The organism is Alterinioella sp. (assembly GCF_058343375.1).
Window position 1 is genome coordinate 1 of the sequence record NZ_JBTUJH010000013.1, and the last position, 43,828, is coordinate 43,828.

Here is a 43,828-nt window from a genome sequence, read left to right on the forward strand (position 1 = left end):
CCATAGCGGATATGCGCCCGGTCGACGCGCGAAGCGCGGCGAAACCAATGGGATCAACCCTCGCCAAACACCCGCGCAAAGATCGTGTCGACATGTTTGGTGTGATAGCCGAGGTCGAATTTTTCCTCGATTTCGTCTGCCGAAAGTGCGGCCAGCACATCCGTATCGGCCAGCAGCTCGGCCTTGAAATCCGCGCCTTCATCCCAGACCCGCATGGCGTTCCTTTGCACCAGCTTATAGGCATCTTCACGGCTGACACCGGCCTGGGTCAGGGCCAGAAGCACCCGCTGGCTCATTACCAACCCACGGAATTTATTCATGTTTGCCAGCATGTTGTCGGGGTAGATCACCAGTTTGTCGATCACGCCGGTCAGGCGCGACAGGGCAAAATCCAGCGTGATCGTGGTGTCGGGGCCGATATTGCGCTCGACCGAGGAATGGCTGATGTCGCGCTCGTGCCAAAGCGTCACATTCTCCAGCGCCGGCACCACGGCCATACGCACCAGACGCGCCAGCCCGGTCAGGTTCTCGGTCAGGATCGGGTTGCGCTTATGCGGCATCGCAGACGACCCTTTCTGCCCCTTGGAGAAGAACTCCTCCGCCTCCAGCACCTCGGTGCGCTGCATGTGGCGGATCTCGGTCGAGATGTTCTCGATGCTGGATCCGATCACGCCAAGCGTGGCGAAAAACGCGGCGTGGCGGTCGCGCGGGATGACTTGCGTGCTGATCGGTTCGGGCATCAGCCCAAGCTTGGCGCAGACATGTGCCTCGACTGCCGGGTCGATATTGGCGAAGGTGCCGACGGCCCCCGAAATGGCCCCGGTGGCGATCTCGGCGCGCGCGATGCGCATACGGGCAAGGTTGCGGTCCATCTCGGCATAGAACCGCGCGAAGGTCAGCCCCATGGTGGTGGGTTCGGCATGGATGCCGTGGGACCGCCCGATGCGGATCGTGTTCTTATGTTCAAAGGCGCGGGTCTTGAGGGCCGTCAGAAGGCCTTGCAGATCCGTGATCAGAATATCGGCCGCGCGCACCAGTTGCACGTTGAAACAGGTGTCCAACACGTCCGAGGAGGTCATGCCCTGATGCACGAACCGGGCCGCATCGGCCCCGACATGTTCGGCCAGATGGGTCAGGAAGGCGATCACGTCATGTTTGGTGACGGCCTCGATCTCGTCAATGCGGGCCACGTCGAACTGAACATCCCGGGCCTTCCACACGGCCTCGGCGTTTTCGCGCGGGATCACGCCCAGATCGGCCTGCGCGTCGCAGGCATGCGCCTCGATCTCGAACCAGATGCGGAACTTGGTCTCGGGCGACCAGATAGTGACCATCTCGGGGCGGGAATAACGGGGGATCATGGGCGGCAGACCTTGTTCTTGTGACACGGGTTGCGCCCTCTTACGGTGGGGCAGGGATGACCACAAGTCAGGGGGATGTCGCAGTGTTGGCGCAGGCGATGGGACCAGCGCGGGTCGCGGGCGGGCAAGATTGCAGCCCATCGCCGCCATCGGCTGTCCGGGCCTGCCATGACCTTGATGGCGATGGCACCGGCGGGCGGGGCTTTGTCGGGCCGGCGGGCGATGAATTTTCCGGCAGGCCGGTCGTCGAGTGATCGGGCTGGAGGATTTCACCGGGCGCTGGCAGATCACGCGCCGGATCGAGGACCGCCGCGCTCTTTCGGTTGCTGGTGCCAATGCGCCGACCCTGCGGCGATGCGCCATGATGCCTGTTTCGCCACCTGAATGCAGCTGATCCGCGACATTTCGGCCTCTGATCAATTCAGCAGTTGAACCTAAAGTTGCTAGAGCTTGTAAAAATGCGGCTGCAAGGCGTGGCCATTGGCGCGCAGGAATAGAAAACTGGAGAGAAAATGAAGAGATTCATTCTAACGGCAGCAATGCTTCTCGGGGCCGCAACCCATGCGAACGCGCAGGGAACGGCACCGGTTATGGATGTGCTAAAGCAGGCCTCGTGTGGCTGTTGTGGTGGCTGGGTCGCGGCGATGCGCGAAGCCGGGTTCATCGTGAACGTTCAGAACGTTACGGGTGATGAGCTTTACGCCGCCAAGGAAGCCTCCGGGATACCGGAGGATCTTTGGGCCTGCCACACCGCCAGCATATCCGGCTACACCGTGGAAGGGCATGTCCCGGCCACTGAAGTGAGGCAATTGCTGGAGGAACTGCCGCCCGCCATCGGCATTGCCACGCCAGGCATGCCGCTTGGATCGCCCGGGATGGAATATAATGACCAACGTCAGGCCTTTGACGTGACATTGGTCAATCTGGATGGCAGTTCCGTCGTCTATGCCTCTTATCCCGGCAACTGACCCTAAATCGGAATCTGCGGATGGGGTGATTGTGTCGATAGACAGCAGGTCAGGGCCTGCTATCTGCGGAAATCAGCCCTTTTGCCCCTTCATCAGCCGATCGGCCTTTTTGCGCACCAGCACCGAACGCAGGTCATGCATTGCCAGCAGCAGCCGGTCGGTGACCTCCTCCAGCGCGTCATCCTCGGCCCGGCTTTGCGCCCAATGCGTGGTCAGGTTCAGGTAATCGACGGCGCGGTGGATGTCATCGAGATCACGTTCCGCCAGCACCGCGCGGCGCTCGCTGATCCACTCGGCGATGACGGTCTTTTCCTCATCGCTCAGAACATGATCGCCATGCGCCCGCACATTGCCGTTCCTGACATTGATCACGGCCAGTTCGGTCATCTCGATGCGGCGCTGGCGGTTTTCGGTATCGACCCGGAACACCGCCGCCCCGTTTTCGCGGATGCGGAAATAATACTCTGGCAAGTCTGACATTCCCGGCCCCCGCGATCGCCCTGGTTCGGGGCCAATCTAGGAACCGGGGGGGGGGCTGTCAAAGGCGTTCAGACCCGGCGCGCCACGATAAAGTGACTTGGCGGCGATTTCGGGAAATCTCCGGTCTCGATAATCTCGAAACCGGCCCGGGTGATGGCCTGTTCCAGCCTTTCAGGCGACAGAAAATGCATCCTGGGGGCCTTGCCCATCAGCCGCATCGCCGCGATTACCGGTTTCAACAGGCTGTAGCGCCCGGTCAGACAGGGCGTTTTCGAGATGAACAGCCCGCCCGGCCGGACCAGCCCGGCAATGGTGCGGATATCGGCACCGGGATCGGGCAGAAGATGCAGCAGGTTGAACCCGGTCACCACATCAAACGGGCCCTCGGGCATCCGGGCCTCGCCAGGCGCGGCGACAAGAAAGGTGATATTGTCCTGCGGTTGCGGCTTGGCGCGGGCGATCTCGATCATGGCGGGGGAAATATCGGTGGCGGTGATGCGTGCCACATGGCCGGCATGCTGCAATGCCGTGGCCCCGGTGCCGCAGCCCAGTTCCAGCATGTGATCGGCCGCGTTCAGGTGGCTTTGGGTGCGCGTCAGCGTGTGGGCATAGGCCTCGGTGTTGCGGATCTCCCGGGCGGCATAGCGCGGCGCGACCTTGTCCCAAAATGCGGCGCTGTTCATGTGGTATCTCCTTTGACCCTGCATATAGGGCCATCCCCGTTCTATGGGAATTGCATAAAATAGTAGTCATGATATGCAAATATGCATGGATTGGCGCAGCGTTTCTTTTGACTGGAATCAGGTCCGGGCCTTTCTGGCCACGGTCGAGGAAGGCTCGCTTTCGGCGGCGGCCCGGGCGCTTGGCCTGACCCAGCCGACCCTTGGCCGTCAGGTTGCAGGGCTTGAGGGCGCGCTTGGCCTGACGCTGTTTGAACGGATTGGCAAAACCCTGGTGCTGACCGGGCCGGGGCTGGAGCTGCTGGACCATGTCCGCGCCATGGGGGACGCTGCCAATCGCATATCGCTGAGCGCGACCGGTCAGAGCCAGACCATCGCGGGCCGGGTCCGCCTGTCGGTCAGCGATGGCTATGCCACCTATATCCTGCCGCCGATATTGGCGCGTCTGGCCCAGGTCGCGCCGGCGGTGGAGGTCGAGATCGTGGTGTCCAATGCGCTGAGCGATCTCAGGCGGCGCGAGGCCGATATTGCCATCCGTCATGTCCGCCCGACCGAACCGGATCTGATTGCGCGGCTGATCCGCACTGCCCATGCCCATCTTTATGCCGCCCCCGGCTATATCCGCCGCCACGGCCTGCCCGCGTCACTGGCCGATGCCCAGGACGCGCTTTTTGTCGGCATCGATCATTCGCCGCGCATGATCGATTTTCTTGCCGCCCATGGTCTGAACCTCAGGCCGCGCAATTTCCGCCTCTATTGCGAGAACACCATGGTCGGGTGGGAGATGGTCAAACAGGGCCTCGCCATTGGCGTGATGTCCGAGGATATTGCCGATCGCACCGAAGGCGTCGCCCGGATATTGCCCGAGTTTACCCCGATCCCGGTGCCGATCTGGCTGGTCACGCATCGCGAATTGCACAGCAGCGCCCGCATTCGTCTGGTCTATGATCTGCTGGCCGATGCGTTGAAATAGATGGGGGTTGGGGTGCAATCCAACCCTGTGCCGGGCTACGCCCGGCCGGTCGCTGCCCGCAGGGCAGCGAAACCCCCGCTCTCAGCCATTTCCCCGGGTTGAAAACAGGCTCGCTTCCTCTGCCGCCTTCTTGATGGCGCGGGATTTGTTCAGGGTCTCCTGAAACTCCGCCTCCGGGTCGCTGTCATAGACAATGCCGCCACCGGCCTGAATATAAAGCATCCCATCCTGCACCACCGCCGTGCGCAGCGCGATGCACATATCCATATCGCCACCGGCGCTGAAATAGCCCACGCCGCCGCCATAGACGCCACGTTTTTCAGGCTCCAGCTCATCAATGATCTGCATCGCGCGCACTTTGGGCGCGCCCGAAACGGTGCCGGCAGGCAAGCCCGCCAGAAGCGCCGACAGCGCGTCGTGATCGTCGGACAGCTCACCGACCACATTCGAGACGATATGCATGACGTGGCTGTAGCGCTCGATGATGAACTCTTCGGTCGGGCGCACGGTGCCGATCTTTGACACCCGGCCGGCATCATTGCGCCCCAGATCAAGCAACATCAGATGCTCGGCCAGCTCCTTCTTGTCGGCCAGCAGCTCCAGCTCCAGCGCGCGGTCTTCCTCGGGCGTGGCCCCGCGCGGCCGGGTGCCTGCGATGGGCCGGATCGTGACCTCGCCACCAAACACCCGCACCAGAATCTCGGGGGATGCCCCGACGATCTGAAAACCGCCGAAATTGAAGAAGAACATGAAGGGCGAGGGGTTGGTGCGCCGCAGCGCGCGGTAGAGTGCGAAGGGCGGTTCGCGAAATTCCTGCCGCCAGCGTTGCGAGGGGACGACCTGAAAGATGTCGCCGGCGCGGATATAATCGCGGGCGGTCTCAACCGCGGCCAGATAATCGGGCTTGGCGAAATTCGAGACCGGCTCGGCCACGGCCTGCGCTTGCCCCATTTCGCGGCTGGCGCTGGCCGGTTGCCGGTCCAGATCGCGCACCGCATCCATCACCCGCTCAGCCGCCTGCGCATAGGCCGCGCGCGCCGACAGGCCCGAAGAAATCCAGGCCGGAGACACCACCGTCACCTCACCCTTGACCCCGTCCAGAACCGCAATCACCGAGGGCCGCATCAGCACCGCATCGGGCAGGCCAAGCGGGTCGGGGTTCACATCGGGCAGATCCTCGACCAGTCGGATCATGTCATAGCCAAGATAGCCAAACAGCCCGGCGGCGGCGGCGGGCAGGTCTTCGGGCATGTCGATGGCGGACTCTGACAGCAGCGCCCGGATGGTGGCCAGCGGCGCGGCGTCACAGGGCTTGAACGTCTCCCGGTCAAACCGGGCATCGCGGTTCAACCGGCTGGTCTGGCCACGACATTCCCAGATCAGATCGGGCTTCATGCCGATGATCGAATAGCGCCCGCGCACTTCGCCGCCGGTCACCGATTCCAGAATGAAACTGTCGCGCCCGGCATCCGTCAGCTTCATCATCACCGAAACCGGCGTGTCCAGATCGGCGGCCAGCCTAGTATAGACCAATTGATTGGCCCCGGCGTTCCAGCCAGCCTCAAAGGCGTCAAATGTCGGGATCAGAGCCATGCCGCCTCAGGGAAACTGCGCATGGACCGCGTTGATCACGCCGGCATCCAGGTTGATGCCGATCTCGGCCTCCAGCGCCTGGCCGTAAGCCTCGAACAGATCCTGCGATATGGCCTGCGCGCCCTGGGCCGCGAACACACCTGTCAGTGCGGCGATTTCGGGCGTGCCACGGATGCCGGGGTTGATGCTATCGAGCCGCGCAATCCAGGCCGCGCGTGCCGACGGGATGACCACCATATCGCCGATATTGTCCAACTGGAACATCTGCGCCACCAGCGTCGGCGGTGCGCCGGGGATGAAATCACTGCGCCGGATCAATTCTTCGCTTTGCAGATCAAGCCCCAGATCCTCCAGCGATCCGGTCATCGCCAGTTCCCCGATCAGCTCCCGCGCCCGATCGGCCAGCCGTTCGCGGATTTGCGTTTCGCGCCAGGCGGCGGTCACCTCATCGGTGATCTCGTCCAGCGGCGGCACCGTGGGCGGCGTGATCTGGTCCAGACGCAGCGCAAACTGGCCGCCATCGGACAGGTCCAGCAATTCGGGGAAATCATCTTCGGCGGCAGCAGCAGCAGCGTCCCCAAAATTGTCATAGCCCGCAATGCCGGTATCATCGCCTTCGGTCCAGGTGATGGTGCCCAGAACCATGTCGGTTTCCGCCGCCAGCTCCTCCAACGAGGCCCCACCGGCCAGAAGGTCGTCCATATCCTCGATCATCGCATCAATGGCACGCCGCGCGGCCCCTTCGGCCAGCTCGTCGCGCAGATCGGGCAGCGCGTCCTCGAAACTGACATTGGTGGGATCGAGCACCGCATTGATCCGGTAGAGCGCCGGGCCAAAGCGGCTTTCCAACGGGCCCAGAATCTCGCTTTCGGTATCGGCAAAGATGACGTCGGCGGCAGCTTGCGACAGGCCAAACGCATCGGTCTCGCCCATATCGACATCTTCCAGCCGCAGGCCACGATCCAGAACCAGCGTATCAAAATCGGTCTCACCGGCATCCAGTGCCGCGCGGGCGGCCTCGGCCTCTTCGGCAGAGGGGAATACCAGCCGTTCCAGCAGCCGCCGCTCGGGCTGCACATATTGGTCGATCCGCTCCGAATAGAGCGCGCGCAGGGCATCTTCGCTGACCTCGACCACATCCAGGATCATTTCGGGCGTGATCCAGGCATAGGTGATTTCGCGTATTTCGGGACGCTCGAACAGCGCCCCATTCTGTTCGTAAAACGTGGCCAGTTCGCCTTCCTCCGGCACGATCGGCCCCGCGTCCAGATCGCTCTCGGTCACGCGGGCCAGGGTGAAACTGCGGGTCTCGGTCTGATAGGCCACCATGATCTCGGTAAAGGCATCGGGCATCGCCAAGCCGCCAATGATGCCGGTCTGCAACAGCGACCGCGAGATATCCTCGCGCACGGTTTCCTCGAACTGGGCGGCGGTAAAGCCCGCCTGTTGCAGCGCCACCTCATATCCGACCCGGTCAAAATTGCCATCCGCGCCCAGAAACCCGGTGGTGCTGCGGATCTGGCGCGCGACCTCTGCGTCGCCCACAGATACGCCCATCGCCTCGGCCTCATGGGTCAGCGCCGCGCGGGCGACCAAACCATCCAGAACCGCCCGATCCAGCCCGGCGGCGCGCATCGCGCTGACGGTGGTAAACGGCCCGCCCTGGGCCTGCTGCGCCCGCAATTCCGCCTGCAGCGCGCGGGCATAGGCCTGGGCCGTGATCGAGGCATTGCCGACCGATCCGATCTCGACCGCGGTAGAGCCGAACCCGCCGATACCAAAGCCCGCAAGCCCCACCATCAACAGGCCCAGAATGATCCAGACAATAATGTTCGAGGCTTTTTTTCGCGCGCGTCTCGCCATGCCGGCACTCTCCCTGATTTCAGGCCCTGGTCAGGCCTTGGGTCGCAGTTTACGAGCCGCAGGTTTAGGGGCTTGGGCCGGGGGGGGCAAGTGCCCTATACGCCAAGATCCGCCAGCCGGTCGCCCAATTCGGCCAGACCATCGGTATCGGCATTGGCAAAGGCCAGCCGCAGCGTGGTTTCGGCCTGTCCCTGCCCACCCTCATTGCGCAGCGGGCCGAACATCGTTCCGGGCAGGACCAGAAGCCCGGCATCGACCACCAGACGCCGCGCCACGACATCCGAACGCTCTGCAAAAGGGTGCCGGACATAGCCGAAATAGGCCCCGCAGCCCAACAATTGCCAATCGGGCAGGCGTTGAAACGCCGCCTGCATCGCGGCGCGCCTGCGCAAGATCTCCAGCCGTTCCCCGGCCAGCCAATCGCGCAGGTGGCGCATCCCCCAAAGCGCGCCGATCTGGCCCACCTGGCTCGGGCAGATGGCGATGCAATCGAGGAATTTCTCAACCTGCGCCAACCGCGCGGGCGAAGACAGAATCGCCCCCACGCGATGCCCGGTCAGCCGGAAGGATTTGGAAAAGGAATACAGCGTGATGACGGTATCATCCCAATCGGGATCGGCAATCAGACCATGCGGCGCGCCTTCAGCCCCATGAAAATCGCGATAGGTCTCATCGACGATCAACGCGATGCCGCGCCGCCGTGCCAGATCGCGAAACGCATCCATGGTCGCGGCCGGATATTCCACCCCGCCCGGATTATTGGGCGTAACCAGCACGATGGCACGGGTGCGCTTGGTGATCAGCGCCTCGGCGGCCTCAGCGTCCGGGATCAGATCCTCGCCCGTGCTCAGCACTTGCGTCTCGATCCCGTTCATGTCGAGCCACATCTTGTGGTTGAAATACCATGGCACCGGCAAGATCACCGCATCGCCGGCCTGGGCCAATGTCGCCACCACGGCGCAAAAGGCCTGATTGCAGCCTGCGGTGATCGCCACCTGATCGGGGCTGACGCACCCGCCGTAATTGGCGCTCCACTGCGCGGCAAGCTCGGCGCGCAAAGCCTCCAGCCCCAGGACAGGGCCATAAAGATGGCTGTCATCTCGGGTCATCAGCGCATCCGCCATGGCGCGGCGCAGGCCTTCGGGGGGCGGATCAACCGGCGCGGCCTGGCTGAGATTCAGCAAGGGCCGCTCGGCGGCAAATGTCACCCCCTCAAGCCAGCGTCGCGCCTGCATCACCGGGGGTGCGATGGTGTCGGCAAGCCTTGGATTCACCTGGCGCATGACCGCCCCCTGTCTTCTTTGCGCTTCAAATATCCCCGCCGGAGGCAGCGCCACCTCGAAACACGCGCCTTGGCGCAAACGACATGAACCCGCCGCCACATGCGCCACTCAAAGTATCGAGCGGCCGCGCATGCGGCCTCCGTTTGACTGCAGTTCAGAACGGAATTTCATCATCCACGTCGCTGCCACCGCCGAAGCCGCCGCGCTGCTGGTCGCTGCCCGGATTGCCGCCGCCCTGGTCGCCGCCATAGCTGCCCCGGTCATCGCCCTGACCACCGCCGCCATAGCCACCGCCGCCGCCTTCGCCGCGCCCGTCCAGCATCACCAGCGTGCCGCCAATGCCTTGCAACACCACTTCCGTGCTGTAGCGGTCGGCACCCGATTGATCTTGCCATTTGCGGGTCTGCAACTTGCCCTCGATATAGACCTTGCTGCCCTTGCGCAGATATTGCTCGGCAACGCGGACCAGACCTTCCTGAAAGATTGCCACCGAATGCCATTCGGTCTTTTCGCGGCGCTCGCCGGTATTCTTGTCTTTCCACGTTTCGCTGGTGGCAATGCGCAGATTGCAGACCTTGCCGCCGTTCTGAAACGACCGCACCTCGGGGTCGCGGCCCAGATTTCCGACCAGAATGACCTTGTTGACCGACCCTGCCATACGTTTTCCCCTGACTTTTCGATTCTCGATTTTGGAACACCGCTGTTAGATCATCCCGCCTTGGTTAAGAAAAGCCAAATGGCGCGGGAAAATCTGCGGAATGTCGGCAAAGCTGGAAATGTCGGGCATTTTCCCTATATTGTTCGGCATTGCGACATGGGGCGGATTGATATGACACGATTGGGCGCAATTTCCTTTATCCTTGTCGGCCTTGCGGTCCCGGGTGCGGCGCAGGGCGTCAGCGCGGAGCGGTTGAACCGGTTCAACGATCAGCTGCAATTGCTCGATCAACGCGCGGCCACGCAATATGAGTTCTCAGCCCGTCTGCAACCGGGGTATGACATTTCGGAACAGACCGTAATTCCACGCTATAGCGGCGGCTATGACGGTCCCTGGCTGGACGTGGCCCGCGCCGCGGCGCGCCGCCACGCCATCCCCGAAGATCTGTTCCTCAGGCTGGTGACGCAGGAAAGCGGCTGGAACCCGCAGGCCTTGTCGAGCGCCGGGGCCATCGGGCTGGCGCAGTTGATGCCCGACACCGCCGTTTTGTTGGGTGTCGATCCGGCCGACAGTCTGCAAAATCTCGAAGGTGGCGCGCGCTATCTGGCGCAGCAGTTCCGGCGGTTCGGCAATTGGCGGCTGGCGCTTGCGGCCTATAATGCCGGTCCCGAGGCGGTGATCGCCTATGATGGCGTGCCGCCTTTTGATGAGACCCAAGCCTATGTGCGCGCCATTCTGGGGGCCTGATCGGGCCGGGCACCACCCCACCTCACCAGGCCTGAATCATTCCGGCGTTTCCGCCCCCAGTTTGACCAGCCTGGCGCGCAGGGCGGGGGCCTGATCTGATCCCGCCTCCAGCGCGTAAACATAGGCGTGGGTTAGATAAAATCGCTGCGCAACCGCGCCATCACTGGTCTCGGAGGCTTCGAGATAAAGCGCGATCAGCGCTGCGCGGTCCCCGGTTTCATGGGCCGCCAGCAGCCGCGCATCGAGCTCAGAGCGCATCCTTTTGCGCCCTGAATGCGGCGACTTTTTCCGCCACCCAGGCGTGAAACATATGCGTCGGGCCGTCCATCGCGGGCGAGAATCTGCCGCCGTCAAACCCCGGCGCGGCGCGGCCCTTTTGCATGCCTTCGACGACAAGGACATCCTCCAGAAACACCTCGCGCCACTGCGCCGCATTTTTCTGCCGCATATCGGCGTCAATATCGGGTTTTGCATAGTAAATATGCACATGTTCGCGGGTTTTGTCATGCGCCACAGGTTCCAGCACGATGGCAAAACCATGGTCGCGCTGCGCGCCGAGCAGCAGATTGGGATAGACCGCGATATATTCGCCGCCCTGATCCCAGAAATCGGAAAGCCCGTCGAAATCGGGAAAAACCTGCCCGTCATCGCCCTTGAGCTGGCGGTAGAGATAGGTGCCCTGACCCGAGAAATTCCCCGGGCTTTCAATGTGATAATGGTCCTCCAGCCGGGAATAGCTGTTCAGGCCGGGATGGATCCAGGGAAGGTGATAGCTTTCGCAGAAATTTTCCACCGCGAGCTTCCAGTTGGTCTGCAAATCCAGCGTGAAACGGCTGTCATCCCCGCCATGGAATAGTGGTTTTTCCATTTCCTTCCAACGGGTTAGAAGGTCTGCATGGATGTCTTCAAACGGTGCGGCATCGCCCGAGAGATTGACGAAAATGACGTCGCGCCAGATATGGCTGCGAAGCTCGATCAGGCCAAGCGTGGCGCGGTCCATTTGCGGATGGCTGTTCAGACCCGGACCGCCGATATGCGGGGTGGAGACAAGCCGGCCATCCTTGGCATAGCACCAGCTGTGATAGGGGCAACGGATGGCACCTTCGATCTTGCGCGGGGCATCGACCAGGATCATGCCGCGATGTCGGCAGATGTTCTCAAACACCCTTATCGTGCCATCGCCGTCGCGCAGCAACAGCAGGGGCTGGCCCAGAAATTCGATGGGTTTGCAATCACTTGGCTCTGGCACATCGGCCCCGACGGCCAGGGCGGCCCAGCTTCGCGCCAGCACGGCCTCATTCTCCTGGGCAATGGTTTCGGGGTCGGTGTAATGGGCATTGGGCAACCCGCGCGCGGTTTCGATCGGGGCGGTGACGGTGTCCAGAATGTCGCTCTGCTGATCCTTGGGCATGGCCCCCTCCCGTAATGTCCAGGCATCGGTATTCGGGATCAGTCTAGGGGCGCGGGCGTGGCGCGTCCTGTCCGTTCACGACGCTGAGATGACGGGAATTGACACAGGTGTCGGGAAGAAAGTGACACTCGTGTCACTTAAAAATGACGCGAGTGTCATTTTTTGGCGATTCAGCCGCGCGAAAATGTCACCGGTGCGGGCGCGGGTCGGCCGGTCCGGGGCACAAAATCTTCGGGAAGATTTTTGGCCGCGCAAATGCCCACGCGCGCCGCCGGGGAGCGGTCCGGGGCACAAAAATCTTCGGGAAGATTTTTGGCCGTGCGAATGCGTGCGCGCGCGCCCGGGGGGCCGTCCGGCCATTGGCCCTGTCATCAAGGAAGCGGGTGCCAGAGGATGGCACCGGAATTATTTCATTCCGATCTGGGCCCGAGACCGCGCGCCATGGCGGCGACACCGGTGCGGGCCATGCGGACCGTGCCCAAAGGGCGCATCAGATCGGTGAAGGCGTCGATTTTTTCCGGCGTGCCGGTCATCTCGAACATGAAGCTTTCCAACGTGCTGTCGACCACATTGGCGCGGAAGATTTCGGCGATGCGCAGCGCCTCGACCCGGGCCTCGCCCTTGCCCACCACCTTGATCAGTGCCAGTTCGCGGCTGACATGGGGCCCTTCCACGGTCAGGTCCGAGACCTCGTGGACCGGCACCATACGTTCCAGCTGCATCTTGATCTGATGGATCACGGCGGGCGTTCCGCTGGTCACGATGGTGATGCGCGAGCGGTGGCCGGCAAGATCGACCTCGGCCACGGTCAGGCTGTCGATATTGTAGCCGCGCCCGGAAAACAGGCCGATGACACGGGCCAGCACGCCGGCCTCATTGGTGACCAATATGGCCAGCGTATGGCTTTCGATCACATCTGACAGATGGCTGCGCAGATCATAGGCGGAATGGCTGGAGGCACCTTGTTCGATGTTGAGCGGGGACATGTGAGGGGGTCCTTTCCTTGCGTGTCTTTAACCTTGCGCGCGCGGCTTGGCGATACGCGATTTCTGTCAGGCGTCATAGCCGAAACGGGTGATCCAGGGGGCCAGCCGGCCCATTACCGGGGCAAGCTGGGGCTGGTAATGGTGCCAGCGCCCGGCGGCGCTGCTATAGAGCGGCTGGGTGACCTGGGCGTAGCTGGCGGTGCGGATCACCGGTTTCGTGCTCTGGTGAAACCGGGTCATGTCATCGCGCCAGGTCAGGCCGGTATGTGCGAGGATCGGGGTGATGGCGGCGCGCAGATCTCTGATCAGATCCTCGTAGCGGATGGTGACGATGTCGAGTTCGAGCCGCGCGGCGCTGGCCTGCCAGAGGGTCATCACCCGGTCATAGAGGATGGCTGCGGCATCGAGGCTGCGGAAGTTTTCCATCGCGTCATTGGGGGTGAAGTTCTGCATGAAGCAACTGAGGATGACATCGCAGGGGTGGCGCAGCGAGAAGACGAATTTCGCACCCGGGAAACAGCGGTTTATGGCGGCCGCCTCGACCAGGTTGAGGGGCAGTTTGTCGAACGGGATACGGCCCTTGAGCTTCTGGCCGAGCCGGGTCTCGAAGGCGGCCAGATAGGCGGTGGCGCGGGTCTGGGCGGCGGCGGCGTTGAGCGCGGCCAGATCGGCGGCCAGATGATCCGGGCGCAGGCCCTCGGTCAGGATATTGACCAGCGGGTGTTCCTCGATCAGGGCGACATCGGGATGTGTCATCAAGATGGTTTCCAGCAGCGTCGTGCCCGAGCGCGGGAAGCCGACCAGAAACACCGGCTGCGGCGTATCTGTGGCGTAATCAGAGGCAATCAGCGCCGGGGTGGCGGCCAGATGAGCGCTGACGCGGGCCAGATAGCGCGGCCCCGAGATATCGCCGCGACCGGAGAAATGATCGGCAGCCGCGTTCATTGCGGTGAAGGCGTCGAAGGCGGGCCCGTATTGGCCGAGCGCATGCAGGGCGCGGCCCCGGGTGGCGTGCAGGGCGGCGGCGTCGCGGGGCGGCAGCGTGTCGATTTTCGCAGCCGTTTCAAGGGCGTGTTGGTGCTGGTTGCGGCGACCCAGACAGATGGTGCGATGCAGCAGGATGGTGGGGTGATCGGGCAGATGCGCCTCGGCCCGGGTCAGGGCGGCATCCAGATCATCGAGCCGGCCCAGCCGTTCCAGCATCTTGGCCAGCGCCTCCCAGGCGGGCGCGGCGCGCGGGGCCAGTTCGGTGGCGCGGCGCAGGTGGGTTTCGGCCGGACCGGTCGCATCGAGGCTGAGATGGGCCAGGCCGAGCGCGGTCTGCGCGGCGGCGCTGTCGGGGGTTACATCATATGCGGCCTTTGCGGCGGCGAGCGCTTCAGTGGGCTGGCCCTGATTGCGCAACAGCGAGGACAGGCTGAGATAGGCATCGGGGCTGGCGGGATCGGTGCGGATGGCGTGGTCAAACACCCGCGTGGCCTCATTGTTGCGGCCCTGTGCGGCCAGCGCATTGCCCAGCGCATTGGCGATGTCGGACAGCAGCGGCTGGCGTTTCAGCAGCGCCGGGGCCTGGGCCAGGATGAGCGGCCAGTTCTGCGCCTGGAAGGCGGCGAGGATGGTCTGGCGGGCGGTTTGATCGGCGGGGCCGAGGGCGGGCGCGGGATGCGCGGCCCGGCCGAGCGAGGCGAGCAGCTTTCGCGCGTCGGCGTCCCGCGAATTGCGGTAGAGATGTTTTCTGAGGGCGAGGCTGGCCTCTGCCATCTGGCCGCCAAGGATCATCCCCTGCGCCGATGCCAGGATCAGCGTGGAGGTGGCAGGTGCGGTCTGGCGGTCGGCTTGCATGTGCGGGGGCCTTGGATCTGGCGGGGTTGGGGCGGGGTTGGGGGTGCGGGCACCTGCCCTGCGGATCTGTGTCGCGTTGGCAAATTCCAGAAAATCAATTGCGCCGGTTTTGCTTCAATACATCATCGAACCATATGTCCGCATCGAAACCCGGCCCCGTGGTCGACCTGAACGACAGAGCTTCCCGATGGCGCGCCAGCCGGTTGTTCTGGACGTTCTCGCAACAGGGTGCATCGCCGGTTTGACGCTCAAGCCCGGTTAAGAGCTTCGGGTTCAGTGATTTTTCAGCCTCCCTTTTGTCATGGCGGCTCATACCAGCACCCCACCCGCATCGCCGATCACGCCCTGGGTTTCGGCATCACCCATCAGCATTTCATTATGGGCCTTGCCCGAGGGGATCATCGGATAGCAGTTTTCGTGCTTTTCGACCAGGCAGTCGAAGATCACCGGGCCATCATGGTTCAGCATCTCCATGATCGCGTCATCCAGATCGGCGGGGTTCGTGCACAGAATGCCCTTGGCCCCGAAGGCCTCGGCCAGTTTGACAAAATCGGGCAGGCTTTCGGACCAGGAATGCGAATAGCGTTCGCCATGCAGCAATTCCTGCCATTGGCGCACCATGCCGAGGCGTTCATTGTTGAGGATGAACTGTTTCACCGGCAGGCGATATTGCGCGGCGGTGCCCATTTCCTGCATGTTCATCAGCCATGAGGCTTCGCCCGCGACATTGATCACCAGCGCATCGGGATGCGCGATCTGGACCCCGATCGAGGCCGGAAAGCCGTAGCCCATGGTGCCCAGGCCGCCCGATGTCATAAAGCGGCCCGGATCGTTGAAGCCGAGATACTGCGCCGCCCACATCTGATGCTGGCCGACTTCGGTGCAGATATAGCGATCATGGTCTTTGGTCAGCGCCTCCAGCCGTTCAAGCGCGTATTGCGGTTTGATCGTGGTCTCGGAGTTCTGGTAGTCGAGGCAGCGGGTCTTTTTCCATTCCGCGATCTGATCCCACCATTTCTGCACCGCCCCGGCATTGGTCTTGCGCCCGCGCGCCTTCCAGATCCGCAGCAGATCCTCCAGCACATGGCCGACATCGCCGACAATGGGGAAATCGGCATGGATCACCTTGTTGATCGATGACGGGTCGATGTCGATATGGCCCTTGCGGCTGCCGGGGCTGAAATCGGCGATGCGCCCGGTGATGCGGTCGTCAAAACGGGCCCCGACGCAGATCATCAGATCGCATCCATGCATTGCCAGATTGGCCTCATAGAGCCCATGCATCCCCAACATGCCGAGCCAGTTCTTGCCCTGCGCGGCATAGGCCCCCAGCCCCATCAGGGTGGAGGTGATCGGAAAGCCGGTGGCATCGACCAGTTCGCGCAGGAGCTGACTGGCGGCGGGGCCGGAATTGATCACGCCGCCGCCGGTATAAAACAGCGGGCGTTCGGCGGATTCGAGCGCTTCGACCAGGGCGGTGATGGTGGCGGTGTCGCCCTTGACGCGGGGGTGATAATGCGACGGGCTGACCTTGGGTTTGGGGCTGTATTGGCCGGTGGCAAACTGCACATCCTTGGGAATATCGACCAGAACCGGGCCGGGGCGCCCGGCGGTGGCGATGTGGAAGGCCTCGTGGATGGTGGTGGAAAGCGCGTTGGTTTCCTTGACCAGCCAGTTCATCTTGGTGCAGGGCCGGGTGATGCCGACGGTATCGGCCTCCTGAAAGGCGTCCGAGCCGATCATGAAGGTGGGCACCTGGCCGGTCAGCACGATGATCGGGATCGAATCCATCAGCGCATCGGTCAGGCCGGTGACCGCATTGGTGGCCCCGGGGCCGGAGGTGACCAGAACGACGCCGGGCCTGCCGGTGGAGCGGGCATAGCCTTCGGCGGCATGCACCGCGCCCTGTTCGTGGCGCACCAGAATATGGCGGATCTCGTTTTGCTGGAAGATCTCGTCATAGATCGGAAGCACCGCCCCGCCGGGATAGCCGAATACAGTATCGACACCCTGATCCTTCAGGGCTTCGACCACCATCCTGGCACCGGTCATCTCAGTCATGGCTCATGCTCCTTCAGCCTCGTGTCCTATTCGGGTTTTCAACTCTGTCGCATAAAAAAGCCCCCGACGGAATGACGGGGGCGCATGGTGGTCCGATATGGTTGCCGTCACCGACCCATGCGCGCCTTTTCTACAATTACGAGAATACCGGACATTTCCGAGGTTCCTTCATGCGAGTGCGCAGACATTATGAGGGGGGTTTGGCCTCGTCAACCGCGAAAGGGGTGAGAAATTCGAATTCTGTTATGGAAAATGTCGGCAATGGGCGGATTGGCGCAATAATCATATCGTTTTTTGCAGCACAGAGTCAGGATCAGTCAGAAGTTGGCGCAATATGTTGAATTCGGGCGGGCAGCTGCGCGGAGCGGGGATAAAGATTCGCAGGATAGGGCGGCGCAAGTTGCGAGTCGTGCGAAATTGCACATAATTTAGTAAATCTATAAATATATGTGCAAAAATCAGGAGTAAATACGTGACCCGGCGTCAAATTGGTAAGATATTTTTACAATTTTCTGCTGATTCGGTTCAATTTGGGGTTTGTGCAGGCGCGGTGCTTCGCTAACCTGCCCGCACGAAAACCTATAATGAGCATGGCCACAATGGCCGTGAAATATCCGATGGGGAGGATACCATATGGATCGCCGTTCTTTTCTCAGAACGTCTGCAATTGGCGGTGCCGCTGCCGCCACCACGACTTTGGCCGCACCGGTCTATGCACAGGGCAACCGCACGTTGAGCATGGTCACGTCCGTTCCGGACGGGTTTGCCATCTTCGATGATGCCGGACAGCAGGTCGCCAACTACATCACCGAGATGACCGACGGTCAGATCACCATCAACAAACACCCGGCCGGCAGCCTGGTCGGTGCGTTTGAAGTGTTCGATGCCGTGTCTTCGGGTCAGGCCGACATGTATCACTCGGCCGATTACTACTTCCTGAACCAGCATCCCGGCTTTGCCTTCTTCACCTCGGTGCCGTTCGGCATGACGGGTCAGGAAATGGCGAACTGGTATTACCATCGCGGTGGTCACGAGCATCACAATGAACTGGCCAGCCTGTTCAATCTGAAATCCTTCATTGCCGGATCGACCGCGATGCAGCCGGGTGGCTGGTTCAACACCGAGATCAACTCGGCCGATGATCTGCAGGGCCTGCGGTTCCGGATGCCCGGTCAGGGTGGTCAGGTTCTGGGGCGTCTGGGTGCCTCGGTGCAGAACATTCCCGGCGGTGAGATCTACCAGGCGCTTGCCTCTGGCCAGATCGATGGTGCGGAATGGATCGGTCCTTACGCCGATGAGCGGATGGGCTTCCAGGAAGTGACCAACATCTACTACACCTCTGGCTTCCACGAGCCGGGCTCGGCGCTGACGCTGTCGTTCAATCTTGAAGTCTACGAATCCTTCACCGATTCGCAGAAGCAGATTGTCGATGCCGCAGCCCGCGCCACCTACAGCACCAACCTGGCCTTGTCGCTGGCCGAGAACGGGGCCGCGCTTGCCCGTCTGCAATCGCAGGGTGTTCAGGTCCGCGAATTCCCGGATGATGTCTGGGATGCCTTCGGCACCGCCGCCGCAGAGGTTCGCGCCGAAAACATGAGCGATCCGATCTATGCGGCGATCGCCGACAGCTACTTTGCCTCGTTGGAGGAATCTGCCAGCTGGTTCGAAATCGGCGACGCCGAATACATGCGCCAGCGCAACCGCGTCAACGCAATGTAATCGGGCGACCGATACAATTGCGTGTCGCCCGGCCCCTTGGGGTCGGGCGACATGTCACGCATTCAGACGGCCAATGATGCGTCCTGACCTGACAAGCCTGGCCTGGGGATCACTTCCATGATTGATTTCATCCTGTGGGTGCTGCAAAATCTTGCGCTGGCCCCTTACAATCTGGTGCTTGCGCTGGCCAATCCGGGCGACTGGCTGGCCTGGGAAAACCCCGAAGCGCTGATCCGCTTCATCTATTATGGTGGATCGGTCGAGTTCTTCTTCGTGGTCTTTACCACCTTTCTGGTGATCACCGCATTGGGTGCAATCTGGCGGCGTGACATCTTGTGGTGGGGCGTGCGCATTCTGGAAGGCCTTGCCAATGGCGTCGGCCGTTTTGCCGCCTGGGCGGGCCTGATCATGGTTCTGCAACAGGTGATGATCGTCTTCTTGCAGCGCATCTTTCGCGTCGCCGAGATCTCGATCGGGCCGGCGGGCGTGGCCTTTACCCAGGATCTGAGCTGGTATGGCGAGGAGCTGAAGCTCTATAATGCCATAGTCGTGGCCCTGTGCGTGTCCTATACTTTTGTGCAGGGCGGGCATGTGCGCGTCGACCTGGTCTATTCGGCGGTGCGCCATAGCACCAAACGGGTGATCGATATGGTCGGATGCATGATCTTCATGCTGCCTGTTGTCGTGCTGACCTATATGTATGCCTGGTTTTTCATGTGGCGCCATCTGGTGGTGCCGAACCCGTCCGCCTCGAGCGAGCTGGACCGGATGCTGATGCAGGCCCGGGTGCTGCGCTGGAATGTCGAGACCATCGGCTTTTCGCCAAACGGGTTCAACGCCTACTTTCTGTTCAAGGTTCTGATCGTCGCCTACACGGTGCTGGTTTTCCTTCAGGCCATCGCCTTTTTCTGGCGCTCGTATCTGGAGTGGCTGGAAGGCGAAGAGAGCGTTGGCAAATATCTGGATAAAGACAAGCTGGGTGATCCGGAGGCCGAACTGGCCGCCGAGATCCATTGACTGACAGGACGGGACGGGAACTGAGATGATTTTTGGACTTGATGGCGTCGAGATCGGCCTGATCGTGGTCTTCCTGTGCCTGTTTGGCGGGATCATGACCGGATTTCCGGTGGCGTTTGCAATTGGCGGGGCGGGGATCATCTCGTTCGGGATCATTGCCGCGCTGGACAATGCCGGCCTGCTTATTCACCAGGCGATCGACACCGGGTCGGCGCAATATGCGGCGCTGCTGTCGGAAGGCGTGATCCGCGAAAGCATATCGGCGTTCCGATACCCGGATCTGCCGACCATCGACCAGGCGCTGTTTCCCGGCGGCTGGGAACTGGCGATGGATCGCAACCTGTCCTTTGTCGTCAACCGGATGAATGAACGTGTCATCGCGGGCCAGTCGATCGAGACATTGCTGGCGGTGCTGATGTTCGTGATGATGGGCATCACGCTGGAACGCTCGAAAATCGCCAATGACCTGTTGACCACGATGGCGCGCGTCTTTGGCCCGCTGCCGGGCGGTCTGGCGGTGTCCATCGTGCTGGTCGGTGCGTTTCTGGCGGCCTCGACCGGCATCGTCGGGGCCACGGTGGTGACCATGGGCCTGCTGGCCCTGCCCACCATGTTGCGCAACAATTACAGCCCCGAGCTGGCCACCGGCGTGATTGCCGCCAGCGGCACGCTGGGCCAGATCATTCCGCCCTCGATCGTGATCGTGCTGCTGGGCACGCTGGTCGGCGATCTTTACGCCACCGGACAGGAAGCACGGGCGCAACTGGCCGGGTGCCGCGATGCGCTGACCTTTCTTGGCGAACCCGCGGTGCTGTCGGTTGGCACGCTGTTTCAGGCGGCGCTGCTGCCGGGGATATTCCTGGCCTTCCTATATGCGGCCTATGCGTTCGGCTTTGCGCTGCTGAACCCGTCCAAGGCACCTCCGGTTGTCGTCGAAGGGCGTATCGGCGGCGAGACAGTGACCCGCCGCGAAGGCCTGACCTGGTTCCTGGCGGCCCCCGTCCTGATGGTGGGCGCAGTGATCCTGGGCGTCAGCATGGGGATGGTCGGTGGTCAGACCATCTCGGTCTCCATTTACTCCGATGCCGGTCAGACGGCATCGCTGCGCACCAATGTCAGCGAGACCTGCCAGGCGGCGATGATTGTCCAGCACGGGCAGGAGGCCTGGGATCTGGCGGTTGCCGAACAGGCCGCCATCGAGGCCGCCGGCGGTGTCGAAGAAAGCCGCGCCCGCAGCGACGAGGAAATGGTCGAGGCCCGCGCCGACGCCCTGGACGCCACCGCCCCGATCGGAAGCGGTGTGGCAACCATGTTCGTGCTGCTGGCACTGATCCTGACCACCGCGCGCGGTGTCTCGCCCTCTGGCGCACCGGCCCCGTTGCTGATTGGCGGGCTTGGCGTGGTGCTGGCCTTCATCTTTGACATCCTGTTCATCGGGCCGATGACCGGTGCCGGGGCCATGTTCCTGATCCTGGCCCTGCCCTTTGCAATGACGATCTATGGCTGTTCGGTGGCGCTGGTGCGCCTGGCGCAGAATGAACTGCTGCGCGTGGTGTTTCCGCCGCTGGTTCTGATCGTTGCGGTTCTGGGCTCGATCCTGGGCGGTATCACCAACCCCACGCCGGCCGCGGCACTGGGGGCTGCGGGGGCCATCATGCTGGCCGCCTACCGCAAGCTGAGGGAAGAAAACCAATCCGCCAAGATCATCCTGATGGCCAGTTTCGCGCTGGTGATCATGATCCTTGTGGGGATCAATTTCGATCTGCGGGTCACCCGCTCGGTGGTGCCTCTGGAAGACTGGCTGGCCTATCTGGTGGCGCAGGCGGCCTATCACTTTGCCTTTTTCGGGCTGCTTTATGGCTGTTGGATCCTGTTCAGGAACGGGGTTCTGACCCCGGTGGTGCGCGAGACCGCCAAGGTGACCTCGATGGTGTTTACCATCCTGATCGGGTCGCAATTGTTGAACCTGGTGGTGATCTCGTTTGGCGGAGAGGAATATATCCAGCAGTTCCTGCGCAGTTTTGACGATGAATGGAAGGTCTTCCTGCTGGTCATGGTGATCCTGTTCATCCTGGGCTTTGTTCTCGATTTTCTCGAGATCATCTATATCGTCATCCCGATTGTCGGCCCGGTGATCTATGGCGGCCAGCTGGACCCGAAATGGGTGACGATCATGATCGCCATCAACCTGCAGACCTCGTTCCTGACGCCGCCCTTTGGCTTTGCGCTGTTCTATCTGCGCGGCGTGGCCCCGGCCAGTGTGACCACCGGCCATATCTATCGCGGGGTTGTGCCCTTCGTGCTGATCCAGGTGATCGGGCTGGGGCTGTTGGCGCTGTTCCCGCAGATCGTGACGATCGTGCCGGATCTGTTGCCAAACAACTGACGCACCCGGCAGCTTTTACCAAATTGAGCGGGCCCCCGAGGGGGCCCGCGCTGGTTTCTGGTGCCTGGTGGCCGCGCCCGGAGGCGCAGCCATAGGTGCGGGCGGGGGCGCTATTTCGAGCGGGTATCGGGCAGCGACAGGCGGGCGACCTGTTCGGCGATGGGTTCGATCGAAAGCGGATGGGTTTCAGCCTCGAAGGAGGCGGGGTCTTTCAGGTGCTGCCAGCTGCCGTGGACATAGATCTCCAACGCGGAAAACCCGGCCTTGTAGCCCATCTTGGAGCTGCCGGGCACCCAATAGCCGAGATAGACATAGGGCAGGCCGGCCTCGCGCGCGATTTCGACATGGTCGAGGATGACATGATTGCCGAGCGAGCGGCGCGACTGATCGGGGCGGAAGAAGGAATAGACCATCGACAGCCCGTCATCGAGCATATCGGTCAGGCAGACGGCGGCAAGGCGGTTCGCATCGGTGCTGTCGCGATATTCGACGACGCGGCTGCGCACCGGGGTTTCCTCGATCATCGCGGAAAATTCGAACACATCCATATCGGCCATGCCGCCATCGGCGTGGCGGCTGTCGAGATAGAGCCGGAACAGCGCATATTGTTCCTCGGTGGCCCAGGGGGAGCGCGCCGCGCGGATCAGGCCGGCATTGCGGCGCAGGGTGCGGCGCTGGCTTTTCGAGGGGGTGAAATCGGCCACCCGGATCCGGGCCGAAAGGCAGGCAGAGCAATCCGAGCAGGACGGCCGGTAGAGCACATTCTGCGACCGGCGGAAGCCTTGCTTTGACAGCGAATCATTCAGCGTTCTGGCGTGTTCGCCTTGCAGCGCGGTGAACAATTTGCGCTCGCGGCGGCCCTCGAGATAGGGGCAGCTTTGCGGAGCCGTCACATAGAATTGCGGTGCAATGGGAAGCGAGTGGCGCATGGGCACCCTGTCAATTTGTCCTGTCCAGACCAAAGCCTGCATCAGGACGCGCAGGCGGGCAACCTATTTGTCAACGGGTTGCGCGGCTGTGTGGCGGTTCAGCGTGGGCGGTTGATGGCGGCGCTGCCCAGAAACAGATCCGGCAGGCTTTGGCCACGGGGGCCAAGCGCCATCATCGCGATCGACAGAATCTGAGGCAGAAAGAAGCTGGCGCAGATCAGATAGGCGGCCGTGTGCAGCATCGCCTCGGAGCTGGTCAGCCGCGCACCGGTGGGGCCGCGCAGTTCGATATTCATCAGCCGCATGCCAAGCGTGGCCGAGCCCGCCGCGATGCTCAGGGAGCGGTAGAGAAAGCTGGTCGCGATCCAGAAGAGCGGCCAGAGCCAGAAGGCGATGGTCAGTGTCAGCACGCCGATGATCAGCATCAGAACGAAGATCAGCACCACATCGATCCCCCAGGCGATCAGGCGCTTGGGCGGCACGCCGTCATAAAAGACGGATTGGCGGTCGGGATCGGGCAGGGCAGAGGACATCATCGCAGTCATGGCGTGGGTTCCCTGTTTGGGGAAGGGGGCATTTGGGCGCAAGGCAAGCCGGGGGAGGAGGGGCTGCCCTGCGCCTTGGGCTCTCAGAGCTCGACGGTTTGGGCATTGTGATCTGCTGCCCGGTCGCGGCGGTCGCGGGTTTCGCGGTCATTCATGAACTGGTCGAACTCGGCCTTGTCCCTGGCGTCGCGCAGGCGGTTGAGAAATTCCTGAAAGGCGGTCTGTTCCTCTTCCAGGCGGCGCAGCGTGTCGGCCTTGTAGCTGTCAAAGGCGCTGTTGCCGGAACTGCGGAAGTGGGTCCGGCGATGGCGGCATCCCGATTTGAACATGTTTTTGCTCCAGATCATGTAGAAAAGAAGGGCAAGACCCACCGGCCAGAACAGGATGAAACCCAGGATCATGACGGCGATCCAGGCCGCTTTGCCCTTGCTGTCAAGCCAGTTCTCAATGCGGGAAATATAGCCTTGCGCGGATGGGTCGGTTGCGGTTGGGGCCATTTTATCCTCCGTCGGGGTTGATGTATATTCGCTTTACATCACAACAGATGGGGCAATGGCGGGGCGGCTTCAAGGGGTGATGTGAAGGGCATTTACATATGCGGAATGTCCCTGATTGCAAACTCTGCTGTCCCGCCCCATCCATTGCTGGGGTAGCGGGTGCGACCAAAGGGCGATGATCTTGTCCTGGAGCGCGTCGCGCCAAATCGAATTCACCGGCCGGCCCGAACGCATTCGATTGCGCGAAGGCTGCCTCGGTCCGGGTGATGAATGCTCGAATCCGATCCGGCGCGACACGCTATAGATGAGATCTCCTCATATGGGGTTGAGGCAGGGGGTCTTGGAAGACAGGCCGGGAAATGCGGCCCAGGGGCATGATCGGGCCGATCTGATCCTCTTTAGCGGGGCGGATCGGAGGGTGCGAATTCCGCCTTGAACCATTTGATGATCTGCTTGCCAATCTCATGCTCGGCCGATGCCGGCGAATATACCAGGCGATAGCTGCCGCGCGATTTCAGCGGCGCAAGGTCAAGACTTTCCAGCCATCCGTTTTCCTGATAGGGCCCCAACAGGTTCTGCCAGGCCAGCGCGACGCCTTTCCCTTCGGCCGCGGCCTGCAGGGAAAAGGCGTAATTTCGTAAAAATTGGGTCCCGGCCGGCGGTTTGTATTGCAGATTGTGGCTGGCAAACCATTCGCGCCACGAGATCCAACCCTGTTCGCCATCATCAAGGTGGATCAATGGCAGCTCCTGCAACCACTCTACGCTATCGGCACCATTGGCTGGGCGGCGGGCGGATAACAGCTCTGGCGAGGTGACGGGAATGACGGTCTCTTCGAACAGAAATACCCCTTTTGGGGTGGTATCGGCATCGCAGAAACGGATCGAAAAATCCACATCTTCCGGCTCGAAAGCCTGATTGAATTCAGATGTAACAATCCTTACCTCCCAATCCTTTGACAAGGATTGAAGCGATGAAAACCGCGGCATGATCCACAGATGCGAGAACCCATGGGTGCATCCGATGGTCAGAAGTTTCGGGTCTGCGCCGGTTCGACATTCTTCAATCACCGCATGCAAGGCATCCATGCTGTTGCGGGCGGCCTGAAACAACATCCCACCAGCCTCGGTCAAGGCAATCTGATTGTTGTGGCGGGAAAAAAGTCTGCATCCCAGATGCGCCTCCAGATTGGAGATATGGCGGCTGACCGAGGGTTGCGATGTCCCCAGCGCGCGCGCCGCGGCAGAGAAACTGCCGGTGCGCCCGGCACATTCAAACACCAATATCGCATTCATGACGGGTTGCAATATGCGTTCCTTTTCCATAACGCCACGTTATAGGTGCCATAGAATTTTTCAAGCTGTTTCGGGCCCGTTCCGGCGGCTAGGTTTTGCTTGAATACGGCTGATTTGATGGCACCATCACGCATCGGCGAAGATGCGGCAATCATCGTTCAATGGCTATGGGTGGGACGACCGGGATGATTAAGGCATTGGAGTTTCCGAATGGAATCCACCTTCTGGCAGGGTGGCAGCGCGGCGACGCCGAGGCCACCCAACGCTTGCGCGAAATCATGGACGCAACAATTGCCGGCGAATTTGACGCCAATTTCCTGATTCCCCCCCCGACGGACCGGGTGCATGTCGCCGGGTCCGTCAACATGTTGACGCTGAGCCTGTTGCATGAACTTTATGGGTTCAATTCCTGGGATGTCTACCGGGGCGATCCCGAACGCTATGTGCGCACCACCATGATGACGCGCCGCCTGTTGGGGATGAACAAGCTTTATGTCAGCTGGGCGGTTTATGCCTTGACCGCCGAGGCCCTGGGACAGGAAACCATGTATCCCGACCGCTTCCCGCCCGGTGCCGACCCCGATCGCCCGATGCTGAACCGCGACAATTGGCAGGATGTGAGCACGCCCGATTTTGACAGCGGTGTGGCAAAGACCATCCTCGATACAACCGAATGCTATGGCCGTCTGACCGGGTTGGACCCGATCCTGCAAATATCGGCACCCTATAATCTGGCCGCCGATATCTTTGGCCAGGAGCCGCTGCTGGGGGCATTGATTCACGATCCGGATTTTGCCAATCAGCTGCTGGATCATCTGGTGGATCAGATACACAAACCCTGGATCGATCATTTCATGGCAAGAAATCCCGATGGCTGGGTCGAGCTGTCCGATGCGTCGGGGTCGCCTTTCTTCATCGGGCCGGAGAATTGTAAAAACTTCTCGATCCGCGCCATACGCCGTCTGAAAGAGGAAAACCCATGGGGTCACCGGGTATATGATGCGAATTTCCGGGGGGATTATGTCGCGACCACCCAGAAGAAAGAGCGCCGAACTGCGCGCAAGCAACGCCGGGCGCCGGTGGCCAAGGTGGATTTGGCAGAGCTGATGGCGCAAAAGCACAAGATCTGTCAGGATTTCGTCATCCGCTTGCACGATGATCGGGTGCCGGTGGAATTCTACACCAATGAGGCGATCAAGCAAAACGTTCCGTTCTTTGCCGGGGTCGGGTCGTCCGAGGTCGACCGGAATGGAATTGCCGATCTGGCGGCCGCCAGGATCGAGATCGACAGGCTTTGCCGCCTGAAAATGCGCGGGATCAAGCGTGTGGCCCAGGCGATTACCGCGAAGGGCTATTCCAACCGCAAGCCACCCTGGCCGGGTGTGCTGTATTTCGAGGATATCAGCGGCGAGGCCAGTTTTGATCTGGTCGAAGCCGCCATCCGGGTCGGGCTGGAAGGCGGCGCGCTTTAGGCGGGTGGCGGATCAATTGCCGCGCCAGATCCAGCCGCCACCAAGCACGCGGCTGCCATCAGGGTCATAGAACACGCAGGCCTGTCCGGGGCTGACGCCTTCCTCGGGCGTGAGCAGTTCGATGCTGGCCTCGGTCGCGGAGAGGGGCCGCAGGATCGCGGCGCGCGGCGGCCGGGTCGACCGGATCTTGACCGCGAGGTGCCATTCATCCCGCGATATCAGCGGATCATCCCCGAGCCAGTTGATTTCGCGAATCGGCACTGTCCGGGTGGACAGCGCCGCTTTCGGGCCGACCACGACCCGGCGCGCATCGGGATCGAGCCGGACAACATAGAGCGGATCGGCGCGCCCGCCGATGCCGAGCCCGCGCCGCTGGCCGATCGTATAGTGAATGACGCCGCGATGGGTGCCCAGAACAGTGCCGTCCAGATCCACGATCTCGCCGGGATCGGCGGCACCGGGGCGCAGTTTCTCGATCACGCTGGCATAGTTTCCGTCCGGCACGAAACAGATATCCTGACTGTCGGGTTTATCGGCCACCGGCAGGCCAAATTTCGCCGCCAGCTTGCGGGTTTCATCCTTGGAGGCCAGGCCCCCAAGCGGAAAGCGCAGGAAATCGAGCTGCGCCTGGGTGGTCGAAAACAGAAAATAGCTCTGGTCGCGGCTGGCATCGGTGGCGGCATGCAATTCGGCCTTGGTGCGGCCCATCTTGCGCTGGATATAATGGCCGGTGGCCATGCAATCGGCCTCCAGATCCCTGGCGGTTTCCAGCAGATCCTTGAATTTCACCCGCTCATTGCAGCGGATACAGGGCACCGGCGTGGCCCCGGCCAGATAGGCATCGGCGAATTCATTGATCACAGCGTCTTTGAAAATATTCTCATAATCAAGCACATAATGGGGGAACCCCATCTCTTCCGCGACCCGGCGGGCATCGTGAATATCGCGCCCGGCGCAGCAGGCGCCTTTTTTGGCCAGGGCCGCGCCATGGTCATAAAGCTGCAACGTGACGCCGACCACATCATAGCCCTGTTCAGCCAGAACCGCCGCCACGACCGAGCTGTCGACACCGCCCGACATCGCCACCACGACGCGGGTATCGGCGGGCGCTTTGGCAAAGCCGAGCGAATTCAGGGGCATTGTATCAAGGGGCATTCGGGGGTCTCCGGGCGGGCAATCCAAGCGCAATATAGGAAAATGCATCCTATCGGCAAGGGACCTGGTTACCGCCTGTTAAACTGTTTCGGTCCAGAGTGGGCCCAGATGCCGTGAGAGCCAGTGAGGTGCCATGTATATCCGACGTGTCAAAGGGCCTTTTGCCATAACCCTTCCCGATGGCAGTCAGATGACCCGTGCCGACCTGCCAAGCCCCGCAACCCGGCGATGGGTGGCCAGCCGCAAGGCCGCCATCGTGCGCGCCGTGCGGCACGGCCTGATCGGGCCAGAGGAGGCCTGCGATGCCTATGGGTTGTCGCAAGAGGAGCTGGATGCCTGGACTGAGGCCGTTTCGCAACATGGTGAGCGGGCCCTTAAGGCCACAGCGGTGCAGGAATTCCGCAAATAAAACGAATTTTCGGGTTGAATGCCTAGAATTTGACGCCAGACTGTCTAAAAAGGTAACTTGCAATTAACGATTTCAGGCCACGGTCGGAAAAAGCTGGGAAAGAATCGGAGAGAATCAGATGCGTGTCTTGCTTGTAGAAGACGACCCGACCACATCCAAGAGCATCGAAATGATGCTCAGCCATGCCAATCTGAACGTCTATTCGACGGATCTGGGCGAGGAGGGAATCGACCTTGCCAAGCTCTATGATTATGACCTGATTCTGCTCGATCTCAACCTGCCCGACATGCATGGCCATGATGTGCTGCGCCAATTGCGCCTGGCCCGTGTCGATACGCCGATCCTGATCCTGTCGGGGGCCGATGATACCGAAAACAAGATCAAGGGTTTTGGCTTTGGGGCCGATGATTATCTGACCAAACCGTTTCACCGCGACGAGTTGGTGGCCCGCATTCACGCCATCATCCGGCGCTCCAAGGGGCATTCGCAATCCATCATCCGCACCGGCCGCATTAGCGTCAATCTCGATGCCAAGACGGTGGAAGTCGAAGGCGGGCCGGTGCATCTGACCGGCAAGGAATACCAGATGCTGGAACTGCTGTCGCTGCGCAAGGGCACCACGCTGACCAAGGAAATGTTCCTCAACCATCTTTATGGTGGCATGGATGAGCCGGAACTGAAGATCATCGACGTGTTCATCTGCAAGCTGCGCAAGAAACTGTCTGAGGCGACCGGCGGTGACAATCATATCGAAACGATCTGGGGGCGCGGCTATGTGCTGCGCGATCCGGCCCCTGAAATGGATACATCCGACCTCGCCGCCAGCGCCTGATCTGCCAAAGCTCACTGGACCTCTGACATGTGGCCTCCTATCACTGATAGGCAGGTCATATGTTTGTTTCGGGGGATGGGGATGGCATCTGAAAAACCGGTGATGAATGAGGATGCGGCCCGCGCCCGGCTGGCGGAACTGGCACGTGTTCTGTCACGCGCCAATCTGGCCTATCATCAGGCCGATGCGCCGGAAATCTCGGATGCCGAATATGACGCTCTGAAACGCGAGAATGCGGCGTTGGAGGCGGAATTTCCGCATCTTTTACGCCCCGACAGCCCCTCGAGCCAGGTCGGGGCCGCCCCGTCGGAGGGGTTTGCCAAGGTCGCCCATACCGAGCGGATGCTGTCGCTGGGCAATGCCTTTGACGCGGCCGATGTGGTCGATTTCGTCAAATCTGTGCGCAATTTTCTGGGGCTGGCGGATGACGCGCCGCTGGTGTTCAGCGCCGAACCGAAGATCGACGGGCTGTCTTTGTCGCTGCGCTATGAAAAGGGCGACCTGGTGCAGGCGGCCACGCGCGGCGATGGCGCGGTGGGCGAAGACGTTACCGCAAATGCCCGCACCATCGCCGATATTCCGCAAAGCCTGATCGGCGCGCCCGATCTGCTGGAAGTGCGCGGCGAAGTTTACATGAGCCACGCCGATTTCGCAGGGCTGAACGCGCGCCAGCGGGCGGTGGGGGCAAAACCGTTTGCCAATCCGCGCAACGCCGCCGCCGGGTCGCTGCGGCAACTCGACAGTGAGATCACCCGCGCCCGCCCGCTGCGCTATTTCGCCTATGGCTGGGGCGCGCTGTCGGCCCCTCTGGCCGAGACGCAAATCGGTGCCATCGAACGGCTGGCAGCGCTTGGGTTTCAGACCAACCCGCTGACGCGGGCCTGCAATTCCACCGAAGACATGCTGGCCCATTACGCCCGGATCGAAGCGGCGCGCGCCGAGCTGGGCTATGATATCGACGGCGTGGTCTACAAGGTGAATGCGCTGGATCTGCAACGCCGGCTGGGGCTCAGATCGACCACGCCGCGCTGGGCGATTGCGCATAAATTTCCGGCCGAACTGGCCTGGACCCGGCTGGAAGCGATCGACATTCAGGTCGGGCGCACCGGCGCGCTGAGCCCGGTGGCGCGGCTTGCCCCGGTCACGGTTGGCGGCGTCGTGGTGTCGAATGCGACGCTGCATAATGAGGATTACATCGCCGGGCGCGATGCGAGCGGACAGGCGATCCGGGGCGGCAAGGATATTCGCGTGGGCGACCTGGTGCAGGTCTATCGCGCCGGTGATGTGATTCCGAAAATTGCCGATGTCGACCTGAGCAAACGCCCCGAGACGGCGGTGCCGTTCGATTTTCCGACGCGCTGCCCGGAATGCGGGTCGCAGGCGCTGCGCGAGGCGGGCGACGCTGTGCGCCGCTGCACCGGCGGGCTGATCTGCCCGGCGCAAGCGGTTGAGAAATTGAAACATTTCGTCTCTCGCGCGGCGTTTGACATTGACGGGCTGGGGGCCAGGCAGGTGGAGCAGTTTTACCTCGATGGCTGGATCCGGGAACCGGCCGATATCTTCACGCTGGCCGATCGCTACGGCCAGGGGCTGCAACAGTTGAAAAACCGCGAGGGCTGGGGTGAGAAATCGGCCGAGAACCTCTTTGGCGCGATCGAGGCCAAGCGCCGGATCCCGCTGGAGCGGCTGATCTTTGCGCTTGGGCTGCGCCATGTCGGCGAGGTTGCCGCCGCCGATCTGGCGCGCCATTACGCGAGTTGGGACGCGCTGGTGACGGCGATCGATGCGGCCGCCCCTGCGGCCGAGCGCCACCGCCGGGCCGAGGCGGCGGTGGCGGATGAGCGCGAAAATGCTGCGCGCGATGGGCGGCGCGCCGATATTGCCGGCACCCGCAAGGAGATCTGGGCCGGGCTGGACCCGCGGGCGCGCGAGGCCTGGGAGGATCTGACCGGTATCGACGGCATCGGCGCGACCGTGGCCCTGTCGCTGGTGACCTCGTTTCAGCAAGCGTCTGAGCGCGCCTCGATCGACCGGTTGGTGGCGCATCTGACGCCGCTGCCGCCTGCCGCGCGGGCCAGTGATGGCAGCCCGGTCGCGGGCAAGACGGTGGTCTTTTCCGGCACGCTGGAGCGCATGACCCGGGCCGAGGCCAAGGCGCGGGCCGAAGCGCTGGGGGCGAAGGTTTCGGGCAGCGTCAGCGCCCGGACCGATATTCTGGTCGCGGGCCCCGGGGCCGGCTCAAAGGCGAAGAAGGCCGCGGAACTGGGTGTCGAGATCGTGGATGAGGACGCCTGGCTGGCGTTGATCGGGGATGGCTGAGGCAAAGGGCACGCGCCCCGAAATTCTGTTTCCGCTATTTGCCGGGCTTGAGGCGCTGGATGGTATCGGGCCAAAAACCGCCAAACATTACAAGGGCCTGGATGTCGAGACGCCAAAGGATCTGTTGCTGACCCTGCCGGTGGGCGGCATTGATCGGGCCCGCGTGGCTTCGATCAATGCGGCGGTTCTGCCGGGTGTTGTGACGGTCGAGGTGGTGATCGGCCCGCATCGCAAACCGGCGGTCAAATCGCGGCCCTACCGGGTGCAGGTAAGCGATGCCGAGACCAGCTTTGATCTGGTGTTCTTCCATGCCCACGCCGATTATCTCGAGCGGCTTTTGCCCACCGGGGCGCGGCGCGTGGTGTCGGGCAGGGTGGAGCTGTTTGACGGCATGGCCCAGATGGTCCACCCCGATCATGTCGTGCCGCCGCAGGAAGTGGACAGGATCCCGGCCTATGAACCGGTCTATCCGCTGACGGCGGGGGTGACCCAGAAAGGCATTGCAAAGGCCGTGGCCTCGGCCCTGCCGCGCGCGCCGTATCTGGGTGAATGGATCGACTTGCCCTTGTTGAAGTCGAAGGGCTGGCCGGCCTGGCCCGAGGCGTTGGTGAAAGCACATCACCCTGAAAATGAACGGGATCTGTCGCGCGCCCATCCGGCCCGCGAACGGCTGGCCTATGATGAGCTGCTGGCCCATCAACTGACGCTTGGTCTGGCCCGCGCCAAGGTGCGGCGCGCCAAGGGGTTTGTCTCGGCGGGCGATGGCGATCTGCGCAAGCGGGTTCTGGCCAGCCTGCCATTTCGCCCCACGCGCGCGCAAAGCCGCGCCATTGACGAGATCGCGGCAGATATGGCGCAGCCGGTGCGGATGAACCGGCTGGTGCAGGGCGATGTCGGGGCGGGCAAGACGCTGGTGGCGATGCTGGCGATGCTGATCGCGGTCGAATCGGGGGGGCAGGCGGTGATGATGGCACCGACCACGATTCTGGCGGCGCAGCATCTGGCCAGCCTGGCACCGATGGCGGAAGCGGCGGGGGTGCGGCTGGACATGCTGACCGGCCGTGACAAGGCGGGGCCGCGCCGGGCCAAGCTGGCGGCGCTGAAAGCGGGGGAGATCTCGATTCTGGTGGGCACCCATGCGGTGTTTCAGGAGGATGTCGAATTTGCCGATCTGCGCCTTGCGGTGGTCGATGAACAGCATCGGTTCGGGGTTCGTGAACGGGTGCGGCTGGGCGAAAAGGGCCAGGCCGCCGATATTCTGGTGATGACGGCGACGCCGATCCCGCGCACGCTGAGCCTGGCGACCTATGGCGATATGGATATTTCGGTTCTGGATGAAAAACCACCCGGGCGGCTGCCGATCACGACGGCGTTGGTCAGCACTGCGCGGATGGGCGAGGTGGTGCAGCATCTGCGCGACGCGGTGGCCGAGGGCCGTCAGGCCTATTGGGTCTGTCCGCTGGTCGAGGAAAGCGAAGCGGTCGACATGATTGCGGCCGAGGACCGGTTCAAGGCGCTGCGCGCCGCGCTGGGCGAGGGCGTGGTGGGGCTGGTCCATGGCCAGATGCCGCCCGCCGAAAAAGATGCCGCGATGGATGATTTCAACACGGGGCGAACGCGGGTTCTGGTTGCCACCACGGTGATCGAGGTCGGCGTGGATGTGCCCAATGCCTCGATCATGGTGATCGAGCGGGCGGAAAATTTTGGCCTGGCGCAACTGCACCAGCTGCGCGGCCGGGTCGGGCGGGGGGCGGCGGCCTCGACCTGTTTGCTGATGTATCGCGCGCCTTTGGGCGAAACCGCGCGCCGCCGCCTGCAGGTGTTGCGCGAAACCGAGGACGGGTTCCGCATCGCCGAAGAAGATCTGGCCATTCGCGGGGCCGGCGATCTGATCGGGGTGGCGCAATCGGGGCTGCCTCGGTTCCGGGTCGCGGATATGGAAAGCCAGACCGATCTGATGGAAATCGCGCAGCGTGATGCGCGCGCGCTGTTGGCCCATGACCCCGATCTGACCGGCCCGCGCGGGCAATCGGCGCGGGTGCTTTTATGGCTGATGGAACAGGACAAGGCGATCCGTTTGATTTCAGTGGGTTAGGGCGCGTGTTAACCCTTTGATTGCGCTTTGTTCGCAAATGTTCGTAGAAAGTTCTTGCTTTTGGAGGATCAAAATGAGAACAAAGCGTTAACACGCCGATGAATATTGAGGGAATTTAAACCATGTTCAGCCAGATCAGACAGATCCTTGAGACCTCCCGCGATACGCTGCTTTATGATTTTGCCGGGGTTCTGGCGCTTGCGGCCATGACCGTCGGATTGCTGCATCTGCCGGGTCTCGTCTGACGCTTTGAAATTTCTGCCTGCGGTCGATCGTCCGAAGCCTTTTTCGAAATCGTGCGGGGATCTGTCCGCAACCCAACCCCGCGCGGCCTCTGCCTGATGGTGCCTTTACAGGGTTTTTGCCTGCCCTGGCCCGCAGCGGGCTTTGAAATACGCCGACACGCATACCTTGCCGTCGCCCTTCGGTTGCCCCCGGAGCGCGGCGGTTTTTTTTACGAGCGGGGGAAGGTCTTGTGAAAGAATTTTCAGGCGCAGGCGGCGTTTTCGGCCTCGGTCATGGCGTCCAGCGTGGCCTCGAATGCCAGCATGATCGAGGCGTGGCGGTTTTTATAGTCGCGCGCGGGTTCCAGAACTTCAAAGCCGGTGAAGGGGGCTGAGGGCGGCGGGCCACCATCCTTGAGCATGGCGCGCAGCTGATTGCGCCCGGTCTCGATCTCGGCCCGGCTGCGGCCCAGCACATTTGCCCCCAGCAAAGCGGCCGAGGCCTGACCCAGGGCGCAGGCTTTCACATCCTGGCCGAACCGGGTGATGACGCCGTTTTCCATGTCCAGATCAACGGTGACGGTCGAGCCGCAAAGCGGCGCGCGTTTGCGCGTGCTGGCCTGCGGGCTGTCCAGGCGGTCGGTCAGCGGGATATCGGCCGCCAGGGCCAGAATGCGCCGTGAATAGAGTTTGATCAGGTCGGTGTCGGTGGTCATGGCTTTTCCCTCACGCCTCAGACCTATAGGTAGCGAGGCAGGCGCGATTTGCAAAGGGAGCCCGGGCATGGAATTTGATCCCAGCGGTTTGAGGTATAATGGCGATGGTCTGCTGCCCTGCATCGCGCAGGAGGAAGCGACGGGGGAAGTTCTGATGCTGGCCTGGATGAATGCCGAGGCGGTGGCGCGAACGCTGGCCACCGGCCGGGTAACCTATTGGTCACGTTCACGGGCGGCGTTCTGGGTCAAGGGTGAAAGCTCGGGCCATGTCCAGGAGCTGGTCGAGCTGCGCATTGATTGCGACCGCGATTGCCTGTTGGCGCTGGTGCGCCAGAGCGGGCCGGCCTGTCACACCAATCGGCGGGTCTGTTTCTATACGGCTGTGCGGGATGGGGTGGAAGTGGAGATCATGGCGCCCGAGCATTGACCGGCCGCGGCGGGGCGGATGTTGGATGCCTCCGGCGGGAGTATTTGGACAAAGAAGAAGGGGGGGTGCGCGTTAAGGTTAACGGGCGCGCGGGGGGGCTGTTTTGGATATTCATGAGCGCAAGGAAGCCAGGGGCAGCATGGCCCGGATGGCTTTCGGGCTGAGGCCGGCGGCGCGATAGGTTTGGATGGCGCGCGCATCGTCGCGTTTGGCGAGCCGCTTGCCATGGTCATCGCGGATCAGCGCGTGATGGTGGTAGATCGGGCGCGGCAGGTTGAGGATGGCCTGCAAGGTGGCGTGCAGAAAACTGGCCGCGAACAGGTCTTCGCCGCGGATCACATGGGTGATATTCTGGGCCGCGTCGTCGATCACGACCGACAGGTGATAGGAGGCGGCCATTTGCGGGCGGGCCAGGACCGGATCGCCGATATGGGTCAGCAGGTGGTCCGGCGTGACGCTGTGGCGGCCGGCATGGGCCGGGCCGGTTTCGGTGAAGACGGGCGCGACGGGTGGCATCGCGCGGGCCAGATCGAGACGGATTGCGTCGCCCGGTTTCAGATCCGACGTCGCCCGGCCGCGACAGGTGCCGGGATAGATGCGGCCATCGGGGCCATGGCTTGGCACGCCTTCCTGCGGCGCGGCGGCGGCGGCCTCGATATCGCGGCGCTTGCAGGAGCAGGGATAGGTCAGCCCGGCTGCGGCAAGCATATCCAGGGCGGCACGGTAGCGGGGCAGGTGGTCGGATTGATGCCAGATCGGGCCATCCCAGCTCAGGCCAATCCAGGTCAGATCCCGTTCGATCTGCGCCCCCCAACTGGCGCGGGCGCGGGTCTGGTCGATATCGTCCATGCGCAGCAGAAACCGGCCGCCCGCGGCGCGCGCCATATCATGCGCGAGACTGGCGGAATAGGCATGGCCCAGATGTAGCGGGCCGGTTGGGGATGGGGCGAATCTTGTCGTGAAAGTCACGTTTTTTCAAGCACATATACTGTGGACTTCAAGTCAATTCCGGGCAGGTGGGTCCCGTGTTCCTCGAATGTCATCACCGCCGTTCCGGCCGCGATCAGCGTCGCGATTGCACCGGTATAGGCGGCATCGGCCAGCCCGTGATCATTCAGCGACATCACCAGGCAGCCACCGGGCGGCAGCAGGTCGAGCGCTGTGGCCAGCATCGCGGCCGGGGCGGCACCGGGGCTGATGACACCGACGGCGCAGATCGCCTGATAGGGGCCTTGTGGCAATGGGGCATCGGGCTGGCCGAGGAAAAGGTTCCGGTAGAGGCCGCGTTGTTCGGCCTTTTCCAACATGCCCGCAGACAGGTCGGTGCCGTCGATCACGGTGAAGCCCTCAGCGGTCAGGGCGGCCCCGGAAAGGCCGGTGCCGCAGCCCAGATCGAGGATCGCGGCGGTTTTGGTCAGCCCGGTCGCGGCCAGCGCGGCGGCGCAGCGGGCCGGTGTGGCATAGCCGTTCTCAGTGGTCTCGGCATCATAGCTGTCGGCCCAGGCATCGTAATGTGCCATGAGCGCGTCGGGGCTTTTCTTGCCGTAGGATCTGGTCAGGAATTTTTCGCTCATGGCGGCGAGGCTAGCAGCGGCAGCGGCTTTGCGTCCAGATCAAACCGCAGCGGGGTGCGCCTGATCGGCCAGCCAGCCGGTCCAGGCCGTCTTGGCGCGGTCGGAATAGCCTTTGTAGCGGGCCTTGCGGTTGCGGCGTCCGCCCTTGAGATCAATCGGGGGAAAGAGGCCGAAATTGACATTCATCGGCTGGAAGGTCCTGGCCTCGGCCCCGCCGGTGATGTGGTGGATGAGCGCGCCCATGGCGGTGGTCTGGGGCACGGGGGGCAGGGTTTCGCCCCGTATCTCGGCCACGGCCAGGCGTCCCGCCAGCAGGCCCATGGCCGCAGATTCGACATAGCCTTCGACGCCGGTGATCTGGCCGGCAAAGCGGATATGGGGCTGCCCGCGCAGCCGCATCTGGGCATCGAGCAGGGTTGGCGAATTGATGAATGTGTTGCGATGGATGCCGCCGAGGCGCGCGAATCTGGCGTTTTCCAGGCCGGGGATCATTTTGAAAACAGCGGTTTGCGCGCCATACTTCATCTTGGTCTGGAAGCCGACGATATTATAGAGCGTGCCCAGTTTGTTGTCGCGCCTGAGCTGCACCACGGCATGGGCCTTGATCTGGGGCTGGTGCGGGTTGGTCAGGCCGACCGGTTTCATCGGGCCAAAGCGCAGCGTTTCGCGGCCGCGTTCGGCCATCACCTCGATCGGCAGGCAGCCGTCGAAATAGCCCGCTGTTTCGCCCTCGCGGAACTCGGTTTTTTCCGCCGCCAGCAGCGCGTCGATGAAGGCTTCATAGGTGTCGCGATCCATCGGGCAGTTCAGATAGGCGGTGCGTTCTTCCTCGGTGTCGCCCTTGTCATAGCGCGACTGCATCCAGGCCTTGGACATGTCGATGCTGTCGGCATGGATAATGGGCGCGATGGCGTCGAAAAAGGCCAGGCTGTCCTGCCCGGCCGCATCGGAGATGGCCGCTGCCAGCGCCCCTGAGGTGAGCGGCCCGGTGGCGATGATGGCGGGGCCGGTTTCGGGCAGGGCGGTGATTTCCGTCGTGCTGATGGTGACCAGCGGATGGGCGCGCAGCCGGGCGGTGACATCGGCGGCAAAAGCATCGCGGTCAACGGCCAGAGCGCCGCCCGCGGGTATGCGGTGACGGTCGGCCATTGCCATGATCAGCCCGCCCGCGGCGCGCATTTCCCAATGCAGCAGGCCGACGGCGTTTTGTTCATCATCATCGGAGCGGAAGGAATTGGAGCAGACCATTTCGGCCAGGTGGCCGGTCTGATGTGCGAATGTGCCGACGGTCGGGCGCATTTCGTGGATCACCACGGGGACGCCTTGCTGCACGGCCTGCCAGGCGGCCTCGGATCCGGCCATGCCGCCGCCGATGATATGGATGGGTGTGGTCATGGGCCGGGATATAGAGCGGGCCGCGGCGATTGGAAAGCCTCGGCCCGCGTGTCGCATTGCCGGGCCTGGGTCAGGCCAGTGCGGGGCGGTGCAAGTTATCGGGTGAGCATGGGCTCAGCGCGCGGCCTGCCCGCAATGCATGCCTGCGGCCAGCATCCTTGCATGGTCATGATCTGTCCCAGGAATATCGGCCCGGACCATGGGCGGCGAGCATCAGAAACCCGCCTGCAATGGTCCAGTTCTTGACGAAGATGGACATCTGCCAGGGATCATCGGGCAGGAAGTGAAAATAGGAGGTCACGGCAGAGTAGGCGGCCCCCAGCAGCGCAAAGGCGCGGGTCCGGTAGCCGGCAGAGAGCGCAATGCCCGCAATGCCGTTGAACAGCAGGGCAGGCCAGATCAGGATCGCGGGCAGGCCGCGCGCCACCAGCAGATCCATCGCCGGGGCCGGATCATCCAGTTTTTGCAGCGCGCCGAGCACGAAGAGCATCGCCAGAAGGAGGCGAGCGCCAAGCGCCAGCAGGTCGGTCATTCGGCCGGGTCGTCGGTCTCGGGTTCCTCCGCATCGCCCTGATCGGCGATCCAGGCGACGGATACCACGACCTCCCCCTTGGCGGTGTCAAAGACCTTGACCCCACCGGCGGAGCGGGACCGGAACGAGATGCCGTTGACGGGGCAGCGGATCGACTGACCGGTCGAGGTGGCCAGCATGACCTGATCCTCCATCTCGACCGGGAAGGCGGCCACGATGGCACCGCCGCGCATGGCGCGATCCATTGCGGCCACGCCCTGGCCGCCACGACCGCGAACCGGGTAATCATGGCTTGAGCTGAGCTTGCCCGAGCCCTTGGCGGTGATGGTCAGGATCAGATCCTCGGCCGCCGACATTTCGGCGTAGCGGTCCTGCGGCAGAGCGAAATCGTCGGCGATTTCATCATCTTCGCCGGCATCTTCATCGGACAGCCCGGCCATGGCGCGGCGCATTTTCAGATAAGCGATGCGTTCTTCCGAACTGGCGACGAAATTCCGGATCACGGCCATCGACACAACACGGGTATCGCCCGACAGGCGGATGCCGCGCACGCCGGTCGAATCGCGGCCCTTGAAGACGCGCACATCGGTGGTGCGGAAGCGGATGGCGCGCCCGGCATCGGTGACCAGCATGACATCGTCATCTTCGGTGCAGATGCGGGCATTGACCAGTTCGACCCCCTCGGGCAGTTTCATCGCGATCTTGCCGTTGCGCATCACATTGGTGAAATCGCTGAGCATATTGCGCCGCACATCGCCCGCGGAGGTGGCAAAGACGATCTGCAGGTCGCCCCAGTCTTTTTCATCGCGGTCCACCGGCATTACGGCGGCGATCGAGACGCCGGGCGGGATCGGCAGGATATTGACGATGGCCTTGCCCTTGGCGGTGCGCCCGCCCTGCGGCAGGCGCCAGGTCTTGAGCTTGTAGACCATGCCATCGGTGGTGAAGAACAAAAGCGGCGTGTGGGTGTTGGCCACGAACAGCGTGGTGACGACATCATCCTCTTTGGTCGACATGCCGCTGAGGCCCTTGCCGCCGCGCCGCTGGGCGCGGAAATCGATCAGCGGCGTGCGTTTGATATAGCCGCCCGAGGTGATGGTCACGACCATATCCTCGCGCTCGATCAGGTCCTCGTCATCCATATCACCGGACCAGTCGACAATCTCGGTGCGGCGCGGCACGGCAAACTGGTCCCGGATCTCGGCCAGTTCGGCGGAGATGATCGCAAGGATGCGGTCGCGCGAGCCCAGGATCTCGAGAAAATCGCGGATCTTTGCAGCCAGATCCTGCAATTCATCGGTGACTTCCTTGACCCCGATCTGGGTCAGGCGTTGCAGGCGCAGTTCCAATATGGCGCGCGCCTGCGCCTCGGAGAGGTTATAGGTGCCATCGTCATTTGCGGTATGGCTGGGGTCGTCGATCAGCGCGATATATTCGAGAATCGCCCCGGCCGGCCAGCGCCGGGTCATCAGCTTGTGACGGGCTTCGGCCGCATCGGCCGAGGCGCGGATGGTGGCGACCACTTCGTCGACATTGGAGACCGCAACCGCCAGGCCACAGAGAATATGGCTGCGTTCACGGGCCTTTCTGAGTTCAAAGGCGGTGCGCCGGGCGACCACCTCTTCGCGGAAATCGAGAAAGGCGGTCAGGAAACCGCGCAAGGTAAGCTGTTCGGGGCGGCCCCCGTTCAGCGCCAGCATGTTGCAGCCGAAATGGGTTTGCATGCTGGTGAAGCGGAACAGCTGATTGAGCACGACCTCGGCCGTGGCATCGCGTTTCAACTCGATCACCACGCGCACGCCAAGCCGGTCGCTTTCATCCTGAACGTGGGAAATGCCTTCCAGTTTCTTGTCGCGCACAAGCTCGGCGATTTTTTCGATCATCGAGGCCTTGTTGACCTGATAGGGGATCTCATCAAGCACGATGGCATAGCGATCCTTGCGGATTTCCTCGATTCGGGTCTTGGCGCGGATGATGACGCTGCCGCGCCCTTCAAGATAGGCCTTGCGCGCGCCGGTGCGCCCCAAAAGGATGCCGCCGGTGGGAAAATCGGGGGCCGGAACATAGTCCATCAATTGTTCTGAGGTGAGATCCGCATCCTTGATCAGCGCCTGGCAGGCGTCGATCACTTCGCCCAGATTATGCGGCGGGATATTGGTTGCCATGCCGACGGCAATGCCGCCCGCGCCATTGACCAGCATATTGGGAAAGCGCGAAGGCAGGACCGAGGGTTCGCGATCTTTGCCATCGTAATTGTCAACGAAATCAACGGTGTCCTTGTCGATATCGGCCAGAAGCGACGCCGCCGGCTTATCCATGCGCACTTCGGTATAACGCATGGCGGCGGCGTTATCGCCATCCATCGAGCCGAAATTTCCCTGACCGTCCAAAAGCGGCAAGGACATCGAAAACGGCTGTGCCATACGCACCAGCGCGTCATAAATCGCACTATCGCCATGGGGATGGTATTTGCCCATCGTATCGCCCACGGCGCGTGCCGATTTACGGTAGGATTTGTCATGCGTGTTGCCGGTCTCATGCATCGCATAGAGAATGCGCCGGTGCACCGGTTTCAGCCCGTCGCGCAGATCGGGAATCGCACGGGAGATGATGACGCTCATCGCGTATTCGATGAAGCTGGTTTTCATCTCATCGGCGATGGAGATTTGGGGACCATGGTATGCAGGCGCGGGGGCCTGGTTTTCATCCATGTTTTCAGGGGGTTCTGGCGTGTCGGTCAAAAGGGGGCTCGCTTGCTGCCTGCCGCGTCTATATCTTGTTGTCAGGCACTATAGTGGCGCGGGATATAGGGTGCAATGGGGCTTGGCACTCCTGCATCACGCTTGGTAACAACTTGTTTTATTTGATTTTAAATCATCTTGAGGCATGATTGGGCAGGGGAGGTCAATCAAACGAGGCAGAAAATGGTGAAAACCGAGACCGAATTGATGCTGAAAGGCTATGGGCTGACCACGGCCGAGATGTTTTATCACATGCCCGATTTTCCGCATGTGCTGAATACGTTCCTGTGGCAGGATTATGATCTTGCACCCGATCACCCGCGGCTGTTTTCCTTCATCGAGTTCTGGCAGGGCGAGATCGAAGGGTCGCTGCATTCGGTGCGCTTCACGCATCGCAAGATGATCGGTGCGGGTGAATGGCAAAATATGGTGGGCGAGTTCACACTGCACTGACAGCGATCGTTTCGCTGACGCGACCGGGGCGCTGCTCCTCACCCTGCCAAGGCAGGGATCGTCGCAGCGCGGCCTGCCGGCGGCGAGTATTTTCATAAAGAAGAAGTCGACAATTTTATTAAAATTTGCCTTCTTTGCGCGTCAAATATCCTGGGGGGCACCCGGAACGGGTGCGGGGGCAAGGCCCCCTCCGGCCCATGTGTTCGGGTGCTCAGGTTTTGGCGCGTTGCAACATGCCAAACAGATCGCGCGGATCATCAGGGTCGGCCAGCATGTCGAGCTGGTCGAAATACTGCGTGCCTTCCAGCCGGTCGCGGATGTAGCGCAGGGCCGAGAAATCCTCGATCGCGAATCCGACGCTGTCAAAAAGCGTGATCTGGGTGGGTGATGTCCGGCCCTGTGCCTGGCCTGCGATGACCTGCCACATTTCGGTGACGGAATGGTCGTCGGCGACCTGCTGGATTTCGCCCTCGATCCGGGTTTGCGGTGGGTATTCCACGAAGATATCGGAACGATGCAGAATCGCTGCGGCAAGTTCTGTCTTGCCAGGGCAGTCACCGCCGATGGCGTTGATATGGACGCCTGCGCCGACCATGTTGTCGGTCAGGATGGTGGCGTTTTGTTTGTCTGCGGTGCAGGTGGTGATGATCTGGGCCCCTTCCATTGCGTCCTCGGCAGAGATGCAGCTGACCACGGTCAGGCCCTGACCGGCGAGATTGCGCGCGGTTTTGGCGGTGGCGGCGGGATCGGTATCATGGAGGCGCACATTGGTGATGCCGCAAATGGCTTTCATCGCCAGCGATTGAAACTCCGATTGTGCGCCATTGCCGATCATCGCCATGGTCGTGGCCCCTTTGGGGGCGAGGTATTTTGCCACCATGGCCGAGGTTGCCGCCGTGCGCAGGGCGGTCAGGATCGTCATTTCGGTCAGTAGCGTGGGGTAGCCGGTGGCGACATCGGCCAGCAGGCCGAAGGCAGTGACGGTTTGCAACCCGTCGCGCGTGTTCCTGGGGTGGCCGTTGACATATTTGAACGCGTATTGGGAACCGTCCGATGTCGGCATCAGCTCGATCACGCCGTCCCTGGAATGGACCGCCACGCGCGGGGTTTTGTCAAACAGCGGCCAACGGCGGAAATCGGCCTCGATATAGGCGGCCAGTTCCACCAGCATCGTCTCGACCCCGATGGAATGGATCAGGCGCATCATGTTGGCGACCGAAACGAAGGGCACGAAGGCGCGCTCGGAGGGTTGGGGCAGGGTCATGGCGTTACCTTTCAGGCGAAGCTGCGGGTGGGGCGGTCAAAGACCCGGCGGCCCATCAGCGAGGCGGTGAGATCGACCATCAGGCTTGCGGTGCGGCCGCGATCATCGAGGAAGGGGTTCAGCTCGACCAGATCGAGCGAGGAGACCAGCCCGCTATCATGCAGGATCTCCATCACCAGATGCGCTTCGCGGAAGCTGGCCCCGCCGGGAACGGTGGTGCCGACGGCAGGCGCGATGGCGGGATCAAGAAAATCGACATCCAGCGAGACATGCAGCAGGCCATTGGCGGCTTTCACGCGTGCCAGAAAATCGCGCAGGGGCGCGGCGATGCCATGTTCATCAATCGCGCGCATGTCATGCAGGACCATGTCGGTGCCTTGCAGCGCGGCTTTTTCCTGGGCATCGACCGAGCGCAGGCCGATCATGCAGATCTGATCCAGCGGCACCGGGTTGGTCACCGGCGGGAAGCCGTCGAAATCGGGCCCGCCGGTGACATAGCCCACCGGCGTGCCGTGCAGATTGCCCGAACCCGTGGTGGCGGGGGTGTGGAAATCGGAATGCGCATCCAGCCAGAGCAGAAATTGTGGCCGTTTTACCTTGGCGGCATGATTGGCGACGCCCGAGACGGTGCCAAGCGCCAGCGCATGATCGCCGCCCATGAAGATCGGAAAACCTTGCGCCATCGCGTCCTCGGCCGCGCCTGCAAGGGCCTTGGTCCAGGCGATGTTTTCGGCCAGCGCATGCAGATGCGGCAGCCCGGTGACGGGTTGCAGGGCGGCGGGGGTGACATTGCCCAGATCGCGCATTTCGCGGCCCAGATCGGCCAGCGCCTCGGCCAGGCCAGCGGTGCGATAGGCATCGGGGCCCATCATGCAGCCGCGGCGGCGTTTGCCGCAATCCATCGGTGCGCCTATCAGTAGGCAGGG

Annotated in this window: 41 protein-coding genes; 15 read left to right on the forward strand and 26 right to left on the reverse strand. The window is 62.3% G+C overall.

Features of this window, described 5'->3' with window-relative positions; translation table 11 throughout:
• Nucleotides 1-53 precede the first annotated feature (53 nt).
• A complete protein-coding gene (purB, locus tag ACW8PS_RS02205) occupies nucleotides 54-1,361 on the reverse strand; it encodes an adenylosuccinate lyase (protein ID WP_491525624.1) in 1,308 nt (435 codons plus the stop codon).
• A gap of 56 nt (nucleotides 1,362-1,417) precedes the next feature.
• Between purB and ACW8PS_RS02210 the strand changes: the two genes are divergently transcribed.
• The gene (locus tag ACW8PS_RS02210; RefSeq protein ID WP_491525625.1) at nucleotides 1,418-1,615 is read left to right on the forward strand and encodes a hypothetical protein; all 198 of its coding nucleotides are present in this window, start codon (nucleotides 1,418-1,420) and stop codon (nucleotides 1,613-1,615) included.
• A 336-nt stretch (nucleotides 1,616-1,951) separates the two neighbouring features.
• Nucleotides 1,952-2,329 carry a DUF411 domain-containing protein gene (locus ACW8PS_RS02215; RefSeq protein WP_491525626.1) on the forward strand — a complete coding sequence of 126 codons (378 nt, stop codon included), beginning with the start codon at nucleotides 1,952-1,954 and terminating at the stop codon, nucleotides 2,327-2,329.
• Nucleotides 2,330-2,401: 72 nt separating this feature from the next.
• Here the strand turns inward: ACW8PS_RS02215 and ACW8PS_RS02220 are convergent, their stop codons facing one another.
• On the reverse strand, nucleotides 2,402-2,809 hold the full coding sequence (locus ACW8PS_RS02220; RefSeq protein ID WP_491525627.1) for a hypothetical protein: 408 nt from the start codon (nucleotides 2,807-2,809) through the stop codon (nucleotides 2,402-2,404).
• 68 nt (nucleotides 2,810-2,877) lie between these two features.
• Complete coding sequence (locus ACW8PS_RS02225) at nucleotides 2,878-3,492, reverse strand: class I SAM-dependent DNA methyltransferase (protein ID WP_491525628.1); 615 nt, start codon at nucleotides 3,490-3,492, stop codon at nucleotides 2,878-2,880.
• Nucleotides 3,493-3,577: 85 nt separating this feature from the next.
• Here ACW8PS_RS02225 and ACW8PS_RS02230 point away from each other — a divergent pair, with 85 nt between their 5' ends.
• Entirely contained in the window at nucleotides 3,578-4,462 is an 885-nt protein-coding gene (locus tag ACW8PS_RS02230) for a LysR family transcriptional regulator (RefSeq protein ID WP_491525629.1), read from the forward strand.
• Nucleotides 4,463-4,543: 81 nt separating this feature from the next.
• Here the strand turns inward: ACW8PS_RS02230 and trpE are convergent, their stop codons facing one another.
• The 4 genes from trpE to ssb all read right to left on the reverse strand — a co-directional run bounded on the left by trpE (nucleotide 4,544) and on the right by ssb (nucleotide 9,859).
• Nucleotides 4,544-6,055, reverse strand: coding sequence for an anthranilate synthase component I (trpE, locus tag ACW8PS_RS02235; RefSeq protein ID WP_491525630.1), 1,512 nt, complete (start codon nucleotides 6,053-6,055; stop codon nucleotides 4,544-4,546).
• A gap of 6 nt (nucleotides 6,056-6,061) precedes the next feature.
• Entirely contained in the window at nucleotides 6,062-7,918 is a 1,857-nt protein-coding gene (locus tag ACW8PS_RS02240) for a peptidylprolyl isomerase (protein WP_491525631.1), read from the reverse strand.
• A gap of 95 nt (nucleotides 7,919-8,013) precedes the next feature.
• Nucleotides 8,014-9,201, reverse strand: coding sequence for an aminotransferase (locus ACW8PS_RS02245; RefSeq protein WP_491525632.1), 1,188 nt, complete (start codon nucleotides 9,199-9,201; stop codon nucleotides 8,014-8,016).
• Between the two features lie 154 nt (nucleotides 9,202-9,355).
• The gene (gene ssb, locus ACW8PS_RS02250; protein WP_491525633.1) at nucleotides 9,356-9,859 is read right to left on the reverse strand and encodes a single-stranded DNA-binding protein; all 504 of its coding nucleotides are present in this window, start codon (nucleotides 9,857-9,859) and stop codon (nucleotides 9,356-9,358) included.
• Between the two features lie 171 nt (nucleotides 9,860-10,030).
• Between ssb and ACW8PS_RS02255 the strand changes: the two genes are divergently transcribed.
• Complete coding sequence (locus tag ACW8PS_RS02255; protein WP_491525634.1) at nucleotides 10,031-10,606, forward strand: lytic transglycosylase domain-containing protein; 576 nt, start codon at nucleotides 10,031-10,033, stop codon at nucleotides 10,604-10,606.
• Between the two features lie 36 nt (nucleotides 10,607-10,642).
• Here the strand turns inward: ACW8PS_RS02255 and ACW8PS_RS02260 are convergent, their stop codons facing one another.
• The 6 genes from ACW8PS_RS02260 to ACW8PS_RS02285 all read right to left on the reverse strand — a co-directional run bounded on the left by ACW8PS_RS02260 (nucleotide 10,643) and on the right by ACW8PS_RS02285 (nucleotide 16,897).
• Nucleotides 10,643-10,864, reverse strand: coding sequence for a hypothetical protein (locus tag ACW8PS_RS02260; RefSeq protein ID WP_491525635.1), 222 nt, complete (start codon nucleotides 10,862-10,864; stop codon nucleotides 10,643-10,645).
• Entirely contained in the window at nucleotides 10,854-12,017 is a 1,164-nt protein-coding gene (locus ACW8PS_RS02265; RefSeq protein ID WP_491525636.1) for an aromatic ring-hydroxylating oxygenase subunit alpha, read from the reverse strand. Before ACW8PS_RS02265 ends, ACW8PS_RS02260 begins: the two co-directional genes overlap by 11 nt.
• A 410-nt stretch (nucleotides 12,018-12,427) precedes the next feature.
• The gene (gene ilvN, locus ACW8PS_RS02270) at nucleotides 12,428-13,003 is read right to left on the reverse strand and encodes an acetolactate synthase small subunit (protein WP_491525637.1); all 576 of its coding nucleotides are present in this window, start codon (nucleotides 13,001-13,003) and stop codon (nucleotides 12,428-12,430) included.
• 66 nt (nucleotides 13,004-13,069) lie between these two features.
• Nucleotides 13,070-14,845, reverse strand: coding sequence for a tetratricopeptide repeat-containing sulfotransferase family protein (locus tag ACW8PS_RS02275; protein WP_491525638.1), 1,776 nt, complete (start codon nucleotides 14,843-14,845; stop codon nucleotides 13,070-13,072).
• 94 nt (nucleotides 14,846-14,939) lie between these two features.
• A complete protein-coding gene (locus ACW8PS_RS02280) occupies nucleotides 14,940-15,158 on the reverse strand; it encodes a hypothetical protein (protein ID WP_491525639.1) in 219 nt (72 codons plus the stop codon).
• The gene (locus ACW8PS_RS02285; RefSeq protein WP_491525663.1) at nucleotides 15,155-16,897 is read right to left on the reverse strand and encodes an acetolactate synthase 3 large subunit; all 1,743 of its coding nucleotides are present in this window, start codon (nucleotides 16,895-16,897) and stop codon (nucleotides 15,155-15,157) included. The genes ACW8PS_RS02280 and ACW8PS_RS02285 overlap by 4 nt, the downstream gene beginning before the upstream one ends.
• Before the next feature lie 642 nt (nucleotides 16,898-17,539).
• Between ACW8PS_RS02285 and ACW8PS_RS02290 the strand changes: the two genes are divergently transcribed.
• The 3 genes from ACW8PS_RS02290 to ACW8PS_RS02300 all read left to right on the forward strand — a co-directional run bounded on the left by ACW8PS_RS02290 (nucleotide 17,540) and on the right by ACW8PS_RS02300 (nucleotide 22,028).
• Nucleotides 17,540-18,625 (forward strand): TRAP transporter substrate-binding protein, encoded by a 1,086-nt coding sequence (locus ACW8PS_RS02290; protein WP_491525640.1) that lies wholly within the window; start codon nucleotides 17,540-17,542, stop codon nucleotides 18,623-18,625.
• 117 nt (nucleotides 18,626-18,742) lie between these two features.
• Complete coding sequence (locus ACW8PS_RS02295) at nucleotides 18,743-19,642, forward strand: TRAP transporter small permease subunit (protein ID WP_491525641.1); 900 nt, start codon at nucleotides 18,743-18,745, stop codon at nucleotides 19,640-19,642.
• A gap of 25 nt (nucleotides 19,643-19,667) precedes the next feature.
• A complete protein-coding gene (locus ACW8PS_RS02300; protein WP_491525642.1) occupies nucleotides 19,668-22,028 on the forward strand; it encodes a TRAP transporter large permease in 2,361 nt (786 codons plus the stop codon).
• Nucleotides 22,029-22,138: 110 nt separating this feature from the next.
• On the opposite strand, the gene ACW8PS_RS02305 is transcribed toward ACW8PS_RS02300, so the two are convergent.
• The 4 genes from ACW8PS_RS02305 to ACW8PS_RS02320 form a co-directional block, all read right to left on the reverse strand.
• A complete protein-coding gene (locus ACW8PS_RS02305; protein ID WP_491525643.1) occupies nucleotides 22,139-22,957 on the reverse strand; it encodes an arginyltransferase in 819 nt (272 codons plus the stop codon).
• 98 nt (nucleotides 22,958-23,055) lie between these two features.
• Nucleotides 23,056-23,502, reverse strand: coding sequence for an RDD family protein (locus ACW8PS_RS02310; protein WP_491525644.1), 447 nt, complete (start codon nucleotides 23,500-23,502; stop codon nucleotides 23,056-23,058).
• A gap of 83 nt (nucleotides 23,503-23,585) precedes the next feature.
• The gene (locus ACW8PS_RS02315; RefSeq protein WP_491525645.1) at nucleotides 23,586-23,999 is read right to left on the reverse strand and encodes a DUF2852 domain-containing protein; all 414 of its coding nucleotides are present in this window, start codon (nucleotides 23,997-23,999) and stop codon (nucleotides 23,586-23,588) included.
• Between the two features lie 398 nt (nucleotides 24,000-24,397).
• Nucleotides 24,398-25,306 carry a LysR family transcriptional regulator gene (locus ACW8PS_RS02320; protein WP_491525646.1) on the reverse strand — a complete coding sequence of 303 codons (909 nt, stop codon included), beginning with the start codon at nucleotides 25,304-25,306 and terminating at the stop codon, nucleotides 24,398-24,400.
• A gap of 173 nt (nucleotides 25,307-25,479) precedes the next feature.
• Between ACW8PS_RS02320 and ACW8PS_RS02325 the strand changes: the two genes are divergently transcribed.
• Complete coding sequence (locus ACW8PS_RS02325; RefSeq protein WP_491525647.1) at nucleotides 25,480-26,766, forward strand: uroporphyrinogen decarboxylase/cobalamine-independent methonine synthase family protein; 1,287 nt, start codon at nucleotides 25,480-25,482, stop codon at nucleotides 26,764-26,766.
• Between the two features lie 12 nt (nucleotides 26,767-26,778).
• Here the strand turns inward: ACW8PS_RS02325 and mnmA are convergent, their stop codons facing one another.
• Nucleotides 26,779-27,921: a tRNA 2-thiouridine(34) synthase MnmA gene (mnmA, locus tag ACW8PS_RS02330; protein ID WP_491525648.1), complete on the reverse strand. Its 1,143-nt coding sequence runs from the start codon at nucleotides 27,919-27,921 to the stop codon at nucleotides 26,779-26,781.
• Between the two features lie 133 nt (nucleotides 27,922-28,054).
• Between mnmA and sciP the strand changes: the two genes are divergently transcribed.
• The 5 genes from sciP (at nucleotide 28,055) to ACW8PS_RS02355 (ending at nucleotide 33,821) form a co-directional block, all read left to right on the forward strand.
• The gene (sciP, locus tag ACW8PS_RS02335) at nucleotides 28,055-28,330 is read left to right on the forward strand and encodes a CtrA inhibitor SciP (protein ID WP_491525649.1); all 276 of its coding nucleotides are present in this window, start codon (nucleotides 28,055-28,057) and stop codon (nucleotides 28,328-28,330) included.
• Between the two features lie 118 nt (nucleotides 28,331-28,448).
• On the forward strand, nucleotides 28,449-29,162 hold the full coding sequence (gene ctrA / locus ACW8PS_RS02340) for a response regulator transcription factor CtrA (RefSeq protein ID WP_491525650.1): 714 nt from the start codon (nucleotides 28,449-28,451) through the stop codon (nucleotides 29,160-29,162).
• 75 nt (nucleotides 29,163-29,237) lie between these two features.
• Nucleotides 29,238-31,481, forward strand: a complete 2,244-nt coding sequence (gene ligA / locus ACW8PS_RS02345; protein WP_491525651.1) for an NAD-dependent DNA ligase LigA — start codon at nucleotides 29,238-29,240, stop codon at nucleotides 31,479-31,481.
• Nucleotides 31,474-33,576 carry an ATP-dependent DNA helicase RecG gene (gene recG / locus ACW8PS_RS02350; RefSeq protein WP_491525652.1) on the forward strand — a complete coding sequence of 701 codons (2,103 nt, stop codon included), beginning with the start codon at nucleotides 31,474-31,476 and terminating at the stop codon, nucleotides 33,574-33,576. The genes ligA and recG overlap by 8 nt, the downstream gene beginning before the upstream one ends.
• Before the next feature lie 122 nt (nucleotides 33,577-33,698).
• Complete coding sequence (locus ACW8PS_RS02355; protein WP_491525653.1) at nucleotides 33,699-33,821, forward strand: hypothetical protein; 123 nt, start codon at nucleotides 33,699-33,701, stop codon at nucleotides 33,819-33,821.
• 242 nt (nucleotides 33,822-34,063) lie between these two features.
• Here ACW8PS_RS02355 and ACW8PS_RS02360 read toward each other — a convergent pair whose 3' ends face one another.
• A complete protein-coding gene (locus ACW8PS_RS02360; RefSeq protein ID WP_491525654.1) occupies nucleotides 34,064-34,516 on the reverse strand; it encodes an iron-sulfur cluster assembly scaffold protein in 453 nt (150 codons plus the stop codon).
• Between the two features lie 67 nt (nucleotides 34,517-34,583).
• Here ACW8PS_RS02360 and hisI point away from each other — a divergent pair, with 67 nt between their 5' ends.
• A complete protein-coding gene (gene hisI, locus ACW8PS_RS02365; RefSeq protein WP_491525655.1) occupies nucleotides 34,584-34,943 on the forward strand; it encodes a phosphoribosyl-AMP cyclohydrolase in 360 nt (119 codons plus the stop codon).
• A gap of 111 nt (nucleotides 34,944-35,054) precedes the next feature.
• Here the strand turns inward: hisI and gluQRS are convergent, their stop codons facing one another.
• The 5 genes from gluQRS to gyrA form a co-directional block, all read right to left on the reverse strand.
• The gene (gluQRS, locus tag ACW8PS_RS02370; RefSeq protein WP_491525656.1) at nucleotides 35,055-35,912 is read right to left on the reverse strand and encodes a tRNA glutamyl-Q(34) synthetase GluQRS; all 858 of its coding nucleotides are present in this window, start codon (nucleotides 35,910-35,912) and stop codon (nucleotides 35,055-35,057) included.
• A complete protein-coding gene (locus ACW8PS_RS02375) occupies nucleotides 35,909-36,517 on the reverse strand; it encodes a class I SAM-dependent DNA methyltransferase (RefSeq protein ID WP_491525657.1) in 609 nt (202 codons plus the stop codon). The genes gluQRS and ACW8PS_RS02375 overlap by 4 nt, the downstream gene beginning before the upstream one ends.
• A gap of 39 nt (nucleotides 36,518-36,556) precedes the next feature.
• Entirely contained in the window at nucleotides 36,557-37,912 is a 1,356-nt protein-coding gene (trmFO, locus tag ACW8PS_RS02380) for a methylenetetrahydrofolate--tRNA-(uracil(54)-C(5))-methyltransferase (FADH(2)-oxidizing) TrmFO (RefSeq protein WP_491525658.1), read from the reverse strand.
• A gap of 166 nt (nucleotides 37,913-38,078) precedes the next feature.
• A complete protein-coding gene (locus ACW8PS_RS02385; RefSeq protein ID WP_491525659.1) occupies nucleotides 38,079-38,444 on the reverse strand; it encodes a DoxX family protein in 366 nt (121 codons plus the stop codon).
• Nucleotides 38,441-41,185, reverse strand: a complete 2,745-nt coding sequence (gene gyrA, locus ACW8PS_RS02390; RefSeq protein ID WP_491525660.1) for a DNA gyrase subunit A — start codon at nucleotides 41,183-41,185, stop codon at nucleotides 38,441-38,443. Before gyrA ends, ACW8PS_RS02385 begins: the two co-directional genes overlap by 4 nt.
• A 183-nt stretch (nucleotides 41,186-41,368) precedes the next feature.
• Between gyrA and ACW8PS_RS02395 the strand changes: the two genes are divergently transcribed.
• Entirely contained in the window at nucleotides 41,369-41,638 is a 270-nt protein-coding gene (locus tag ACW8PS_RS02395) for an usg protein (RefSeq protein WP_491525661.1), read from the forward strand.
• 211 nt (nucleotides 41,639-41,849) lie between these two features.
• Here the strand turns inward: ACW8PS_RS02395 and ocd are convergent, their stop codons facing one another.
• A complete protein-coding gene (ocd, locus tag ACW8PS_RS02400; RefSeq protein ID WP_491525664.1) occupies nucleotides 41,850-42,896 on the reverse strand; it encodes an ornithine cyclodeaminase in 1,047 nt (348 codons plus the stop codon).
• A gap of 17 nt (nucleotides 42,897-42,913) precedes the next feature.
• The coding region (gene rocF / locus ACW8PS_RS02405; protein WP_491525662.1) for an arginase at nucleotides 42,914-43,828 on the reverse strand (915 nt) is incomplete at its 5' end.

Excerpts from the sequence above, each read along its gene's own strand:
- purB (WP_491525624.1), bottom strand. The coding sequence starts at position 1,361 with ATGATCCCCCGTTATTCCCGCCCCGAGATGGTCACTATCTGGTCGCCC.
- ACW8PS_RS02210 (WP_491525625.1), top strand. The coding sequence starts at position 1,418 with ATGACCACAAGTCAGGGGGATGTCGCAGTGTTGGCGCAGGCGATGGGA.
- ACW8PS_RS02215 (WP_491525626.1), top strand. The coding sequence starts at position 1,952 with ATGGATGTGCTAAAGCAGGCCTCGTGTGGCTGTTGTGGTGGCTGGGTC.
- ACW8PS_RS02220 (WP_491525627.1), bottom strand. The coding sequence starts at position 2,809 with ATGTCAGACTTGCCAGAGTATTATTTCCGCATCCGCGAAAACGGGGCG.
- ACW8PS_RS02225 (WP_491525628.1), bottom strand. The coding sequence starts at position 3,492 with ATGAACAGCGCCGCATTTTGGGACAAGGTCGCGCCGCGCTATGCCGCC.
- ACW8PS_RS02230 (WP_491525629.1), top strand. The coding sequence starts at position 3,578 with ATGGATTGGCGCAGCGTTTCTTTTGACTGGAATCAGGTCCGGGCCTTT.
- trpE (WP_491525630.1), bottom strand. The coding sequence starts at position 6,055 with ATGGCTCTGATCCCGACATTTGACGCCTTTGAGGCTGGCTGGAACGCC.
- ACW8PS_RS02240 (WP_491525631.1), bottom strand. The coding sequence starts at position 7,918 with ATGGCGAGACGCGCGCGAAAAAAAGCCTCGAACATTATTGTCTGGATC.
- ACW8PS_RS02245 (WP_491525632.1), bottom strand. The coding sequence starts at position 9,201 with ATGCGCCAGGTGAATCCAAGGCTTGCCGACACCATCGCACCCCCGGTG.
- ssb (WP_491525633.1), bottom strand. The coding sequence starts at position 9,859 with ATGGCAGGGTCGGTCAACAAGGTCATTCTGGTCGGAAATCTGGGCCGC.
- ACW8PS_RS02255 (WP_491525634.1), top strand. The coding sequence starts at position 10,031 with ATGACACGATTGGGCGCAATTTCCTTTATCCTTGTCGGCCTTGCGGTC.
- ACW8PS_RS02260 (WP_491525635.1), bottom strand. The coding sequence starts at position 10,864 with ATGCGCTCTGAGCTCGATGCGCGGCTGCTGGCGGCCCATGAAACCGGG.
- ACW8PS_RS02265 (WP_491525636.1), bottom strand. The coding sequence starts at position 12,017 with ATGCCCAAGGATCAGCAGAGCGACATTCTGGACACCGTCACCGCCCCG.
- ilvN (WP_491525637.1), bottom strand. The coding sequence starts at position 13,003 with ATGTCCCCGCTCAACATCGAACAAGGTGCCTCCAGCCATTCCGCCTAT.
- ACW8PS_RS02275 (WP_491525638.1), bottom strand. The coding sequence starts at position 14,845 with ATGCAAGCCGACCGCCAGACCGCACCTGCCACCTCCACGCTGATCCTG.
- ACW8PS_RS02280 (WP_491525639.1), bottom strand. The coding sequence starts at position 15,158 with ATGAGCCGCCATGACAAAAGGGAGGCTGAAAAATCACTGAACCCGAAG.
- ACW8PS_RS02285 (WP_491525663.1), bottom strand. The coding sequence starts at position 16,897 with ATGACCGGTGCCAGGATGGTGGTCGAAGCCCTGAAGGATCAGGGTGTC.
- ACW8PS_RS02290 (WP_491525640.1), top strand. The coding sequence starts at position 17,540 with ATGGATCGCCGTTCTTTTCTCAGAACGTCTGCAATTGGCGGTGCCGCT.
- ACW8PS_RS02295 (WP_491525641.1), top strand. The coding sequence starts at position 18,743 with ATGATTGATTTCATCCTGTGGGTGCTGCAAAATCTTGCGCTGGCCCCT.
- ACW8PS_RS02300 (WP_491525642.1), top strand. The coding sequence starts at position 19,668 with ATGATTTTTGGACTTGATGGCGTCGAGATCGGCCTGATCGTGGTCTTC.
- ACW8PS_RS02305 (WP_491525643.1), bottom strand. The coding sequence starts at position 22,957 with ATGCGCCACTCGCTTCCCATTGCACCGCAATTCTATGTGACGGCTCCG.
- ACW8PS_RS02310 (WP_491525644.1), bottom strand. The coding sequence starts at position 23,502 with ATGACTGCGATGATGTCCTCTGCCCTGCCCGATCCCGACCGCCAATCC.
- ACW8PS_RS02315 (WP_491525645.1), bottom strand. The coding sequence starts at position 23,999 with ATGGCCCCAACCGCAACCGACCCATCCGCGCAAGGCTATATTTCCCGC.
- ACW8PS_RS02325 (WP_491525647.1), top strand. The coding sequence starts at position 25,480 with ATGATTAAGGCATTGGAGTTTCCGAATGGAATCCACCTTCTGGCAGGG.
- mnmA (WP_491525648.1), bottom strand. The coding sequence starts at position 27,921 with ATGCCCCTTGATACAATGCCCCTGAATTCGCTCGGCTTTGCCAAAGCG.
- sciP (WP_491525649.1), top strand. The coding sequence starts at position 28,055 with ATGTATATCCGACGTGTCAAAGGGCCTTTTGCCATAACCCTTCCCGAT.
- ctrA (WP_491525650.1), top strand. The coding sequence starts at position 28,449 with ATGCGTGTCTTGCTTGTAGAAGACGACCCGACCACATCCAAGAGCATC.
- ligA (WP_491525651.1), top strand. The coding sequence starts at position 29,238 with ATGGGGATGGCATCTGAAAAACCGGTGATGAATGAGGATGCGGCCCGC.
- recG (WP_491525652.1), top strand. The coding sequence starts at position 31,474 with ATGGCTGAGGCAAAGGGCACGCGCCCCGAAATTCTGTTTCCGCTATTT.
- ACW8PS_RS02355 (WP_491525653.1), top strand. The coding sequence starts at position 33,699 with ATGTTCAGCCAGATCAGACAGATCCTTGAGACCTCCCGCGATACGCTG.
- ACW8PS_RS02360 (WP_491525654.1), bottom strand. The coding sequence starts at position 34,516 with ATGACCACCGACACCGACCTGATCAAACTCTATTCACGGCGCATTCTG.
- hisI (WP_491525655.1), top strand. The coding sequence starts at position 34,584 with ATGGAATTTGATCCCAGCGGTTTGAGGTATAATGGCGATGGTCTGCTG.
- ACW8PS_RS02375 (WP_491525657.1), bottom strand. The coding sequence starts at position 36,517 with ATGAGCGAAAAATTCCTGACCAGATCCTACGGCAAGAAAAGCCCCGAC.
- trmFO (WP_491525658.1), bottom strand. The coding sequence starts at position 37,912 with ATGACCACACCCATCCATATCATCGGCGGCGGCATGGCCGGATCCGAG.
- ACW8PS_RS02385 (WP_491525659.1), bottom strand. The coding sequence starts at position 38,444 with ATGACCGACCTGCTGGCGCTTGGCGCTCGCCTCCTTCTGGCGATGCTC.
- ACW8PS_RS02395 (WP_491525661.1), top strand. The coding sequence starts at position 41,369 with ATGGTGAAAACCGAGACCGAATTGATGCTGAAAGGCTATGGGCTGACC.